We start from the raw sequence: 57,671 nt of genomic DNA on the forward strand, positions 1-57,671 counted from the left end.
AAGATGCGATTCGGAAGAAGACCGTTTCACATTTGAGGCATCTGCAGAAGACGCCGGAACAGGTAGAAAAACTATTTGATCACCCAAGCGTTCGGTATGCAAAGGGTTGAGTCCTTTAATTGCCGGAGTAATAATCTCTTTCAGCAACCGGCAGAGTTCCTCCTCGTAATCGACTTCAAAAGCAAGGGCACTTGCAGTGCGCCGCTTGTGCTTCCTGCAGGACGCATAGGCTTCGAACAGCTCTTCTCAAGGCTGATCGAACCGCTTGCCTGCGGGATCGGCATGTTACGGAACAGGTCGAGCTGTCCCGATCGGCCGCTCAACATGGCAACGACCCGGAAAACTGGCGATCCGGGCCGCATGCCTGCCGGTTCAAAACCCCGCACCGCTCGAACACGGTTGTTGTTGTTCTTGTTGTTGTCGTTCTGGTCGCCATTGCCGAAGTTCTGGTTCCACGCGTTGTTTGCATTGTTCTACGAAGAACTCCAGTAGTTGTTGTCAGCAAAACCGCCAACAGCAACAAAGCAGAAGCTGCATCATGACGAAAAGGCATCTTTCCGCCATCTCCTGTACCGCCCGGCGAACTGCCAGGCCGGCTCCCCGCCCCGCCGCTTTTGAACCAAGCCTTGCGCACTCCGGCCTGCCTTGGCGAGCCGGAGTGCGGCATTACCGGGAAGCGTTGTGCCACCCGGTAACCTGTCTGCCGATCGACTCCATGAGCGCGGCGATTTCAGCCTGCCGCTTCAGGGAGAGTACCTTCATATCCACCGAGAGGCGAATTTCAAGCTTCAGCAGTTCGAAATCATCCAGAAACGCCTCAAGAAATATCTGTTTGTCCTTCGCCTTGTTGGCACGATAGATGTGTCGCACCAGCACCATGCTGTCGCGCTTCAGATCCTGCCCCAACGTGTATTTGTACTCCCGAGGAAAGCTCTTCGTATACTCAAAGATCTTCAGGATAAGTGCATACATATCGCAGTAGCCGGAAGTTCATAGTAGAGTGCCATATATCGCAATTCTCGGCAAGGGGGGCATATTCCACCTGCACACCCGTGAAATTGACGAATGGATTAATCGTTTAAAAAGCCCGCACCGCCCGTACCTTGAAGCCGGTGTCCTTGGGGAGGTAGCTCTGCATGCCATAGTCGTCGAAGTACTGCATGCGCGCATTGAGCGCGTCGATCTCCGACGAACTCCAGTAGAGGGTGTCAGCAAAACCCTCTATTTGATGGAACTTAAGATTATCATACAGCTTGTCCAGCTCGTCTCTGCTCGGCAGGTACCAGTCTGTGTAACCTTCGGCACTCAAATTGTTACAGTACCCGGCGGCATAGTTTGAGCTTGCTCCAAGCGTAGTCACAATTAAGTTCGTGTTTTTCGCACCGAAGCCGAGACCCTGGTCATAGGCGAGGGTTGCAGTGCCATAGCCGCCCCATAGTAAATTCTTATCAGTGTATTCAGGAGCCGCGATAAGGCCATTGGTGTATGGGGCGCCAAGATAGGCGATGTAGCCGCCCTGGTATTTCTGGCCGGTCGCCAGCGTGAAGTTGACTGTACTGGAGCTCACTTCTGTCAAGCCTGGTACACTGAACTTGATGCTGTACGCCGTACTTGCGGTCGTGAAGTTGCTGGTATAGGTCAGGTCAACAAAGGTCGCCTTGCCGTCTGCTCCAGTTGTTGCCGTAGGGTTCGTCAGATCGCCTTTACTGCTCGGCAGTGACGCCGTTATCTGCACGTTTGCAACCGGAACCGGGTTGCCGCTTGCGTCCACGACCTGAATCACGGGCTGGGTTCCCAGACTGCTCCCGTTCTGGGCGCCAGCGGGCTGCGTCTCGATCATCAGGCTTGCCGCCGCTCCGCACACCGTCAGGTCAGCGGAGGTAACAACTGTCAGGCCGGGTGCTGTAAACTCAAGGGTATATGCTGTTCCGGCTGTTCCGGCAAGGCTCAGGCCGCTGAAGGTCGCGACGCCGTTGCTGGCCGTTACCGATTTGGTGCCGCCAAGCGTGCCGCCTGTGCCGCTCTTGATGGCAACGCTCACTGTTGCCGTGCTGCTGGTCACGACATTGCCGCTTGCATCCTGTACCTCGATAACCGGCTGCGTGGCCAGAGCACTACCGCTCGTACCGCCGACCGGCTGGGTTGTTATTGCCAGTTTTGCCGCCGCTCCGGTACTGACGGTCACGTCCTGGGTGGCTGCTATAAGCCCTGCTGCGCTGTAGGTGATCGTATACTGGATGCCTGCCGTGCCGCTGATGCCGAGATCCGTGAAGGTGGCGACGCCGTTCGTGGCCGTCACCGTTGAGGCGCCTACCAGCGTGCCGCCTGTGCTGACCGTGGCCGTTACCTGGGCTTGCGAACTGCTGACGGTGTTGCCCTCAGCGTCCTGGATCGTGACCTGCGGCTGCGTCGTGAATGCCGATCCTGATGCCGTGCCTGCGGACTCGCGTGTCAGTACGACCTTTGCCGCCGCTCCGGCTGTGCCGGTGGCCGTGAACGTGACCGGAGAACCGGCATATCCGGAGTTGGATGCTTCGATAGTATTGACTCCTGCAATTGCGCCAAGTGTCCAGCCTTCAATGCTCGCGATGCCATCTGGACCGGTCGTCACGGTCGTATTGCCCGTGATGCTGCCGCCACCTGCCGTGATTCCGAAAACAACGTCGATACCCGATACCGGGTTACCGAATGCATCGGTAATCCTGACTGCTGGTGCTTCAGCTACCGCACTGCCTGCTATACCGCTTTGCTGTATCGCGCTGTTGGCTGCAATCCGGTCCTGATCAACCGTTATCGATCGGATGGTAACGGCCTGTGCAGTGTGCAGCTGGAGTATGATGCTCATAAAGCATACGATACTTCCCGGTATGCTTTTCAGCCGGCTTGTCTTGCGAAGTCCTCTCATGGATGTGGGCGGATTATTCGGTTTCCATTTTAATGGTATAATTCTTGTCATCGGAACTAACCCTGATGAGATAGGTTGCGGCGATCTGCGGCAAGCGCTTCGTACGGATGACGATGTCGCTTGCGGTAGATTCGATGGTTCCCGCGTATGCGAATGATACGCCATTGCGCAGGACAAGGTCTATGTGTGGAGTACCGTTGCCTACCATAATATGAATATCGCCCTGCTGATCTACCGACGCACTGCCGTCGAGACCTGATTTCTCAATGACGGCATCAGCGCTTACGGCTGTTTCGTCAACCTTTGCCAGAAAGGTCAGAGGCATCTGCTGCGGGCGCTGCTGAACCTGCAACAGCATGGCGCTTTCTCCGTTGCTTCTTCTTGGCCGCATCCGGCCGGCCAGCCTGGTTTTCTGTGTGCCGGAACCCAGACCAAGCGCATAGGTGAGCATCATCCCTTTGTCGTCTTCAAGACCGGTTTCTCCGGCGCTGTACCACGAACTGATGCGTATCGGACCGAACCCTGCTCCAAGGCTGAAGCGCTCTTCACTGCTCCCTTTTTTCAACCCCGCATTGAGGCTGATCTCTTCGCATGGTTCCCAGACTACCGACAGATCGCCATAGAGCGATCGGTGGGTTTCTTTCGAGCCATCGGCAAAAGGATATTCCAGCGATTCGTAACCGACGGAGATTTTGGTGACAAGATTTTCATGTAAGGCTGCCTGTGCGGTTGCTGCCACGCCAAACAGCCTTCCTTCGCTGAGCTCCAGCGGATCGCGATACAGCGTATACGCTTCTGCGCTCTCTTTCATGAAGTATACCGGATCATCATGCGAGTCTTCATCGGCACGCGCTCCCCAGAGGCTTATTCCAACTGCATGGAGCCCGGTATCGGCAGCTTCATCGGACGTGATCCAATCAGCACCAATAACCCAGCTGTATTGATCAAGATCCTGCATGGCAGAACCTGACAGAAAGGTGAACGCTTTCTCTCCACGGAGATAACCACCGGATGCTTTCAGCTGCAGACCGTCAATCGGAGTCTGCCAGAGCGTATTGACTACCACGTCAAGAAGATGCTCGTCAAGGGTTACCGATAACCCGGCGGCAGCATGGCTGCCCAGCAGGCTGGCCATTCCCGCTTTGCCACGAAGGCCTCCCTCTCCCCAGCCGGGCTTGTAATACCCCAAACCGATATCAGCCAGGAAGTACTGCCGCCTGCCCCAGTACGAAAGACTGCTTGATTCCGGTGCGATACTTCCGTTGATTGTGCCATCCGCAAAAGCGAAACGTACCGTGGGCAGCAATGATTCGATCGATGGCAGGTCGGGATCAAGGCCTGCTTCAGCTTTGGTCTTCATGGATTCCAGCACACTCGACGCCTGCCGGAGCATGATGTTGTCACTCGATAACGCTGTGGACAGACCAGGTGGTTGGTCTTCAATCAATGGGATCTGGCCTGCTGGTAGCGAGTTATTCTGTTCGACTGCTTCAGACTGATGCGAGACAAACAAGAGACTCAATAACAGGCAGCAAAAACGAAGAGAAAAACGTGTAGGCATGGATGAGCACCTCAATAGTTATATCAACATGGGGAAGACACTATTGGATAATGATACCAATATATCACTGATATCTATTTACTCATAATACTTCAAAAGAAAATGCACAACAGTAGTGTCCGGTTAAAATAAGGCCATTTGCATGACGGGATCCCTCACCTTTTTGAGCAATTGTTCTTTGAGAGACAAAATATCTATCAACAGGCGATGCTCCATGAGTACAGCAGCGATCATTCGAGTCAGTTCCTGTAAAGAGTGGCGGTATTTAGTCTGGAATTTGATGTACGATACCAGCAGGTAATAACACATGGCCACCCAGATCTGCGTCAATACGGCGTTCTGGCTGGTGCCGAGGAATGACTTGATTTTCAGGTTCTGCTTGATCCACCTGAAGCTTCATCAGTTCCAGATCTTCAGTATTTGGCATGAGGCTTTTACTTTGCCCGTAGTACCCTGACCGGGTTACTCCGGCAAGTTCACATTGGGTAGATACCGACAACTGTTCTTTGTCGCTGATCCAGTTTTTACGCGCTTTCATAGGTACGGATCGACTTTTTTTTTGAGCCAACTCAACTCAACTTTGAGCCGACCTATTTCAGCATAAAGCTTTTCCGGATCTGCAAGTGGATCGACCGGCTTCGGGCCGCGCTTGGCCTCAAAGAGACCGGCCGCATGCTCTTGAACCTCACGCTTCCATTGCCCAACCAGATTCGGGTGGATACCAAATTCCCGACCGATTTCGTTCAGGGTTTTTTCGCCCCTGATTGCCTCAAGCGCCACTTTGGCCTTGAATTGTGCCGTAAAACTTTTGCGTTGCTTTTCGCTCATAACTTGTCCCTTTTTTGGGCAAGTTACCACCTTAAACACTTGTCTGAAAATCCGGGTCCACTACAGCTCTATGACCGAAGGAAAAGTAGGCCAGAGGAAAGCCCAACGTTCAGGGTAAAATATTGAAAAATGCACGTTACTCGGGCTCACTCAACACAAGGAGGTCATCCATTTGATTGAGTTTGGACAGAAAACAGCTCGGTTGCAGCCATGCTCTTTTAGTTTCTATCCACTTACGGGATCAAGTTTTCCAAAACGGTTTAGCATTCTATTATATCTGTTTCGTGAGCAGGCAGGCTCCAAAAGAGCTGGCGAGAAAGGCAGTTTTCGCATATGTTATATCACTGGCCGAAACCGCTCGACAGTTGGGGATGACAACCAACGCGGTTAACTAAATGCTTAAGCGAATATGATTTATGTCTGATGCTTAATTTATAAATTATGTAAAGAAAAGGGACGTTTTTATAGATGCTATTTGCGATATGTAGATACTAAACAAAGTCTTAAAAAATTGTTTTGCGGAGATCGTTATAACCCATACCCAACATCATGAATTCAACTACCAGTCCAGCAGCTACAGGACCTGCCGGCTCTCGGCTAGAGGGCCATGTTGGGGCACAGTACCTTTTACCGTTGCTGTCAGGCGGGGAAGCACGTGGACTGCCGGGCGTTATGGTTACGAGTGTAGCGTTCCAACGGGCTGGCTTCAACAATCCGATGGATGACGTCATCGTCATCGGGCATGACCGCCAAGGGCGTCCAGCCACGCTTGAACTACAGGCGAAGCGAACGATCAAATTTACTGCTAGAGACCATACTTTTGCAGAATTGGTCGCGCTGGCTTGCCGGGCTGTGGCCAAGTCCGAGTTTGAGACGACGCGCTACGAACTTGCGGTGGCGATTGCCCGTACGTCCACCAAAATCGAGCAGCACATCCAAGAGGTGCTAAAGTGGGCGCGCGAGTACCAGGACGCTGAAGGCTTCTTCCGCCGCCTGAACCAGCCCGGTGCCTCGCATCTGGCAATGCGTGAGTTCGTTGGCGCATTCCGCAACCACATGCGCGAGGCCGGCGCAGCTCATGACGACAGGGCGGTGCGGTTGCTGCTGTCTCGCTTTCAGGTGCTGGCGTTTGACTTTGAGCAGTCAGGCTCAATCTGCACACTGCTTGCGCATGATCGCTGCGTGATGCAGCTCGTCCCGCAGGATGCTATGCGAGCTGGTGAGCTGTGGGACTCGCTTCAGCAGATCGCGCTGCAAGTCGACGCCGTTGGTGGGAGTATGAATGCAACCACGCTACGCGAGCGCCTCACCAGCGAGCGTGGTTATCGTCTCGCGGGCAATCGAAGCTTGCATGTCGCTCGCGAGCAACTCGCAGGGATAGCAGAGAACGCGTTGGCCACCATTGACTCGCGTGTGCATGGGGTGGCAATCGAGCGAGGCGGCCTTGTTACTACAGCTCTTTCAAATCTTGAGCAGGGCAGATACCTCGAAATTCTTGGTGCAGGTGGAGTTGGCAAATCGGGAATACTGAAGGACCTCGCACAGCGCATAGGCTTCGAGTCCAGAATCTTTGTTATAGCCCCACACCGTATACCTGGTGGTGGCTGGGTAGCATTGGCGTCACTGCTCGGCTGTCAGGTTTCGGCTCATGAGTTCCTTACGGACTTGGCAGGTGATGGAGGAAGCACCCTTTTTATTGATGGTATAGATCGTTTTGACGACCGCAGTCAGAAAGCTACTGTCGCAGATTTGATCCGTGCGGCAGCAAATGTGCGCGGGTTCCGCGTCGTGGTCACGGCTCGGCTGGACTTCGATGCCGATGCGCGCTCGTGGCTGCCGGCGCAGGCACTGCAGGATCTCGGCAAAGCGTCACCGTTGGTCATGAATGAGCTCGGCGATGACGAGGTGGCTTGGCTTCGGGATGCGGACCCCGCACTCGCCGCGCTTCTGCGGCATGGGCATCCTGCCGAGAAGCTGGTGCGCAACTTGTACCGCCTGGATCGGCTGGCGCGCAGCGTGGCCGCCGAAGACGCGGCGCCCTTCAGCGAAGCGCAAATGGCGTTGCAGTGGTGGACTACAGGCGACTCGGCAGAGGCAAACTGTCGGATGGAACGCTGTCGCCAGCTTCGGTCGCTGGCGCTGCATTCACTGGCCTCGTCGGCTCCGATGGACACCAGCACCTCACCGGCGGATGCGGTCACTGCGTTGATCGAGAGCGGATCACTCCGTGCGCTCAGCTCGGTTCGCGTAGAGCCCGCGCACGAAGTGCTGCGTGATTGGGCGATCGGTTGCCTACTGTATCAAGAGCCGGAACATTTCGCTACGTTAGAGTTGGAAGCCCCAGCACCAGTGCACCTCGTGCGCGGCGTTGAGCTTGCTGCGCGGTTGCATGCGGAGAACACCGTCGACGAGACGGCATGGCGGTTTCTGCTTGATCAGGTGAGTGTGGCGGGTACGCACGGTTCATGGAGACGTACTGTCTTGCTCGCTCTTGCACATTCGGAGCGATCGGAAAAGGTTCTGACTCGCTGCTTGCCCGCACTGGCCGTGGACAACGCAGAATCACTTGCTGATCTCGTTCGCGCGGCTATCACCGTCGACTCGCAGGCTGCTGCGCCACTCTGGGTGGCACTGGGTGCCGACACGAGCAAGCTCACCGATGACTTCGTCGTGCCGAACGGTCCGGCGTGGGGTAACCTGATAAATTGGTCGCTCACAATCGGGGACAGTCTGCCCCACGCTGCAGTACCGCAATTTGTCGACATCTACAGTCGCTGGTGCAGTGCGTTTTTGGGGCGGGACGCGTTGTCACCTCTCCTTGTAGCACGTTTATATGCTTGGCTGGTAGAGGTTGAGGCGAAAAACCACCCAAAGGCGTTAGACTTCCAAGCGTGGATGGCTGCAAAGAACGCACCGGGATTGGCGATGACGACTGCACAGGAGGACGATCTTCGTACTGCTTTTCTCCTATGGTGCAAGCTTCGGCCTTCAGACACAGAGTCCTATCTTCGCGGAATAGCTGACCATCCACATCGGCACGTTCTATTTCGCCAGTTACTGCAGTTCATGGGTACAGCGACTTATGCTGCGCCGCAGGCCATGGCCGATCTTTTCCTGCAAGTCTTGACAAAAAAGGGCAATGAAGAACATGATCAAGGGTTACTGATGCGGGACGTGTTCTCGCCATGGGACCTTGAGTATTTTCCTGCATCGCCGGCGCGTGCGCCTTTTCTCTTACTGCTCCAGGCGGACAAGGAGCAAGGACTTCGGCTGGTGCACGGCATCGTAGCGCACGCCGTAAAGCTGCGTGCTTGCGGTCGTGAGCCACACGACAACAGCATCGAGATTCCGCTTCCCAGCGGGCAGCGCTCGTTTCCTTGTTACCAATCCTATATGTGGTCCCGCTCGCAGGGCAGCAGCATTGTCGCCTCGGCTCTTATGGCCTTGGAAGCGTGGGCGCACCTTCGAATCGAAAGAGAGGATTCTGTGCAGGAGGTGATCGATGATGTTCTTGGCCCTGAAGGATCACCATCAGCCTATCTGCTTGTCGCGCTCGATGTCATGTTGTCACACTGGCCAAAGACCCGAGAGTGCCTGTGGCCGTTTACCGCATCGGCTGAGTTGCTGGCGCTTGATCGTGAGCGCTTTGCCTTAGACACCGTAAACAGCAACAGCTTGCAAACATTCTGGGTACACCCTGAGCCGACTGGTGTGTTCCAGCTGGAGAGATTGCAGCGCCTTCCATCGCGCCGCATACCGCTCGACGCTGTACTCCATGAATACGGATTGCATGGTCCTGCAGAGGTTCGCGAGGCAATGCAGCATTCGCTAATAGAAGAGGCTGCACGAGTCGGAGCGCCGGATGGCAAAAGCCGTGGTATGACCGATCCGAGGTTTGCCGCAATGAGTGCGCTGAATCAGCTTGATTCCGCAAACTATGTGCAGTTAGCCAAGGATGAGAACGGCCAAATGACCTTCGAGTATGTGCACCCCATCGACGAAGAACGGCTATTTGCAGAACTCCAAAAGAAGGCAAAGCAAGGTGTCGATGAGGTTGCAATTAGCGTGCAACTTATCCAAGCCCTAACTGAACAGCTCTGTCCGTCTCAGCTTCTAGAGCAGGGCGTGCTTTGGGCGAGAGGCGCCGTTTCAGCGTCTCAGACTCATCCGGACAAGGACGAGCAAGAACGAATCGAGCGCACACGGCTAATCGTTGCCGCACTGTTGATGCGCGATGGTTCGCAGGAATTGAAGGCCGTGCAGGGTGATTGGGCACGCGCACAACTTGAAGAAGTGGTGATGCGCGAACCTGAAAATAGTGGGTACGCAAAGCAACTGCCATTCAACATGTCCGCGATTGCGGCCGTAGGGTTCCTAGCCGCATATCGAGACGATCCAGAACATGGGGACTTGCCGCACTTGCTTCACTTGGCGGTTCGACGCGATACGGGAATGGCTTCAGTGCTCCGTGCCGAAGTGGCATCACAGCGCCCGTTGCGCCCGGAACTCACACGGTCGCTGATTCGCCTTGGCTTTATATCTTCTATCTATGCTGTGCTGATGCGCGACTACGATAACTTCGACAACATCGACGACTATCTCTTGCGTCAGCAAGCGCGTGATACAGTGCGGAAGAAGGCCGAGAAAATAAGACTGCAAAGCGCGGTAACGGCAGAATTGCAATGGCTGAAGGGCGAGTGTCCGGAGCCATGCTGGCCTGAACTGCCCGATCCGCAGCCTCCCAAAGAACGACAAAGTTTATCCCTAGGCGAACAGCGGACTCGACAGAAACGATCCAATGTTCCGTTGCGCGTATTCGCGTTTGACGCGGCATTAGCGTCGAAATGGTTGTCGCTGGCTGTTGAACTCTGGCGTACAGCTCGTCCCGATCTGCTTTGTGGGTTGGTGCGTCATTGCTGGCCTTGGACCGCAGGTGCGAATGGTGTGGGTTGTGAGCCAGATGAGGAGCCTGGCGAACTGGCATACGAATGGAACGATACCTATTTCGCTGCCACACTTGTTGCCGCAGTCTCGGTTGGAGACACAGGCATTGTGGAATACGTGATAGATCCTCTCGCCAAATTGCCGGAAGAACGATTCTTTGATGCCGTAAAAGCTGTGCTACATGAGCTGGATCAGCTATGGTTAAACGACGAAGTGGTATCAGACAGTACTGCAATATCGATCCGAGAAGCGCTGGCAAAGCAGCTCATTGAGACCCGATTATGGCGCAATTTGGCGTCCGAACGTTCCGTGACAATAGAGATTCATCTCGCCGAGGCGGTTGCGGCGATGTTTATGGGAGAGCACCAAAGGGGAAGAGGGCCTCACTGCTATGTCCTTATCCCTGGAGCCACCCGCGTTGACATACTCCTGCCCATGCTTATGCAATTAGTCGAGCAGGCAGCAGGATCTTTGTTTGTTGCTATAGCCTACCTCGGACTGCTGGAGGTCGAGCCGCATGTGAATCGGCTGATGTTCATGAATCGTGCTGTGATGGCGTGGTGGCGGGTACATGGCGCAAATGCTGAGTTCTGGATCGATCACGGGATCGGACAGCGCATATGCAACTGGATCGACAAGGCGCTACTCAATGGGCCAGTTTCATCAAAGATACTTGACAGCGTGGAAGTCACCGCGATTGTCGATATTTTGGTGCAATGCGGTATGCCGTTGGCAAGGGCGCTCGAGGAGCGCCTCGCGGCATGCCGAAAGTCAGACGTCCGATGAGTTTTGGAGTCATCAGCCGCGGGGCATTGCAGCCCAAGGTACCCAAAAATTTTCTGGTGTCTATTGTAACTCCAGCGGTCTTCAAAGCCTTCTCTTAAAGATCAAGCGATTGCTACCCGTTCGATACCCCGGCATATCCAAAGTGTCTCTGAGGAAAAAATACCTATTAAATCGAATTATGGACCAGACTTGAAGCCCAACTTCGCTCAGCTAACGGTATGGAGCGGCAGCGGAACACCGGTCAGGTAAAGAAAATTGTTAGCCCTTTTTTTTAATTTGCTCTGAGTGAACAGTAATGCACCCGTCCGCTCCTCTAGTTCCAAGTTGCTCTGGTGTAACATCTGCTGTACAATTCTTGCAGATAATATTTTTATCGCTGATTGTATCAATCAGCTGCCTAAATAACGGCCCACCTACTTTGGATGGTTTTGTGGCATAAACAAACAATCCTGCTATCAGATCAGCTATTTGTATAACTGGCTCAATCTTTGAATCGCAGGATCTTACATCAACTATATTGATATCGGGGTAAACTATGCAAGCTTTGCTTACCACGACTTTCCTATCATAGCTCTGGAGACCTTTCAGCAGTTCCCCTAAAGCAATGTCGGTAGTCGCTTTAGTATTGTCGTAACGGATTTCAAAATTTTTTATTTTAAAAGCATTTCGAATGTGAACTAATAATCCCAAAAGAATTACGTCGTATATTTCACTTCTATATCCCTGACATCTTACTTCTTCTATGGATAATTGCGGCATCATTAAGAACGGTCTTAAAAACTCTTCTGCCTCGGGTTTAACAGACGAGCTATGTTTATGAAGATCAAGTATGCTTTGCTTGTCTTTTTGTCTAATGAGATTTTGATATAGCTTTAAAAATTGGTTGTACCAACCCATGCCCATATAACTAGGTAAGCATATATTAAGTAAATTTGCATAGGCTCTTATTCCTCCTTCTTTAGAAATATCCAATCCCATTTCTGCGTAAGCAGGTTCAATGCAGTCTAATACAAACTTCTCAATCAATATGCTTTTTTTATCAACGAGGTAAACACAATAGCGGTCTGATTTTTCGCTAATAAATTGAATGAACCGCTCTAAACCAACAGGCTTTTTGCGTTTTTTTATTGACTTGAATTTGAGTTCCTCTGACTGTACTCCATTAAATATTTTATCGCGAATTTCATAATAATCACAATCATCCATCCAGCAGGCAGCAATTGCGAAGAAAGGCTGGTCTTTACAGAGAAGATCTGCGCCAGTATGACCGCTTTCATCGAGATAGATTTTCATGTTAAGCTTTCTGTGCGGCTCACAATTAATTAACTGGATCCCCCTAAACTGCAGATTATTGACAACTAACCCATATAATACACAATTGAAAAACTACTTGTTCCTCTGTTAACTGCAAGATTATAAAACACTTATGTCTAATAATTCGTTTTATTTTCGCTTCTTATACTGATCGGCATAACAACGTCGTCATTTCCTGAATGATTTGCTCCTGAGACTATTGATGTCGGTTACTTTCATAATACGATATACTTCTTTATTTCCTGCTCCGTCCGCTACTACACCTTGTTATACAGCTTGACTGTCTAAGGCGGGGCAAAGCACCGGCACTTCTCTCGAATCTCTGCGAGCGCAGCGAGAACCGCGACGAGATCGATGGACTCGTTTCGAAAGGACAACGTTCCATTGATTGGGTTGTAACTTCGGTGGAAGAACTGCGGCAGGCTCAACCGCGTTGGTTCAAAGGGATCGATTCTAAAGTCCATGTAGACGGCCGAGTTGTTGCTATCGAACCAATCCTCAATCCGTTCATCGTAGTGTTCAAAGTGATTTCGAAAGGTGCGATCAGCAAGTATGTTGTCGTCATCTATACCAAGAAGCTCTCGCAGTTGCTTGCCGCGAGCCATGTATTTTTTCCTGGTAGGCCAGAGAATCTTTGACACGTTAGCTAAAGCGACTAAAAGCGATTGAATCGAACCCCAGATTTCGACTGATTCTGAGGACTTGGCAAGTCGATCAGCAGCCATCTCGGCGAACTTCGATTGGATGACGATTTCGCTGATAAGAACCTGCTCGGCGAGTGGCTTTAGCTTCGTGTTGTCAGTCATCGACCTTCATTTTAGTTAGGGGCGCTACAGGCATACGCAGTGTACTAGCAACGACTGGCTTGGCGGGCGGCCTTTAGGCCGTACCGTTCAAGGTTTGGTTCGGGATGTTTTCATTCTGTATCGAACATCAGGGTACTTGCCATGATGTCAAACACTGGACGGACCAGTTCAACTCGTTCTTTTTTAGCGTTGAGAATAAGCATATAACGCTTGCCATCCCGAATAGTTGCGAGGGTAAGGGAAGATGCCGGGATTCGCGCAGAGGATGTGACCAAAGTAAAGTCATACTCGATGATCACCCTTCGATCTCCAAAAGCATCAACAAACCTGACATTTCGGACCTTTGCATCGGGATAGGCTTTGGAGAGTACCGAATTCCAGTATGCCTCGTCCATTTCCTCCACGGTACTGCTGTCAGCGCTACGAACAGACAAATTGCAGGTGGCGAAGCTACCATCCTGAGCATGGAGCATGACCAGCGTTCCTTTCAGCTGGGGTGGCACAGACTCCCAGTTTGATGGGTAACGAAAGGATACCCGGTGAGTGTTGTCACGGAAAATGCGATGCGCGTCTGTGCTGTCGATCGAGAATCGCGAGGCGATGCGGCTGGTATTGTGGCTGCCATCAAAACTACCGATGAATGACGGGACGGCAACAAGAAGGCACATTGAAAGGCAGCCGAGTGCAAGCCTTCTTGAAAGGACAAGGCCCAGCAAGAGCCCAAGAAATGCGACGGCAACCCCGAAGACCACGCGAGGAATGACGCCGTATCCGTCGGCTTGCCAGCCTATGGAACTACTCAATACAGTGAAACCAAGACTGAATGCTGCCACAGCCCCAATTCCACCAGTGACCAAGCGAGAGCCAATCGTGCGCTTTTCTGTCATCTTCTACTCCCGAACATTAAATATTATCTATACTACAGATTTTCTTTTCCCTCACAAATACATCTAATCAGCATCAAATCGTATCTTTAAGTCGCTATATGGGATGGTTTTGATGTTGATTATCATCCTTATGCAGCAACCGCATAATTTTCAATTTGAATTGTTTTCCCCGATCTTCAGAAACCGATAATAACTCGCCCGTGAGATCTTCAGCGTGCTGCAGATCTCGCCGATACTGATGCTCATATTCTTGCTCATCTTTTTGGCCATCTGCACTTTCGGATCATCCTTCGAGATTTTCGGTCTCCCACCTTTTCTTCCTCTCGCTCTTGCTGCCGTCAGGCCTGCTTGGGTACGCTCCTGAATAAGGCGACGCTCAAATTGAGCCAGAGTGCCGAAGATATTGAATATCATCTCACCGGATGCCGTAGTGGTATCAATGCCGCCGTCATTTATTGAGCGGAATCCCACTCCCCTTTTCTGCAACTGTTCGACAATATCGATCAGGTTCCGGAGTGAACGGCCAAGCCGGTCCAGCCTCCAGATAATCAGGGTATCACCTTTTTTCAGTTCTTTCATGCACTCGGCAAGCCCCGGCCGGTCAGCTTTCGCCCCGCTTATCTGGTCTGTAAAGATATGCTGTTTTTTGCAGCCTTCTTGTTTGAGAGCATCAAGCTGCAGGTTCAGTTCCTGGGCTGAAGTCGAGATCCGGGCATAACCGATCAATCGTCCTTCCATACATTCTCTTGCTAATCTTAAAAAGCACCCATTTTAACGGATTACTGAAATATAGAAATACGAAATGGTTTTATAAGACATAAAAGGCCCGAAAAGAGGGGTGTTTCGCTCCCCTTTTCCGTGTCTCATCAAACGACCGTTTTGTGAGACTGAGACCAATATTACTTATTATTGGAACAAGCAATTTCTATCGTCATTGTATTCACTCCAAGATATTTTCAATAAATTTTCCACAACCAGGTAAGTCAGTTTATTGGGCTCATATCTCGTTCTTTCTATTATTACGACTGGCTATAAATAGCGCCAACTTTTCCGCAATCTTGACACCGATTTGTTGTATTGTTTCGTTTTGATCATTTGAGTTAATTTCCTCATCAATTATTCTACAAATTTCCTTATTAACGGATAACTCACTGTATTTGATCAAAAAAGCATCAATTATTGCTTTATATACCGTCCTAACTTCTTGCCCTGGTTTTATATACCCATCGTCAAATTGAGGAACCAAGGCTGAGTTAAAATCTGGTATTCTTGTTTCAGCTGGTTCAGAGTCCCTTAGTGGGTTTACTAAATAACCGAACTTAAACTTTTCCCCCTCATAGCTATCTGCTAATCTGATGATATGGCCAATCCCTCCAAAAAATTGTACCAATCCATCAACATTACATCCGTTTGAGTAGACACAAACAAAATGGTCGAAGTTACTCAGAATAGGAATCATATCTGTCTCTGGAAACGAGGAGTACCAACGAATAAATGTATCTGCTGACCCAGAACCATTCAGAATAAAGTTTCTCACGCAATCAAAACAGGGCAAGAGCGCTATATTGCTGGCATTAGCCCCAAGCAAATTGAATGCCGATTTCAGTAGACCACGAAAATAGTCTGCCCCCCCTATGGTTGGCTGTAAATGCAAATAACTTTCCAAATATCCTTGTTCGGATGTTATATTGGCCCGAATTTGAGCAAGGTCAATATTTGCATTGGGACAATATTTATTGAGCTCATGAACTAGCCATTCAAGCTGTTTAGTATTCCCAATTATTCCTTTAATATGTGTTCCAAATGGGATCTCTTGAGACTTGATAACCGGTGCGGAAACTTCAGGAATGCCACCTGGTTTGAGATTATACTTAACCCCTTCTGTGTCAGATATTCCCTTCAGAGTCGGGCCATCGCCCCCTCTTCCACCCTTGGATCCAAGCAGGTTCCGAAACTCCTGTAACCCCTTCTCAAGTGCAACATCAATGGACGACCCAAACTGAGACTGCGCCTCATTACAAACAATTTTTTTCGAAACCCACCTCGCACCAAGAAAATTTTGTAGTATGTGCTCTCCATATGAATCTTCAAATCCTACTTTCTCATAGATACAGGTATGCGGTTTAATCATTTTTATATTTATTGAACTTAGTAATGTGTTGATTATCGTCTAAAATAACCGTTTTAAAAAAGCGAAATCAAACAATTGAAAGGTTGATAGATGAAGCCCTCTTTTCATTACCAAAAGGAAACTTACCTCATTTACGGTAAAACCAGACTTTGGTTAAATGCTTGCAGACCATCACGATCTGTAGTTCATAATGGTCAATTTCCATCTATCGGCAGTTGTCAGGATGAACTCTGTGACCTTTGATCTCAACTGTCAACAAATGCGGATTCACACTCTATTCTGACACGAATCCGGTAATGATCCTGACATCAGGTTAGGGTATAGTTCAGATCGACACGGGTTTTATGCAATAAACAATATGGGGCTATTTGAAACGGCTGATTTTGCCCTCGCGCAGCTTCCCGAAATAGGAGTCGAGATCTTTTTTGACCCCGGGAGCGAGCAGATAGAGACCGATGATGTTCGGAAACGACATGGCGAAAATCATGGCATCGGTAAAATCGATCACAGTAGAAAAGTTCATTGCGGAACCGAGAACGATGAAAACGCAGAAAAGCACCTTGAAGCTGACACTTGAAACATGGCTGTCCCCGAAAATATAGGTCCAGGCTTTCAGGCCATAGTAGGACCAGGAAATCATGGTTGAAATGGCGAACATCATGACGGCGACGCTCAGAATGTAGGGAAACCAGAAAATGACCTGTTCGAATGCTTTTGAAGTGAGCGCGATGCCGTCCATGCCCTGCTCGACGTACAGACCGGAAATGATGATCACCAGTGCTGTCATGGTACAGATGACGACCGTGTCGATAAACGGTTCCAGAAGAGCCACAAGCCCCTCGGTTATGGGCTCGTCCGTTTTTACGGCGGAGTGCGCGATCGGTGCGGAACCGAGACCAGCCTCGCTTGAAAAAGCGGCCCTTTTGAAGCCCTGAATAAGTACGCCGATGAAGCCGCCGTACATCGCATCAGGTGAAAACGCTCCGGTTATAATGCTGGCAAAAGCTTGGGGAAGCAGAGAGACATGAGAAAAAATGATGAACAGCGCCGCTGAAATATAGATGGCAACCATGGCCGGCACGAGTTTCGAGGTCACTTTGACGATGCTTCTGATACCACCGATGATCACCGTCCCTACAAGAACAGCCAGCAGGATGCCGAATATCCATCCCTGCTGATAGAGCGGGCTCTGCTCGCCTCCCGTGGCGATCACGGCCTGCTTGAATGCCTGGTTGGCCTGAAACATATTGCCTCCCCCGAGAGAACCGCCGACGCACATCAGGGCAAAGAAAACGGCAAGAAGCTTGCCGGGAAGCGCCATGCCTTTTTCGGCAAACCCCTTGCTGAGGTAGTACATGGGGCCGCCGGACACCGACCCGTCTTCTCCGATCTTGCGATATTTGACCCCGAGTGTGCACTCAACGAACTTGGTAGACATCCCGAACAGGCCGCCGAGAATCATCCAGAACGTGGCTCCCGGCCCACCGAGGGTAATTGCAATGGCCACACCGGCAATATTGCCCAGTCCGACGGTCGCCGACAGTGCCGCGCTAAGAGCCTGAAAATGGGAGACTTCGCCTTTCTGACCGTCCGGCGCATCATAAACTCCGCGGACGAGATCGATGGCATGACCGAATCCCCTTACGTTTATGAACCCCATGTAGACGGTAAAGCTGAGAGCCGTGACGATCAGCATGAGAAGGACAAATGGAATTTCTATACCTCCCAGCGTCACGGAAAAGAAAACGATCCTGAACGCCTGGGAGGTCAGGGGTGCCATTGCGTCGTTGATGCGTTCGTCAATTCCCGCCGCGAAAAGAGGTGCCGAAAAGAAAAGAAAACTCATAAGAAATGCCGCACCGGAGAAAAACCGCTTCATCAGCAGCGTCCGATTACAGGAGGTCTGCTCACGAAACGGAAAAGACTGCACGCCAAGCCTCATCTTTTGTTTATTTAATGGTTGCGTTTACCTGTTTCTGCCATTCGGATCGGTTGCCGGATGTAATCACCGGTCGGTTTGCTGTATTTCCATCTCAATGGCGAAAGATGGATGCACGTTTCCTGGGCTGCTCTCCCGGCAGAAACGACAGTTCCGCTCAGAGCGTGAAAGGAAAAAACATATTTGCCTTTTTTGCCGGAAAAGATGCAAAATAAGTAACCTTGCGGGCTTTTCCCGACAGAGGCAATGAATTATTTCGAGGGTTTACATGATGTATGCCAACAAGCATAAATAAAGTCCGGTTTTTATGCAAAATAATTCACATGGAAAACCGGGTTATTTAACATAGGTATAAGGTATTAAAGCCCCTTGGCGTTTAAACCGCAGGTGAGTCGATTTGGGTGTTGAGAATCCTGAATGTCGATGCCGCAACAAACCGCAGGTTCGCCCGTTCTTCATCGTGCACAATTGTCCACCCGCTCTTCAGCGACGAAAGCGCCAAAGCTCCCTCGATGCCTTTCCGGGCGAACAGCCCGGCAAGCGCGGAATCCCCTGCCGCTGCCGGAGACAGATTTTTTTCTTCCGGAATAATCTTGCCTGGCTCACCCAGGGCGAATACTGTGTATGGACAATTCCCGTCATGAAGCATTGAGACGGAAAACTTAATCTGAAAAAAAACGGAAATCGAGGAAATCCGGCGACGACGGGTGCAAATAAATGAAGCGTTCGTTAACTTGCCTGTATTGCAGGGACGACTCCTCTGCCCCTCCCTTTTTCCCCAACAGTATAAAGCAATGAGGCGCACCATGAAAAAAATCATTCCCGCTCTTGCGGTTTCCGCTTTTCTGGCTGCCGGAACGGCCATTCCTGTCTATGGATCGGGGCTCGACGGGTTCCTTTCCGGTATTACAGGAGCGATCCTCAACGGAGGTCAGGAGGAAGAACCGGCTCCTGCGGCAGGTGCCGGCGACTCCTCGCAATCCGAAGGTCCAGCCCCGAATTCCGGTGACGGCGTTTCCGACGGCAGCGGCCAGACCTCGCCCTATGGGCCGAAAAAGAAGCCGTGATTCCCGAGCCTGTTGTGATGCGGCCTCCGGATGTCCCCCGGGTGCGGTCGGCGGAACCGCAGAATCAGGATTGATTGTCTTTTCTTCCTATCAATCCTGAACACAACGGACCGACATACCGTCGATTTTTTCCTCTCCGCTTCTTACCGCCGTTGCGGCATGGTAGTTGAGCACCCTGTACCATGCAAACGAAGGGGAATGCTCCGTAGAGGTCCAGAAATATGCGCTCTCTCTGCCAAAGATAAAGTTGCCGTCGATGCCCCTCAACCCTCCCGGAAGCGCGCTGAATCCGCTGGAGTTTGTTGCAGCCTCGTTCGGAGTGCGCCAGAGAGAGCGCCTCGACTCTTTCATTTTTCCGCCTGCGACATCTTCGCCTCCAATAAAAGCGGTCAGTACCGACCATTCCTGATCGGTGGGTACATGCCACCCTTTTGGAGCCAGCCCGCGCGGATCGTTAACTGCAAACCAGTTGTAGAGACGTCCGTATTTTTCTTCATTTCCCCTGTCGTTGCCGTAATAGCACCATGCCCCTTCGCCTTTGGCGGCAGCATCGAGCCACTCTTCCTGTGTTGCGGCATGTCGGACAGGATCTCCGTTACGGTAGCGGCTCACATTGAGATTTTCGGCCGTCCATACCTGTTTCCCGACTGTGACCGTACGGTAGCCGTTACCGTCGATATCGCGCAACTTGTCCTGGGATGCCTGTAAAGAGCCCGAAAAGAGCGTCATCACGCCCAGGAGAAGCATCAAGATAGCGTGCCGTGTATTATTCCGATAGTTCATCATTTTCCTCCATTCAGTGTTTTTGTTGATCTTGCTGGTCGATCTGAGCGCAATGCGATCATGACAACCGGAAGAAAAGTATGCAGAGCACTCTTTAAGGAGGATTAACGGCAAATAAAAAAACGCTTAAATTTTAATTATCTGCCTTTTCTGTCCGTCGCGAAACCGGGCTTTTGAATGCGCTGCGTTACGGCCGGCTCCATTGCCCGATTCGACGCATCATTAGGGCACCTCTAAAAACTTATTACGCGACCCGATTGCTGCGTTGGGCGGTACTCGAAATCCTCATGTACTCTGTGTACATTCCGGTTTCTCCGTTCCGTCCGCCTTGCACTCGTACCGCTCATCACACTTTTTAGAGGTGCCCAGTAGATGTATCGAGGATATGCTCGGGCCGTGACCGGCAGGAAATCGGTCCGGCATCAGGACGGAAGCTCCCACTGAAAACTTTAAGCCGATTTTAAGTCTGCCGAAAGACTCCTTTAAGAATTCCTGCGATATTTTGGATTCAGTTGAAAAAAATCCGATCGGACCGGATAACGGACACCGTTTACATAATCAGCAATCCAAAGAAACAATGAAAACAACGCTGAAATCATGGGCCACGCCGCTCGCCATCGCCGCTTTTGCCATCTCCGCCATCACCGGGCTGCTGCTCTTCTTCGATATTGAAATCGGGCTGGTCGAGCCGGCTCACAAGTGGCTCAGCTGGCTGCTTCTCGGAGGCATTCTGCTACACACCCTATCGAACTGGAAGTCGTTTACCGGATATTTCACTAAAAAAGGCGGATTGGGTATTATTGGAGCCGGGGTTCTGGTAACGGTCGTCTCGATGCTGCCGATATTTGGCGAAAGCGAAGAAGATCACGGAAAGGAACGTACAGGAAAAGCCGCTGTGCAGGCGATGGAGGCCTCTTCTCTTGAAACCGTTGCGCTGGTTCTGAAAGCAACGCCGAAAGAGCTTGCTGCAAAACTTGATAAAGAAGGCATAACTGTTGATAACCCTTCGATGACGATTACCGAAATTGCGAGGAAGAACGGAACGGAGAACCGGGCAGTGCTTGGCTCGCTCTTCGGGATATCCGGAACTTCTGAAGCGGGCGAGAGGGACGGAGATGATGACGAACATTAAAGGATGATTCTGCCATGCGGATTCTTGTTATCGAAGACGAACCGGGAATTGCCGGATTTCTCAAGGAGGGGCTCGAAGAGGAATATTTTGCCGTCGATCTGGCTTTCGACGGCAAAACCGGGCTTGACATGGCGCTCCTGAACGAATATGATCTTATGATCGTTGACTGGATGATTCCGGGAATCAGCGGCATTGAGGTCTGCAGGCAAGTGCGAAAAGCCGGTATCGCCGTTCCTTTGCTTTTCCTTACTGCGAAAGATACCCTTGAAGATATCGTCTTCGGCCTCGACGCCGGAGCCAACGACTATATCAGAAAACCTTTTGCATTCGAGGAGCTTCTGGCACGCATACGGGTGCAGCTTCGCAGAAACAACACCGAAAGCGACAGCATCTGTGCAGGATGCATTACCGTGAATCCCGTAACCCACCAGGTGTTCTGCCGATCTACCGAAGTCGTACTGACCCCCAGGGAGTTTGCCCTGCTTGAATTTCTGGTTCGCAACAAGGAAAAGGTCTGTACCAGAACCAGGATCATCGAACACGTCTGGGACATGCATTTCGATTCCGATACGTCAGTCATCGATGTCTATATCAATTTTCTCCGCAAAAAACTCGACAGCGCAGGGTGCGTCAGCATCATTCAGACAATCCGGGGCGTCGGCTACATTATCCGTGAATCCTGAATGCCGGGCATAAAAATAAATACCGGGAGTACACGAAAGATTTTACGTTCTGTACCCGGAAAAAATCCCGTGAGTCTGCGCAACCGCATTGCGCTCTATTACACCATCGCTACGGCAGTCTTGCTTGCCCTGGTGTTTACCCTTGTTTTTTATACGGTCGAACGGGTGGTCTTCAACCACTTCGACGAAGAGCTTGAACGGGAAGTCTCGGAAATACTCGATGAACGACCGCAAGGAACCTTTGATGTATGGAAATTCGACCTCTCCGACGACGATCATAACAGTGATGCGGACGACGATGATGATCGCATGAAACGAGATGATGAAAAGTCGGAGGATGATGATGACGAAGAGTTTTTTCAGCTTGTCAGCCATGAGGGAACCGTGGTTTCCAGGTCGGCTAACCTGGCCGGCAATACGCTCGCCTTTCTGCCCGGCTTGCAGGAAAAACGTTTTCGAACCGGCACGGTCGGTCAACTTGCGGTCCGGCAGATTCAGGTTCCGCTGACCGATCAGAAAGGAAAACCCGAAGGATATCTCCTCGCCGCAGTTCCTGTCCGGGATGCCGTCATTGTTCTCGAAGATCTGAAGCAGGTTCTTCTGGTGTCGTATCCGGCAATCATACTTACCCTCTTCATCCTGACCAGGGTTATTGCAGGCAGAAGCATCCGTCCTGTTGAAGAGGTCATTGCCGCCGCCGAGAAAATCACCAGGGAAAATCTCGATCATCGCATTCCGCTCCCCCGGAACCATGATGAACTCCACAGACTCTCCGCAACCATCAATTCGCTTCTCGATCGGCTTCAGGATGCGTTTCAGCGGGAAAAACAGTTTACAGCCGATGCTTCACACGAACTGAAAACGCCGATCGCATCGATAAAAGGCACTCTTGAAGTACTGGTTCGCAAACCAAGGGCACGCGAACAGTACGAAGAGCGAATCCGGTTCTGCCTGAAAGAACTGGAGCGGATGACGGGACTTATCGATCAGCTCCTTTTGCTGGCCCGATACGAAAGCGGCGGCATGACGGCACATATGGCGCCCGTGGATCTCTCCCTCCATATCAGGGAAGCGATCGGCCGCATGCACTCCGAAGCCCTGCAGAAAAACATTCCGATCAGTTTCGATGGACCGCACTCCTGTATGGTTTCTGCCGATCCGGCAATGCTCGACATGATTCTGGAAAATATTCTGTCCAACGCCCTCAAGTACTCTCCTTCAGATTCGACGATCGCGGTAACGCTTTCCGGCAGTGACGGTTACCCTCTCTGCAGCATTGCCGATAACGGCATAGGCATTCCTGAAGAAAAACTCTCCCGGGTATTCGAGCGGTTTTACCGGGTTGATGAATCGAGAAGCTCCGGTACCGGGGGATCCGGGCTCGGACTGGCCATCGTCAAAAAACTCGCCGACCTCCAGCACATAACGGTATCGATAAAAAGCCCTACGGATTCAGGTACAACGGTCGAGCTGCGATTCCCCTCATCCCGACAATAGCGGCAATGAATTTTAAGCTTTTTTTAAGCATGCGTTTACCCCTGCTTAAGAATCCTCCTCATATCTTGTTCAAAAGAAAGCTGTCCCGGCTGCGGACAGTGTCTGATAAAAGAAGCTTCAGATGGATTAATGTTTCCCGAAAATGTGGCAATCAGTACTGATACAGCGGGCCCTGCCGCTTACGCTCTCCTGGATGCTGCTGATTGCGGCGGCAATATCGCTTGATTATCTGCTCCATAGGGCCGATCTCCCCTGGATAGGACGATATCTCGGTGTTGCCGGAACAGCATTCGTTGCCTCTTCATTCGGCTATTCAGCCCGAAAGAAAAAAATTGTACAGAAAGGTTCGGTCAGATTATTTCTCAGACTTCACTGCAACGCGGGATGGATCGGCACGCTCATGATTGTGGTTCATTCGGGCATTCATTTCAATGCGCTGCTGCCATGGATGGCAACGCTGTTCATGATGACGGTAACGGCCAGCGGGCATATAGGGCAATATCTCGTAAGAAAATTGAGGGAAGAGGTCAGGATAAAAAAAATGGAGACCGGCATCGAAAACGACCGGAATGAAGATCCAGAACGAGAGCATTACTGGGACAGCGTTACCCTGAAAGCACTCGAAAAATGGCGAGCCATTCACATGCCCATCGTTTCCGTGCTGCTGGCACTCTGTCTGCTGCATATCCTTTCCGTCATCTTCTTTCTGAACTGGAGGTGAAGCATGAAGCCGTTGTACGTTTTTTTACTGTGCTCCATCATACTTGCTGCATTGGCCATAGCCTTTCCCGATCTCCTGCTGAGTCCCGGCCCACTCCTGAAGGGACACGAGAAACTGAATACGTCCTGCCTGAGCTGCCACGAGCCGTTCGGTGGAACCACAACTGCCCGCTGCATAACCTGCCACAAACCCGATGAAATCGGTATCAGGAATACCGTTGGCGATCTGTTGCCGAAAGACACAGCAAGGATTATTTTCCATAAGGGTCTTGCGGGTAACTCCTGTAAGGAATGCCATACCGACCACAAGGTGGCTGATGCATCAAAAGCGATCAGAACATTCAGGCATGCATCGCTGACAACAGCACTCCGGAAAAACTGTAGAGCATGTCACAAGGATCAGATACCCGATAATCTCCTCCATCGCTACGCGAAAGGAAATTGCTCCGAGTGCCATACTACAAAAAAATGGAAACCGGCAGCATTCGACCATAAACAGCTTGCAGCCTCAGATGCAGGACAATGCATCAGCTGCCACAAGACCGACCGCCCGAATGACAATCTGCATCGCCAGTCAGATGCAAACTGTGCGGCATGCCACGGCACAAATCGATGGAAACCCGCGACCTTCAACCATGACCGGTATTTCAGGCTCGAGGGCGATCACCGGACGAGCTGCAGAACATGCCATACGACTCCAGGCGACTATAAAAAATATACCTGTTACAACTGTCACGAACACTCGCCATCGAACATCGCCGCCGAACACCGTAAAGAAGGGATCTACCGGTACGATAACTGCATGAAGTGCCACAGAAACGACAGCTCAGGCAAACGCGACGATTAGCCTGCCTTTACCTGATGAGCGGTGTCAGGGGACAAGAATGACCCTAAAACCTGAAGGCTCCGGATGTGCAACCGGGAGAGCCGAATCCCGTAACTACCCGGCGCTCTCAGGCCCACCCGACCGCCTTGCCAGATACTCCTGCCGCCATGGCTCCCAGAACTCCTGCAGCTCGAGCACGCATAGTGCCAGTTCGTCCGGCAGCTCCTTTTTTATTTCGGCCAGCTGCTCCCCCTCGATATCGCCCACATCGTCTAACATGCCCGATATGATTGCAAACGGGGTGAGAAGCCTGTTGCCCTCCTGGTCTCTGAAGGTTCTTTCCCACACCCCGTCGTCGATCATTACCCCAAGCATGAACCCAGACGCCCAATCCTGCACCGCCATCAGCCTTTCTTCGCCCGACTCGAACTCCAGATCCTCGTAGAGCGGCTCGAACGCCTCAGGCTCATCGGTAAACTGCCGCACCACGCTGTTATAGTAGGTAAAGAGCAGACCCAGGCCTTCTTCCAGCTCTTTCTTTGAAAAGAATTCAGGCTCGCTGCCGGCTCCCGAAACATCCCACACCATGGGCAGCCATTCGGCAGCCGAAACCGTTTCAGGATGGATCGCAAGGGCCGAAAAAAAACCATCGAGCGACATAACCGACATCACGCTTTCCGGCATGCCCTCCGAAGCGAGAAAATCGCGGATCCCCGTCAACACGCTCATCCCTTCAGTAACATCTTCGGGCACCAGCTTTTCAGCATTGTTTGCGAACATGCTCCTGATCTGGTCATTGAAGGATGCAGGGTCGAAAGCTTCGGCATCGAAATCTTCGCCCAACAGTTCTACGGCATCCTCATGCTCCGGATCGGCACGGTCGCGCAGGCTGTCGAGAAGACCCGCGTAGCCCGGAATCCCACCGCAATCCTCCGGAGGACATGCGCCCTCACCCTCCAGACACCATATCGGCAGCTCTTCCTGCGATATTTCCGAAACCGACTCAAGCAGAATCTCATGCTCCCAGTCGTCGCCGAAATCGTAGACGTAAAGACACCGGTCGCCCGGTTCGCCAAGCATTGCCGATATCGAGTATCGGCGTTCATCCAGCACATCCTCGTCGACAGATCCATCGTCAACCGCCCCATACCGCTTCCGGTCACTGGTGATAAACTCGTGCATATGGCCGTTGTCCCATCCCATTACCATCTGGAGAATCGTATGGACCAACGGCAACGAAGCATCTTCAGGCAGCCGAACCCGTCGCCACACCGGCGGCTCGGTTTCCAGCAGGGAAACAAGAATCTCATAGTATGCCATAACCCCTCCACAATGTTCAGTTGACAATGAGCCCTTCTGCAAGAAAAATAAAAAAATCAGGAAGAAACGATCAGCATCATGTATTTCTGCACATTCGCTGATAATAACAACAGCACTTAAGGGCACCTCTATTTATTTGTTCCGAATCCCTATTGCTGTGTTGGGCGGTGCTCGAAATCCTCATGTACTGTGGTGTACACTCCGGTTTCTCCGCTCCGTCCGCCTTGCCCTCGTGCTTCTCACGACAATAAATAGAGGTGCCCTTAAAAATGGATTTTCCCTGTATTATTCAGCAGCCATGACCTGATTATCAGTACAGATCGGAAAATCGGGCACAACCGATAATAAGAGAAAATGGGCGGGCAATGCAGACCTGATGAACGAAGGGCAGGATCGGAAATCAGGCTTTATTTTGTGGATGGCTCCGGCCGTTTTTTTCGGTTTTATCTGCCAGCAATACCCCTGCGTAAATACTTGCATTGGCAGCATCAAGATCTCGCAACAGCTTGCCGATGGTTATGTTATCGAACTCCTGCTGCACAACCTGCTCGATACGCATGATCTCGTGGCGCAGCACGCATCGTGCCCGGTTTGCGCAGATCTGCTTGCGGAACATGCAATCCGAAACCTTTACCGTACCCTGGAAAATCCCGATCAGATCGCTCACCCTGATCGTATCGGGATCCTTCGCGAGCTTGAAGCCCCCCGAAACACCTTCTTTCGAACTGACAAGACCGTGACGGATCATTTCCTGCAAAAGGCGTCGAAGAAACTGGTATGGAATCTCCTGTTCGAGCGAAATTGCTCTTGCGGAAAGGAACCCGCCTTTTGAGGCGGCCAGAGATAACAGCGCCCGAATTGCGTAATCGGTATTTTTGGTAAGTACTTTCATATATTTAAGTTAACTCTATTTTAATATTGGTTAATGAAAAACAAAAAATAATAATCTGACGCCCATGTATTGCAGTAATCGTAATCCCTCAAACAACCCGTCAGAACGCCGAAAAGGTACAGATGACGGGATCCTGGCTGATACTGATTACGCTGTTTTTAACCGGACGCTATTACTATGAAATAGTTATATTACCTAGCAGTCTACCTCTACCGCAGAGGCATCTGACAGAACTATAAAACCGTTAAAACCTATGGACATTAAGGAAGCAATCATCGAAGTGCTGAAAAAAGAGGGCAAACCCATGAGTGCAGGCCAGATTGCCGATGCAAGCGGCATTGATCGGAAAGATGTGGACAAAGCCATGAAAACCCTCAAAGACGAAGAACGCATCGTTTCGCCCAAACGCTGTTACTGGGAACCGAAGCTCTGAGCGCGTGAATTCCCTGCCGGAACGAATATGCGGAAGCTCCGGTTAACACACCTGCATATTCGTTCCGCCCCCCTCCTCCTCTTATGAAAACACACTTCATTACCGGCGTCCTTCTGGTTATTGCGTAATGATCAACGGAATCGAAGCAAAGTGCCCGGCATAGTCACCAGCGCAATCGCCAGGAGCAAAGCCGGCAAAACGATCGATCTCGAGCTCGACAGCCTGCATATCAGGAAAAGCAATATCGTGCTCGACAGGAAAAAAATCCACATCGTACTCCATGTCAAAACTAAAGCAGCATTACGCCTCAAACGGATCAAACCGGGCAACGTCCATTTAATAAAAGCCTAACGCATTGCCTGCTCGAGCTGTTTTCTGACATCCTCATAACGATCATCGCCCTGTGCGATGGTTTCGATCATCTCGCCGTTGCGTTCGAACAGGTCCGCTGCGGCGTTGAGCATATTGTTTATCAGGGAGGCATCGGCATTCAGACCCTCCACATCGATGATCTGCCGGTAACAGATGACTCCCTCGTCGTCGACGCTGACCGATCCGGGATAGCTGAACGTATTATTGACATAGTTGAAGAACATGCAGGCATCGACTGACTTGCCGGCATTGACCGAATAGACCGGATAGAGATGAAGCACTACCCACTGCCTCGAATCGTACCCTTCGATCATCAGCCGATACGAGCTACCCCCTATCGATAACTTGACCGCAATACGGCTGATATCGCCATCCTGCTCTACCTTGTCCGTCCAGCCGATACCGGCGACGAATTCTTCAAGAACCTCGGCAAATCCCATCGTTGACCCCCTTTTGAATAAAAAAATGCCTTACCATGTAACCAATGATCCGGAATATACGATATGCTATGGGAACACATCATATACGCTTCCGGTTTCCCCACGCCCGATACCAACCTGAATAATCCGTCAGACAACAGGTATGCCGTCATTTCGGCAGTTCACGACCTGATCATCCTGACGATTCTGATAGATGGGTCAACGCGCATACTTGTTTCAGCATTGTACCCGAGTCCTGTGGAGAGGGTATGTCGTCAGCATAGACGCGTACCGGGTTACGTTGAAACTTCGGTTAAGAATACATATCAGGAAAACCGAATACATCAGAATGCTTGTATATAACCATATAAATATTAAATTATATACTTGATTTTATCCTTACAAGAGACAAACCGGAAAGCTGAAGGATATTATTACCCTCTGTACTGAACCCCGATAACCTATATGCCTGCTGCCATAATCGGCTGACGCAAGGCGAAGATTGCCCGAACTGCCGCACGTTGCAAGGCGCCGTTCCGGAGATAACACAAAAACCACACGGAGAAGACCCATGGCAAAAAAAATTGTCGTGCTTGGAGCAGGAACAGGAGGAACGATCATATCGAACAATCTGAGGCGCCATCTTCCGGCGGATTGGGATATTACGGTAATCGATCGCGATGACAGGCACATCTATCAGCCTGGTATGATCTTCGTGCCGTTCGGTATCCAGAAAGTGGAAACGCTTACAAAGTCCAGAAAAAAATATATTCTGCCGGGCGTCAATTTTGTCATTGATGAAATCGTACGCATCGAACCTGACAAGAAACAGGTAAGAACAATAAACAATACCTTTTCATACGATTTTCTTGTCATCAGTACCGGCTGCAGAATCGCTCCGGAGGAAAACGACGGACTGCTCGATGCCTGGGGAAAGAACGCGTTCACCTTCTATACTCTTGAAGACTCCGAACTGCTTCGGCAGAAAATGAAGGCCTTCGAAGGCGGAAGGATTGTGCTTAACATCGCGGAACTCCCCTTCAAATGTCCGGTCGCTCCGATTGAGTTCGTCTTCATGTCCGACTGGTTTTTTAAAAGCCGCGGCATCAGACACAAGGTTGAAATAGAACTGGTCACACCGCTGGCAGGAGCCTTCACCAAACCTAAAGCCTCTGCGGTGTTCACCCAGGTGGCAAAAGAAAAAAACATAAGGATAACCGCCGGTTTCGAACTGAGCGAAGTTAACGGAAAGGAAAAATACATCGAATCAATCAAGGGCGACCGGGTGAAATACGATCTCCTCGTATCCATCCCGACCACCCTCGGCAGTCAGGTAATCAGCGATTCAGGTATCGACGACGGTATCGGTTATGTTCCTACGCACCACAACACGCTCAAAGCCCTGAAGCATGACGGTATCTACGTAATCGGCGACGCCACCAACGTACCAACATCAAAGGCCGGTTCGGTGGCCCATTACGAAGCAGACGTGGTGGTGTTCAACATCATGGCAGAAATCCTCGGGGCCAAGCCCGAAGAGATTTTCGACGGCCATTCCACCTGCTTCATCGTTTACTCGAAAGGCACCTCATCGGTCATCGATTTCAACTACAAAATCGAACCGCTGCCCGGCAAGTTTCCAATGCCGAAACTCGGCCCCTTCACCTTGCTGAAGGAAACAAAAATGAACTGGTACGGAAAAACCGGATTCGAATGGTTGTACTGGAACGTACTGCTTGCAGGAAAGCATCTCGGCGCGCCGCCCACGCTGGTGATGGCCGGCAAAGAGGTAGGCTGAAAAAACATCCGGAGACTGTCGGGCACCTCTGAAACCACGATCTCCGTTCATGACAGGAAATGACTGATCGTGAGTTTTCGGCGTTTGAAATCCAGAAAAAAATGGTAATCTGCAACATCACGACCTGCCTTTTTCCATGCTCCATACCATAAGGAGAACCGCCTCATGAGCGCCATAAAAAGCAAACCTCTGCATCCGGGCAGAGTTCTCCTCGAAGACTTCATCAATCCCATGGAGCTGACAGAACAACAGGTAGCCGAAGACATTCATGTTCCGGTCTGGAAAATCAACGACATCATTACCGGAAAACGCTGCATGACAGCTGACACGGCACTCCGGCTTGCCCGTTATTTCAGCACCCCGGCACAGTTCTGGTTCGGTTTGCAGATGGATTACGATCTCAAGGTCGCAATGAACGAAGCCGGAGCTTCCATCGAAAAAGAGATACCGGTATTCGACAACGGCGGCAGATAACCGCTACTGAGCCTCCCCGCTTTCACCCTGTTCGTCGCCGGCTTCAACCGCAATCCGGCGATTCACTTTCGCCCCGAGCTTTCGTATCTCCTCTACCCTTCCTACCAGATTGCCCCGGCCATCCTTCAGCCTGCGCAGCACGAGATCGAACGAATCCGATACTCCGGCCATCTTTCTGCGACTCTCCTCGACGGCTTCGACGATCAGAGATACCTGGTCGTAAATCTTGCCGGCTTTTTCGGCAATCAGTTCCGCATTGCGGTTCTCGTTTTCCCTGCGCCAAATCTGCGCTATGAGCTTGAGCGTGATCATGAGGGTCGCAGGGCCGCATAGCACGAGGTTCCTGCCCGACATCTCGTACAGCAGTTCCGGTTCTGCCTGCATAACGGCCTGCCATGCAGGTTCGAGCGGTATGCACATAATCACGAAATCAAGCGTACGGCTGCCCCCTATGCCGGAGTAATCCTTTTCGAGCAGAGAGGAAATATGCCTTCGCACCGACTGCACATGCTCCCTGAGCGCCTTATCCCTGAGATCGCCATCTTCAAGGCTGCAGAACCGCTCGTAAGCAGTCAGCGAAACTTTGGAATCCACAACAACCGCCTTTTCGCCCGGAAGCAGCACCATAAAATCAGGGCGCATGAGCGAACCGCATTCTCTGCGAAAACTCTCTTGAGATAGATATTCACGCCCTTTTTCAAGTCCTGACGCCTCGAAAATGCGCTCGATAATCAACTCCCCCCAGTCGCCCTGGGCTTTCGCATCCCCTTTGATCGCCCGCGCAAGGTTGTTGGCCTCGTCGCTCACCCGGCTGCTGAACTCGAGCAGCTGCCGAACCTGCTCGCGCAAACTCGCAGAACCGGCTACGCTGGTCTCGTGCACCTCGTCAACCCTGCGCCGGAACGCTTCGAGCTGATCCCTGAACGGCTGCAACAGGCCATCCATCCCGCGGCGATTCTCTTCGCCAAGCGCTCTGCCCCGCTCCTCTATAATCCGTCCGGCAAGGTTTTCGAACTCGCGCTTCAGCCTGCTTTCGGAATCTTCAAGCAAGGAGATCTTTTCCGAAGCCGCCCTCTGCTCATGCTGCAGATCGGCTTCGAGACGGGCATGGGCAATCCTGAGCGCATCGAGCTCTGCCGTAACGGACTCAAGCCTCACAAGCGCCCTGTTCCGCTCTTCTTCAGTGCCCTGCAGCCGCATCAGTTCTGCCTTGGCAGGCGCATCTGCGAGTAAGCGGAACACCACAAAAGCAAGCAGCGCAAGCATCAGAAGCAGGAGCAAAACAAGAATCACTGGATCGTGCATAACGGTTTCAGATCTGATAACACAAAGCTTTATTAAAAGATACGCATAAAGCGGTCAAAAACGCATTGAGTCGGATCCGTCACAAGCTCCCCCGCCAGCGTATCAATTTTTTCCTTCTGTTCATTTGCTTTGATTATTAAAGTTCTTTGCATACAAACCAAAAAAAAGAGGGCGGACATACCTGTCCGCCTTTGATAACAACTTGCCGCCCCTTATGCGTAAAGCAACGGTGTGGCGCGAAAAACCAATGGCGGGTTGGAAAACCCGCCCCCCTTTATCAGAACCGTTTCGTATAGATATGACAATAAGGCTGGTGGCCTGTCTTTTCGTAGTAGTCCTGATGGTAATCCTCCGCAGGCCAGAACGTCGCGGCTTTCTCAAGCGTTGTCGCTACCCTGTACCCTTTCGCCTGCAATTCTGCAATGAGTTTTTCGGCTGTCCGCTTCTGTTCTTCGTCGCTGTAGAACAGGGCTGAACGGTACTGGGTACCTATATCGGGACCCTGACGGTTCACCTGGGTTGGGTCGTGGATTTCAAAAAAGAGCTTTGCAAGCGTTTCGTAACTCACCTGCTGCGGATCGTAGTCTATCTCCACAGCTTCCGCATGACCTGTCCGACCGCTGCACACCTGCTTGTATGAAGGATTGTCAATCTCGCCCCCGGTATAACCCGACTTGACGTCAAGTACTCCCTTAACCCTGCTGAAGTGGTACTCCACACCCCAGAAACAACCGCCCGCAAAAACCGCTTTCCGGGTCTCCGGCTTAACTGCCGCAGCTTCCGACCTGAAATCGAGCGATATCGAGTTCACACAATGCCGCACATTCTTTGCGGTCATGCCCTCATTGAAAAAAGCATGGCCGAGATGGCCTCCGCAGTTCGCGCACACGATCTCGGTACGCCTGCCGTCAGCATCCGGAACCTTCTTTACTGCGCCCGGTATGGCGTCGTCAAAACTCGGCCACCCGGTACCGGATTCGAATTTGTCCGTTGAACGAAACAGCGGAGCGTCACACCTCCGGCAGTGATATGTTCCTTTTTCCTTGTTCAGATAATATTTTCCGGTAAACGGCATCTCAGTACCCTTATGCACGATAACCCGTTCCTCCTCCGGCGTAAGCTGATTGTAAGACATGTTGTACTCCTCCTTTTTCTTCTGCTGTAATGATGATTCAGCATCTTCGGGAACGGTACCGGTCGAACATGACGCAAGGAAAAGATGCACAATCGCCAAAACCGCGCACACGAGCATCCCTTTGAACCATCTCCCCGAACCGTTTGCGAATCCTGAAATCATTTTTTCCGACTTTTTCTGTCCTGTTTTATAACTCCATCCCCATATAACCCGAGACCATTACAGTTTGTTTCCGGTTCGTCAAGAACTTTCATTGCCGCACTGCTTGTTGAATGAATGAAAGAACTCTTTTGATAGTCCATCGAAACAGTGCAGATATGAAAAGCGGAAAAACGCATACGAACCGCCTTGCCCAGGAGAAAAGTCCCTATCTGCTTCAGCATGCCGGCAACCCGGTGAACTGGCTCCCATGGGGTGAAGAGGCCTTCGCTGAAGCAAGGGAACGCGATCTGCCGATCTTCCTCTCCATAGGCTATGCCACCTGCCACTGGTGCCACGTGATGGAGCGGGAGTCATTCGAAAACCATGGAACGGCAGAACTGCTCAACCGGTATTTCATACCGGTCAAGGCAGACCGCGAGGAACATCCCGACCTCGACCGCCTCTACATGACCTACGTGCAGGCTTCTACCGGCCGCGGAGGGTGGCCCATGTCGGTCTGGCTCACGCCTGACCTGCAGCCATTCTACGGGGGCAGCTACTTTCCTCCCGAAGACCGCTACGGCATGCCGGGCTTCGGCACCCTGCTCCGCTCCATAGCCGAACTCTGGTCAAACGACCCTGCCAGAATAAAGGCTGCCGCAGCAGGTTTTTTCGAACAGATTGCACTTACGGCACAAACCCCTTCGCAATCATCGGCAATACCGGGAAATGCTGCCGAAAATGGCTGTTTCGAATGGCTTCAATACGCATACGATCCCTCCTGGGGAGGATTCGGGCCGGCTCCGAAATTTCCGAGACCGGCGCTCATCACCTTTCTGTTCAGTTACGCAGCCCGCAACGCGAACCGCGAAGCCGCATCAATGGCGCTCTATACGCTCAGGCGCATGGCCGAGGGCGGCATTCACGACCATATCTGGAGTACAGGAAAAGGCGGAGGAGGATTCTCCCGCTACGCAACCGATGCCCGCTGGCATGTACCGCATTTCGAAAAAATGCTGTACGATAACGCCCAGCTGGCAGTCAGCTATCTCGATGCGTTCCGCATGAGCGGAGAGCGATATTACGCCTCAGTCGCAGAAAATATCTTCAATTACGTATTGCACGACCTGCGGTCTCCGGACGGCGGATTCTATTCGGCCGAAGACGCCGACAGTTATCCGGAACATGGAAGCACTGAAAAAAAAGAAGGCGCCTTCTACATCTGGTCTCTGGAGGAACTGCGGCAACTGCCGATTGAAACGGCAGCACTCGAACTCTTCATTCTTGTCTGCGGAATCGATCCCGATGGAAACGTAAGGGAAGACCCGCACGGAGAATTCGACGGAAAAAACGTGCTCATGCACCTGATGGCGCCTGAAAAAGCCGCGAAGCTGGCCGGCGTTCCGGCAGATAAAGCAATTGCATCCATTGACACCGTGCGGGAAATGCTCTATCTGAAGCGACTGAAAAGACCCCGCCCGTTCCTCGACGACAAAATCATCACATCGTGGAACGGACTCATGATATCCGCTCTGTCGCAAGGATTCAACGTACTCGGCAACCACGAATACCTCGACGCAGCAAGAAAGGCCACAGACTTCATATTTGACCGGCTCTATAGGGAAAAAGAGGGCACGCTTCTGCGCCGCTATCGCGACGGCGAAGCTGCCATACCTGGAAAAGCCGAAGATTATGCATGCTTCATTCGCGGCCTGCTCGACCTCTACCAGGCATCCTTCGAAGAACGCTGCCTTGCATACGCGCAAAGGCTGTGCGACAAACAGAACGAACTCTTTTACGACGACAAATCGGGAGGGTATTTCAGTACAGCCTCGACAGACACCAGCGTACCGGCAAGACTCAAGGAGGAATATGACGGTGCCGAACCGGCAGCCGCATCGGTAAGCGTCAGAAATCTGCTCGATATAGCGGCAATAACCGGAAACGATGCGTATAGAGACATGGCGGAACAATGCCTGAAGGCCTGCTCCGGAATACTGTCGGAACGCGGCAACGCACTGCCGCTCATGCTGACGGCTCTCGACTATGCCCGCAAGGGAGGCTTACAGGCCACGGTTTCAGGCGATATGCCGTCGGATAAACTTCGCGAAATTCTGCAGATTCTCTATGCACGCTATCTGCCCGATATGACTGTACAACACATCTCGGCAACGAACGTCACCAAACCAACCATTACGCTCTGCCGCAACCGCTCGTGCATGCCCCCCGTCTCCTCTCCGGAAGAGCTCAGGCAACTTCTCGATACTATCCGTTAAAGGGCAGCCGGTCTTCGATATCGTCGCGATCGTCTTTTTTGTGCATCACGCTGTCGGCAACCTGGCCGATAATCGATCCGGCAGCGAAAACCCCGAGACCGACAACGGCAAGACCGGTCAGCACCGGCATCAACGGAGCGGCAAGAGGCCCGACCACCGCGGCGCCGGCAACGCCGGCAGCTGTCTTGACAGCCATATCCACAGGATTCGGCGTTTCCATGTATTTCTCCTGTTTTAGGACGTGAATTTTGATATTTTGTATGCGTTCCTTACCTTATCGCTTATCATTTGCGAAAACGTATACGTTTTCGACGGCATAAGGACAATTAGCTCAGTTGGTTAGAGCGTTCGCTTCACACGCGAGAGGTCATAGGTTCGAGTCCTATATTGTCCACACCCTCGTTCATATCTCTCCGGAATCCGGCGCATTACCCTCCTGGTTATCACTGGCGCTCCCGGAGTTTTTCTGCGATGTATCCACAACTTCGAGCACCTGTTTCAAAAGCGAATCGGCAACGAACAAACCGGCTCCGCCGACAAGCATGCCGGCAACACCGTGCATTACGAAAGGCATTCCTAATGGCGTAAGGAGGATTGCACCTCCAGCCGCAGCCGCAGCGTCCTTCAGCATAATACTTCTCCTGTATGAATTGGATTAACGACCGTCCGGGCGTACGATGCCCACTGGTCATGAAACGTCATGCTTCAATATACACAGGAATTATCTGAAAAAGGAATCGAGGGAAAATCAGGGTCTTGCATTTCAGACCTTTTCCGCCAACAATGCCTCAAGAGCTTCGACGATGTGCTCTACTTTGGAGCGAGGATCTTCGGTTCTTCCGTTACGGCAATGCATTTCAAGTTCTTCGGCTGCCTTGCTGAGCGATACGATGCCAAGAATGGCGGCACTCCCTTTAAGTTTATGCGCCTGTTGTTTAAGACTTTCGATATCAGCTTCCTCAAGAGCCCGGCGAAGAGTTGCTGGCATATCCTTAAACTCCTCATGAAAAATGCGCAAGAGATCTTCGCTCTCCGATAACGACAGACCGTATGCAGAAGTAACTGCTGTTGAGTGAGCATACTCTTTCACCGCTTTATCCTGAAGAGGATTTTCTGCAGGAACCGACAGTTGCCTGCCAATGGAGGCAAGAAGCAGTCTGGGGCTGTCCGTTTTGACGCGAAAGTCATTCATTCCCGCGTTTCTCGCCGCAGCCTCCTCTTCAATCGCCCCGCTGAGCCCGATAACAGGCATCCGGGCATAACGGTGGTTCCGGCTCGATCGAATCCTGCGAGTCAGTTCGAGTCCATCCATTCCCGGCATATGAATATCGGTTATCATCAACTCGAAATCCTGCTTTCTCAGAATCTCCAGCGCCTGATCACCGCTATCCGAAACGGTCACGACAATTCCCTTGTCTCTGAGATACATCGCGAGCAGGTCGCGATTCAGAGCTGAATCGTCCACCAGCAGCACTTTTCGTCCGGAAAACGGAGAACCCGGATATTTTCCCTCAGGGACGGCATTGATCACGGATCGCAGAGAAGTGATAAGTTCCGCCTGGCTGCAGGGCTTGGCGATAAAAGCCTGCATTCCCGCGTTTTCCGATCTGCTTCGTGCGGTCATGACGGACTCTGAACTGTGTGCCGCAACAGGCACCGAACAGGCTTCCTGACCTGCTTCGCCGCGGCGCAGCCTTTCGACCGCTTCATAACCGCCCATGGAAGGCATGTTCAGGTCCATGATAACAAGATCGTACCGTCTTTCAGCGAGCTTATGCAATGCTTCCCGCCCATCGACCGCCTCGTCGACCTCAACCTCCAGAGGAGCAAGATACTTTTTCAGGACTATGCGGTAAAGCGCTTCGTCGTCAACGATCAGCAGATGTTTTCCCTTAAAATCGGCCATTCCCATGGATATGACGCGCTCCGTGTAGATGTTCATCTCCTTTTCGGAAATAACCGGAAAAGAAAGCGTGAACTCGGTGTACTGGCCTTCTATCGATTTACAGACAATATCCCCGCCGAAAGCGGTCATGATCCGCTTGCAGTAAGCCAGCCCGAGACCGGTACCTGCAGTCTTGCCTTTGGTGAAAAAGCTGTCAAAAATATGCGGCAGAGCCTCGCTCGATATTCCCGGCCCCGAATCATGAAAGTATATATAATTATGAGTTTTACCTGTCTCAAGGCGTACCGTGATCTGACTATCGGGACAGGTTTTGAAATAGAAAAGGGCATTCTTCAGCAGGTTGAAGAGCACGAAAACGAAAAGCGTTTCGTTGATATGAAAAACGAACTGATCTTTCGTGACAAGATGAACGCGCTTCCTGTCCTGTTCAGATTCATAGCCGAATTCATCGAGCGCGTTGCGCGTAACCCTGGCAGCGGACAGATAGGTAAAACTCTCCGGCCCTATAGGCTTCTCGCGAACTTCGCTGAGAACCATATCAATCACCTGGGCACCTCGTTTTACGGCCATCTGACCACGAACCACCCGTTCGTAGAGACTTTCGAGCCTCTCCTTGCCGATCGGTTTGTTATACTCTTCGGGCGTTACCTGCGGCAAAAGGTTCTGTATGCTGTAAAGGCAGTGCCGAATCTGGCCGAGGGGGTTGCGCATCTCGTGAGCGATGCTCCCTGCCAGAGACTGCAGCACCGTATTCCGCTCGTTTGCCAGAGCACCCTTTTTATTGGTGGAATTGACCAGCAAACCAAGCAGAATAGCAATCGGCACAGACAGGAAGTATTCGATAATATGCTGCGTAATCGTCAGATGAGTGCCGGTAGCGACAAAGAATCCCGCATAAGCGATGGCAATACCGGAAACGAAAAGAAATGCCAGGAGAAAGTAATTGGTGATAAAAATGATGAACACGAACAGCATGACGGTTTCGGCAACCAGCCACAGACCTGAAAAGTCATTCATCAGCATCAGGTAGGTAAACACAACAGGAAAGGTAAAGGTCAGCCATAAATACCAGTATATCATCATCAACGGCCTGAACCTGACGGGATAACGGTTGTGGAACAGAATCGGCACAAAGGTTACCGCCGTTGCGAAACGAAGCTCGAAAGACTCGTAAGGCTGAGGAAAAACAACCGTACAGAGCAGGTAATAGAGCGGATGGCCCCATAGCCCTATGTACCTGATATAATTGATCGTCAGTTCGTTACGATCGTAGTCTTTCAGGAAAAAATCCTCCAGGCGTTTCAGAAAAGAGGATCTGGAAGAGTATCTGGGGGTCATCGATAAGAGCATATTAGCTTTTCAGAACACAGAAACTGTAATGGTTATAAACATCCTCTTCGATATCGAGAAGCTCTCCGGAACGAATGTCCTGTTCTATGATAAAATCGTACCTGTCGGCAAGATCTTCGATATCGTTATATCCGTTAATGAAGGGCTCGCCCATTTTCCGTATATTGTGAATGAATCCTTCAGCTTCGCGTATACCCGTTCGGATTTCTATCAGATCCTGCGACACATAATCAAGCCAGATGCAGGAATCCTCCTGCATGATCTTTTTTATCGAACGGAGGATGCCGTCAATAATCATTTCCCTGAAATACATCGAGCCCCCCTCCCAGATAAAAAACGTCGGCAACCCGGGATCGAAATCCGATCGTTCCTGCAGCGCCTGATCGATCGGCTGGTTTTCAAGGTCTATGGGAACGGCGCGTACCGGTATATTTTTATCGTAATTGAAAATGCTTTGTCGTTCATGCAGCATGACCGGCAGGTCGAGATCGTAAACGACGGCATGAGGAAAATCAAGCCGCCAGAACCTGCTGTCGTAACCTGAACCGATATTGACCACATTGAATTTCGTTTTTCCCGAAGCGAAAGCCCGTACGCACTCGTCAATATGCCGCGTACGGGCAGCTATCATGTTCTGAAGCTGCGGAGTAGCCACGCTGAACCTTCTGGCAAGGGTAATGCCGTGCTTTCCGGCCAGCATGAAGGCATAAGGATCGTCAAACCGCCTCTCTTCCCGTGGCTTCTCCTGTTCAAGTGCGCGCAATCCTACAATCAGTTTTGCCGTTGTTTTGGTCTTGTGCTCATAGAGCAGATCGATCTTGTCAATATCGTAAGCATTTCGTTTAAGCCCCCTGATATCCTGCGTCCAGTAGGTAAAATCGGCCGTGGCAACAAGCTTCTCGCCGTTGTACATGTGCACGGGAACAGTCACAACTATCTTGCTGCTGCTGGCAAATCGTCTGGCAAGCCCTTCCCATCGCTCTTTGTCGATCCGTGCCTTGCAGGTCAGGTTATGACAGCTGGGAGTGATCCATTTGATGGAAGCCTTCGCTCCCCACATGTAACCGGCGTTTTCATCCACCGAAGGCCAGAACCCGATAATCGGCACACGATGAAACAGAGTGGTCAGGGCCAACCCGCCAGTGTATTCTGCGGCAAGCAACATAAGCGGGCCTTGGTGGGCAATGTACTGATTCGATGAATTAGGAATAAGCGGAAGTTCCGTTTCGGCATAACCGCGCTCGACATCCGTAATCTTCCAGTCGATGAAACCAAGAGCCGGTACCGATTCGTGGAAAGACAGCGTAAGAGCTTCAAGATCGAAACGATCCCTGCGATCCTCCTCCCATGCGTCGATTGAATTCAAAAGAAAAGAATGATTGAAATTAGGAAGCATACGGTTATTAATCGCGATGTTACAGCTTGTCGGGGATGCGGGACTTACGACGTGCGCTTCAGAAATTATCCGCCGGTCAGTAAATTAACAATTCAGCCAAACTTACCGCGACATCGAATTTCCATTGAAAAACCATGTCGGAATAGCAGGCAGCCAGATGAAAACAAGGAAATACCGTGATCTTTGAATAAAGAAAACATATATCCACCTTTACTTCAATGTAACAATCCTTTAATAAAAACTGAAAATTTATCTCTTTTTTATACAAAGAGATAGCAACAAACAAACCGCTATTATTACGCAGAACAATAAACATCCTCATTCATAACCCGTATATGATTCCTGCGATTCTGCTCCTGAACCATGCAATGCTGGAAATTTCGGAATCAAGCAGGGTACCGATCTCTTTCCGGCAAATAAGGACACACGACTGACTGGAGGGGCAAAGTTCCTGAATACCAGCTCTTGCGTGTTGACGGCTCTTCGCTTCCCGGATATGTACCCGAGAACATGAACCGCTTGTTCGTCGGCATACCGAGAAACGATACTCCGGACTTTAACCTGCTGAATGGTTTGCAACCCGCTCCTGAAAACCGACGTAATTTCCCTCAGCACCTAAAGTGGTTCACTACGACACACTTATTGCGTTTCCCTCAAGAACATTACAAACTTTTTGCCTCAGTGTATTTATACTGAACGGCTTCTGGATAAACTGGACATCGGTATCGATAACTCCATGACTTGCGATATTATCGGCAGTATACCCCGACATATAAATTACCTTCATTTCCGGTTGAATCGAGTGCAGTTTGAAGGCAAGATCGCGTCCGTTCATTTCCGGCATAATCACATCAGTAAGGAGCAGATGAATTGCCCTTCCAGGTTCTTCTGCTATCTGAAGGGCTTTTTCCGGCGTATTGGCAGTAAATACCGAATAACCGATTTTTTCGAGTACCATCCTGCATAGCTTCAGTATTTCCGGTTCGTCTTCTACAAGCAGTATGGTCCCTTTTCCCTGAACAACAGGAGAAACCGGTTGATCTTCGGCTGGCTGATGCAGTGTTTTGACAACGTGGGGCAGATAAATCCTGAATGACGCTCCCTTTCCGGGTTGGCTTTCAAGATTGATAAAACCGTTATTCTGCTTCACGATGCCGTAAACTGTCGAAAGACCGAGTCCGGTGCCTTTTCCGATCTCCTTGGTCGTAAAAAAAGGCTCGAAAATATGTTCGAAATGTCGCTTTTCGATCCCGCAACCGGTATCGGTTACTGCAAGCATAACATATTCGCCGGGCGTTACCATCGAATATGCGTCGCCATCAGTTTTGTCAATGCTCCTTGCGCCTGTTTCAATAGTAACCGTTCCCACATCGACTATAGCATCGCGGGCATTAACGCAAAGATTTACAAGAATCTGATCGATTTGCGAAGGATCGATATTAACGAACAGTTGCAATGTGCAGGGCTGCCAGCAAAGATATATATCCTCTCCGATCAATCTCCTCAGCATATTCAGCATCCCTTCCACCAGGATGTTCAACTCCACGATTTTCGGCGTAACAGTCTGTTTTCTTGCGAAAGCAAGAAGCTGTCCGGTCAGATTCGCAGAACGGTTGGCCGCATTTACAACCTCCTCGATATGTTCTGTATTGGCTGGATCAAGGTTTTCTGAAGCAAGAGCCAGCTCGGCATTACCAAGAATAACGCCAAGCATATTGTTGAAGTCGTGAGCTATACCTCCGGCAAGTCGACCGACAAGCTCCATTTTCTGCGATTGCTGAAGCTGAATTTCAAGCTTTTCTTTTGCCTCCTCAGCCAATTTTCGCTCTGTAATATCGATAAACGATCCGCTTATGAAATCCGCCTCGCCTTTTTCGTTATATACAAGTGTTGCCGTATTGCTCAGCCAGGCGATTGTGCCATCACGACGCTTGAATCTCGACTCGAAACCGCTGACGTATCCGTCTCTCATAAGCAGTTCCCTGAGCCGCAATGCATCCTCGGGATCGACGTAACTTTCGCGCGTATCTTGCATTAACCACCAGTCTCGATCCTCTTTGTCAGCACGGGCTATCTGAAGACAACATTCGTTAGCCGTTATGATGCGCCCTCCCAGATCACTCTGATACAAGCCTATCGGCAGGGTTTCATACAATTCCCGATATTTTTTTTCACTTTTCTGCAAGGCTTTTTCTGCTTCAATTCGCAGAATTTCCCCCGACAGGCGCATCGATACGAGTTTTATGATCGTTTCGGCAAGATTGCCGTTTTCAAGCAAACCTCTACCGATAACCCTGATGATTCCGATCGATTGCCCGTTATGGTCAAAAAGCGTCGCGGCTATATAGCTTTCTGCCCGAAGGTACTGAAACAACCGATCCTGCGGAAACAGATCGCGTACGCCTGAGAGATGGATGCATATTCCGTTTTCATCCAGTGCTGCCGCAGGGAGCATGTTCCACGCCGCATCGGATATTTCATCCGTATCATATCCGATACTCCATATACCAAGCGTCGTCATGGCTGAGCCATCACGTTCGAATCGCCCGATATGCACAACATCCACGCCGAGGCAATCGGCGAGGTATCGAGCCAGAGCGCTGAAAAAAGAGTCGGATGCCGGCAACGATGTAATACGGGCAAGGAAGCTCTGCATGTCCTCGATCCGTTTACGATCGGTAATGTCTATGCCGATACCTATCAGATAAGGCTTACCGTCGAAAACAATACGCCGACCGGTCATCAGAAACCAGCGGAATGCAGGTCCTCCGCAAAGCAGCACCCTCCCCTCCGCAATTTCGACAGTTCCTTCTTCAAGTACATTGGTGATTTTTTTCTGAATCACCACTCGATCTTCCGGATGAATGCTTCGAATCGCTTCGGCTTCACGCATCTCATATTCCGGTTTGCCGATAATCACATCTCGCTGATACGCATTCCATGCAGCATATCGTCCCTCGATATCAATCATATAAAACGTCCCGGGAATACTCTCAATAACTGCTTTGCGAAAGGACTGCTCTTTCATTTCGGCCTTCTGTGCGAGCTTGAGCATCGTTATATCGATCACGATTCCTACATATCGGCTTACCTCGCCTTCTTCGTCTTTGAACGGGGTACCTTTCGACATAAGCCATCGTTCAGCGCCGTCAGCCTGCCTGACCTGCCACTCGATAGTAAATTCTTCAGCTTTCCTTGCCGCTTCGATCACGACTCTTTCGGTTTCCTCCCTCTCTTCGGGCAGTATGGATTTCAGCCAGGCATCATAGGATGCCTCGGTACAATCCTTATCGAGTCCATAGAGACGAAACAGTTCATCCGTCCAGATATTGCTGTCAGTCTTTGTATTCCACTCCCAGATACCCGCATGAGCGGCATCCATGATAAGCTGTAATCTGCTCTTGCTTTCGGCAAGATCGCGATACGCCCTGTTGCGAAGGGTAACGTCGTGTACCGTGGTAATAATGTAATCGCTTTCAGCGTTGGCTACCATCGTAACGCTGATCTCCGCATCAATCAGATAACCGTCTTTATGCAGCAGGACCGCATCGAACAGACATTTCCTGTTTTTTTCCAGCCCGCCCAGGAAATTTGCCAGAATGGCTTGCATATCCTCTTGAGGATGAAGATCCTCCGGGCCCATCCCGAGCAACTCCTCCTCGGTGTAACCGCTCATTCGGCATGCGGCTGGGTTAACCAGTTCAAACCGTCCGGTTTTGCCGTTTTCGAACATTCTATGAACAAAAACGCCATCCCTGATATGCTCAAAAATTGTTTTATAGATACTCGCCTGTTCAGGTACGATATGATCCTGCGGTTCTGAGTGGATGTTATCGGGTGCTGCCGATCCGGATAATTCCTGATCGAGGCGGGTGGAGGATGGATTCTGCATGTTGACTGGTGTTGACAGGCAAATTTCTGAGCCCTGGCATCGAGGCTGAACCCGGTTTGATTGCCGGGCCTGCTCAGCGGCCGGTTTTTCTTAACGGATACCGCCCCGTAACGAAAACATGCAGACGGATCCCGGATGGTAATAGCATTTCATTCATGGCGTTTTCCTTTTGAAGGCAGAATAACCGCAGGCAATCCGGGAAAACGCGATGAAAGTTTTCCGAAATAACCGGAACTGTCCATACATGCAGGATCATCCGGTTCGGTACAGGGTATTTCGACGATAGTCCATGTACCCTTAACCCTTTGCAAGAGAGCATAAAAGTCCTCATACCGAGAGTTTCCGTCCATAGACCGGGGCTGCGTATGCACCCATGCCCACCCCTCGCAGACCTTCATTGACTTCACGACGAAAACAACATCGAGCTCATGAAGCTCCCTGACCTTCATACGCATGACGTCGAGTATTGCCTTGCGTTCGACGCTGCCCGGAGCCGGAGTGAATACTTCCTCGCTCCGGGTTTTTCCCGAAGCATCCCGAAAAAAGAAGATATCAGCCTGGGCGATACCTGTAATCAGCATGAAAACTGCAGGCAGAAAAAGGCTTCGAACGTGTTTCATCGCCGATTGCATGATTGTTAATAGTTGACAGCTGCCCATTGAAGGATAAAAGCTGCCCCCACGATAATCAGAGAACCTTGCTGATCTTTTCGGCAAGCACGCGGATATCGACAGGCTTCACGACGTAATCATTCATCCCTGAAGATAGAGCTTCACGAACGAGTTGCTCATCCGATTCGCCGCTGAAACCGATCACCGGAAGAACAGCAATATCCTCTCTTGCCGATTTTCGTATCCGCCTGGTAGCCTCGATACCGTCGACTATGGGCATCCCGATATCCATGAGCACCATATCGAACCTGGAGGATTCTATCTTTTCGAGTGCATCCCGCCCGTTCTTCGCCTCCTCGGCATGCATGCCGTATTTTTCGAGCATCATGGCAAGTCCGATCCGGTTGACCGACGAATCGTCGACAATCAGCACCCTTCGCCCATGAAGACGCTGGAGCTGAATGCCTTCGAGCTCCCGAAAAACTCCAGCAAGACCCATAATCAACTCCTCGTCAGTACAGGGTTTTGCAAGCAAACCCTGCATTCCCGCCTTGATCGTCTTTGCATGGACAACAGCATAAGGTTGCTCAGTATAGCCCAGAACGGGAACGACGGAAGCTGATTTACCAGCATCTCCCTGCCGTATCAGTTCCGTGGCCTCGTAACCATCGAGCACCGGCATGAAAAGATTCATTATAACAAGATCGTAGGGGGCGCTGCGCAGCTTTTCGATGGCCTCCCTGCCATCGGCTGCCTCGTCCAGAAAAGCAACAACTTCCCCAAGCACCCTGCGCACCTCTTTCCTGTCCTGTTCCCTGTCGTCAACCACGAGAATACGCTTCGCTCCAAAAAGATCGCGATTTTCATTGATCAGCCCTTCGAGGCTTGCCTGTAACTGCTCCCGGGAAACCACAGGAAAGTCGAGCACGAACTCTGTGTAGGAGCCTTCTTCTGAATTACAGGTGATATCGCCGTTGAAAGCATGCATAACCCGCTTGCAGTATGAAAGCCCCAATCCCGTTCCCCCTTTTTTGCCTGAAGTATAGTAGGGATCGAATAGCCGCTTCAGATGCTCCGGCGGAATCCCCGGTCCAGTATCCCTGACTTTTACGCTGTTAATATCTTCTCCCGGCTCGATCGTTATGTAAATTTTCGCTTCCGGACGCGATTCCAGAACATAAAGCGCATTCTTGAGGAGATTGAAAAGCACGAACATATACATGGTTTCGTTAACACGGAACTTGAAATCCCGGCTGCTGCGAAAAACGATCTTCTTCCGCTCCGACGAAGATTCGAAACCATACTCATCTATCGCCTTACGGGTTGTCAGCGTTGCACTCGCATGGATAAAACTGTTTTTACTGATGGGTTTTTCATTGACTTCATCGAGAATCATGGTAATGATCTGCGATCCTCGCCTGACTGCAATCTGGCACCATGCCACGTGCTGGTAGAGGCTGTCGAGCACCTGCATGATATTTTCCTGCAGATCTGCCGACCTTCCATTATCCTCTCGCCCGCAGGAGGGTAGCTGATGCTCAATAATATCGAGATTCAGTCGAACCTGGCTGAGAGGATTACGCATTTCATGCGCAATACTGCCGGCAAGTGCCTGAAGAGCCAAGTTTTTTTCGAGCGCCACCTGTCCCTTTCTGTTGCTGTAACTGAAAAGATAACCTGCCACAAGGCAGAACGAAAGCACTGTAGCATAAGCAGCAATATCGAAATCCGGATTCAGCGAAGCGCCTGGAGATGTCAGCATAAAAAAAGCTACCGCCGCCAATATGCCAAGAACAAGGTCGAAGAGCAGCATCAGCCAGTTCGGAACAAAGGCGATCAGAACGAATACCATGAAAATTTCCCAGTAAAGCCAGAGTTCGTGAAAATCGTTCTTCAGGAGGTAAAACGTAAAGATAAAAGGCAAAACAAATATCAGGGTAAAATGCCAATAATACGGGAAAATCCTCTTTGCCACCGGAGAATCAAGCCTCACAAGCAGCAGGGCAAAGAGAGCGAGTAATGATCCGGCTAAACGTAAAGCAAAACTTTCATACGGCATGAGAAAGCCGTATTTCAAAAGAAAATAAAAAAAAAGGTGTCCCGGCGCAGCAAGAAGCACGCCCCAGGTTACGTTGAACCGCGATATCCGGGTGCCCTCATCGAAGCACTTCCTTATATATCCTGAAAGAAGCATGCTTTTTACCCTTTTTGCTGGAACGAACGGCAATTCAGCATTGCGTTTCAAATCCACAGAACAGAATGGCGCTGCCGCCATTAAAGGCCATTAACCGCGTAAAAAAGAAGAGCAGGGGAAAGACGGGAACGTGTACATTATTCATGTAAATGTAAACAAAAAGCATAAAAAACATGAGTTTTCCGGGCAATCGACGCGCAACGGCATCCACAATCAAAAAAACAAAGCTGTTTATGATACCGGTAACCTCAAACCGAAAGCATTGATGAAGTCCGATCTTCATCAATGCCCGATAGCTTCTATACTGCAAGGATTTTTAACCAGATCGCTCTTTTTATTTATCATCGGGTTTTCCGCAGCTGACCGGAATTTTCCAGCGATTCACGTTTACTGGCCTCCATATGCACTCTCTGCGTTATCGCCTTGTTCATCCGTTCGTAGTCGCTCCTGAACATGCGCCGCATGACGCTTCCGGCAAGGACCCCAATGATGCCTGAAAACCGTTCGATATTATCGAACCTCACGCCTCCGGTGCGATCACCTGAAATACAAAAGCAGTGTTCGACGCGTAACAGACCTGCGGGAAACGTCAAGACCCAGCATAACCGTTTTTCAGGATGTACGGCGGTAACGACAAACGGAAGGCGAATCGCGGGCAGGAAGCGAAGCCTGACCCGTATGCGTATGGGACACCCTTCGCGCAACTCGCCATCGAGGGACGTGATCATGGTATTCCACTCGGGATATGCCGCAGCATCGGCAAGTACCTTCCAGACTGCCCCGGGTGCGGCATCGAGGGTTATACCGGTCTGGACTTCGACCATACGGAAAAGGAACTTTTTCAGTATCGATTAAATGTTATATGATTTATAATGCCAAACCCCGGAACGATGTGCGGACGATTCGGTTTTTTTGAGCTGCGCTACTTCCTCGATCAGCTCAGGCAGCTCGAACTGCCTTTCGAGGAGGAAGAACACTACGGGTTCATGCCTGGTTATAACATAGCGCCTGACAACACCGTAACCGTACTGCTCGGCGACGAAGGTGTAAACGTGCTCGCCAATGCGCATTGGGGGCTCGTTCCCCACTGGGCGGAAACCATCCCGAAAATACGACCCGTGAATGCCCGGGCGGAAAGCCTCGGAACGAAGCCCTACTTCCGCCACATGCTGAACCGCCGCCACTGCCTGATTCCCGCAAGCGGATTTTACGAGTGGAGCGCTGCGCGAGACGCGAGTCCCAAGTCGAGCGCCATGCGAGACGCGAGTGACAATAAACAGCCCTGGTACATCCATCGCGCCGACAAGCGACCCATGGCGCTGGCCGGACTCTGGGACCGTTGGCAACCAAAAGACGAAAAGAAGCCTCCCCTGACTTCCTGCGCCATCATCACAACAGAAGCGAATGCCGATATGCAGTCCATCCACGAAAGAATGCCGGTTATCCTTGAGCAGGAATCATGGCAGGAGTGGCTCGATGCAGACGGAAAAGCGGCAACATGCCTTCTGAGGCCAGCTGTCGACGGCATTATAGAAAGCTACCGGGTATCGAGAAAGATCAACAATCCTCAGTATATCAGAAAAGATTGCATCGAACCTCTCAACGAGGAATAAAGCATAAATTATTGGCCGTTGTTTTTGAAATAACGGTTTTCTTTTTTTACCTTTACTTCCCGTTGAACAACAGGGCGAAGTGGCCGAGTGGTCAGGCAGAGGTCTGCAAAACCTTGTACAGCGGTTCGAATCCGCTCTTCGCCTCCCGATAAAAAAAGCCGCAGCAACGCGGCTTTTTTTATGTGCGTTTACCCGATCTTTTCCGCACCGGTTATAATCGCTTCGGCAAGCTTCCCGATTGTCTCGTTATCCATCAGCACCGGAATGTTCAGGCATATACTGCTGCGCAGCATGGCACCGGTTTTCGGCCACAGCGTTTCGAGATCCACACCGCGATAACGGTCATATTCCGGCAGCAGATGGCTCCAGACGCCGGCATAGTGCCAGTCGAGCGCTTCGGGCAGAATCTTGGTGCCGAACCCTCGCTCCATGAGGTGCGCTTCGAATTGCAAGGCCGCTTCGCGGTCGCGCACGCAAAAAATAAGCGTATCGCCTTGCGAGCCCGATTCGTCGCTGAAAGGACGCAGAGAAATATTGCCGAGATGCCTGATTGCTTCCTTGATTTTTTTCTTGTTCTCCTTCGAGCGAGAAAGGATATGGTCGATCTTGCGAAGCTGCGCGAGCCCGATTGATGCGGTAACTTCGCTCAGGCGAAGATTAAGTCCTTTTGCGCGGCGCGGATCCTTGCCGCGCGGAAGGCCGGAAATATGCATGTGGCCATGGTCGGAAAACTCGGCCGCTCGATCGTACACCTCCCTGTCGTTGGTCACGATTATGCCGCCCTCGCCGGTATGCAGAGTCTTGCCGGCATCGAACGAAAATGAACCAACCTTGCCGATAGTGCCGAGCTTGCGCCCTTTGTAGGTCGCTCCAAGCGCCTGCGCGGCATCCTCGATGAGCGTAAGACCGTACTTTTCGCAAATGGCGGCAATTTCGTCCATTTTCGGCGGCGCCCACATGGGAATGGCCACAACGGCTTTGGTGGCCGGAGTGATGGCTTTTTCGATTTCCGCCGGATCGAGATGGTAGGTTTCGTCGATTTCAACCGGTACCGGTATCGCACCGAGGGCGCTTATAGCCTCAACAGGTGCAATGAAGGTCCATGCGGTAGTGATCACTTCGTCACCGGAACCGATACCCGCTCCGGCAAGCGCCGAGTGGATGGCCGCCGTGCCGGAAGAAACCGCGTGCGCGTATTTGACACCCATGTAGTCCGCAAACCGTTCCTCGAATTCCCGAGCCTTGTAATTACCACCCCCGTAACGGTAAAGGTTCACTTTTTCGTGACTGAACAGTTCCTGTATTTCTGCCAGTTCCTCGCGACCAATTAATTCTGCTCCTGCCATGTTGGTTAGCTTGTTGGTTTTATTAGTTCAGGTCAGATTATAAATGACATGCCGCGCCGACTCCTCGGTGAACTCAACCGGGTTTCCGGAAAACGACCCCTTGAGCGCATTCGAGGCATTTTTTGCAAGTTCTGCGACATTACCCTTTCCGTAGCCGTAAGGAACGAGATTCGGAATCTCAAGCTGACGGTAGAGATCATCCATCTCTTCGAGGAGTTCCCGGGTAGCATCCCTTGGCGAAGGCGATGAACGCATCGGGTTGAGCAGCGCGTATTTATCGTATCCGTGCATGAAATTGTAGCGCATGACCTCCTTGAGGAAAATCGCCCCGGCCAAACCATGAGGCACCTTGTGCCTGACACCGAGATAGTAGGCAAAACCGTTTGTCGGACCGTCGCCGGAGTTCATGAGCGCAGTAGTTCCGCAAATGCTGCCGATAGCCAGATCGAGACGCGATTCCGCACGATCGAACTGTCCCTGCTGCAGCGCGAAAAAGGTGCGCTGGAACCCTTCGATGGAAAAAATCCTGCTGAGGGGAGTATGTTTCTGCGAACCGAAACTGTCGACACAGTGCACGAGACTGTCCATGGCTGAAGCGATCACGCTCTCAATCGGCGCCGTCATCGAAAGTTGAGGATCGACAAGGGTTTTCTTTGGAAAGTTCTTCCTGCTGTTGATACCGAGTTTGCGCCCTTCCGCCTCGTCGATAAAAACCGCATTGAAGCTGATTTCAGCACCGCTGCCAAGCAGCGAAGGCACCGTGACGAGCGGAACCGGATCGTTGACCTCCTGAGGAAAACCCTTCAGCGAAAGTGCGGCAACATTGTTGGTAAGCAAAAGGGCCACCCCCTTACCGAGGTCGAGCGTGCTGCCGCCGCCGATTGCCACAATGCCGTCCGGCACATCCCGGCGAAAAAATTCAGCCACGTTTTCAAGATGAGCATAGGTCGGCTCCCCCGAAAAATCGTTGCAGTAAAGTACGCATTCGCCGCATCGGCCGGTCAGGCCTTTCAGAACATCCTGAAAATAGATGCTTGAAGAAAGATTGGCATCGTAAATAACTCCGGGCCGCCTCATGCCGACCAGCCGTATCTGCTCGTGCAGGTTCAGCGCCTCGTTGACTCCGATGACCAGATCAGTCGAAAGGAAAAATTGCATGGATAGTCAATTCTATGGGTTATCCGATCCGGAATCCCGGATCGCCAGTTTTTTTTTATAAAGGTAATACTCAATTAAATCGATTTCTTCGATTGAATCAATCTCCCATGTCTGCCAGAACTCCATTTCGTAAACGGCGAGATTTCTGCCGATGCGGTTGCCGAGGCTTCTCAGTACCTCCGGAGTAACAAGATAGATGGAGCCATTTTCGATATATTGGGGTGCCCGCTCCTGCCGCATTCCGCGGTTGCGGTAATCGAAGTTAACGCTCTCCCAGCCATGAGCCTGCCGTTCCCACAGCGTAAGGTCGTCAAGCCTGGTAACCGAGATGAGCGAATCGGCGCCTTCGGTTTCGAACCTCTCGATCGCCCGGTCGATATCTCCCGGTTTGCGCAGGGGCGACGTGGCCTGGAGAAAGACCACCAGCCCGATCCGGATTTCCTGCTCTTCTTCGAGTCGCTCAACGGCATGCAGCAATGCTGATTCGGAAGAGGCGCAGTCACCGCTTATTTCCGGAGGGCGATCGATCACCTCAGCTCCAAAGGCTCTGGCGACCGAGGCGATATCGGGGTCGTCGGTTGAAACGAAAACCCTGTCTATCCGCTCGGACTGCAATGCCTGCGAAACCGTCCAGGCCAGCAGCGGACGACCGGCAACAGGGTGGATGTTCTTGCCGGGCAGACCCCTGGAGCCCCCTCTTGCCGGTATGATGGCGATATTCTTTGCTTCTTTTTTCATCCTCTTATATCCTGAACCTCTCAACCATCAATGACATTGCGGCAGACGTCGGCAATACGCCGTGCCGCAGACTTGTTCTGCAGCGGGGTAAGCGCCCTGAGTTCATCGGGGCGCAAGCCGCAATGCACAGGTTTGTTCAATGCGGATCCAACAAAAATCGTCGAGGAAAACTGCGCGATGAGCATACTCGAATTGGCGATCATCTCTTCGGTCTTTCCTTCTGCATAGACCAGGCTCTCCGGGGCATAAGTTTTTATTTCCCGTACGGCCCTGGTAACATTCTCGTTCGGATGCAACTTGAATACAAGCTGCTTTCCGGCTGCCATAGCCAGGTATTTTTCGATATTCCTGCGACGGTTCTCATAGATGAACGTTTCGCGATTGTCGGAAGTGCAGACCAGCACGAAGTCGCGATGTTCGAAGTCGTTTACGAGATACTTCGCGCAATCATCGAAGTTAGGGATGCTGGTCACTTCGATCTTGTCGGGATCGACTCCCTTGCGGATAAAAAGATCGCGGTAACCTTCGCTTGCCACACAGAACTTCTCATAAGCATCGCTCAGGCCGGTAGTCGCCGTTCCGGCAATCCATCGGGGCACCCAGCGAAAGTTACGGGCAAGATGAAAAAGCATGGTCTCGGGTTCGGTCATTCCTTCCTGCACCAGCACGATCTTCTTTCTCATTATCTCTTTGGGGACGATCAGATCGGTGCAGGTAACCACAAGATCGTAATGACGACCCATACCCCCGATATCGAGTTTCAGGTCGTGTTCGGCAAGATACTGCATCGCCCTTCCGGACCTTTTCCTGCCGAGGATGGTGAATTCCAGAAGACCCATTCCGCTTGCAACTCCAAGCAGACCATCACTGAAAAACGGTGTAAAATAACGGTCGTAATCTCCCAGCCATTCCGAAATCCGGTGCATCTGGGTAGTCTGATTCATCGAACCACAGACAAATAATATCTTCTTCATAAAAACGCCCGATTGTAAATATCTCTTCGGGTATTCGTTACAGAAATTCCGTTTACGAAATCCTGAAAAACCAGCCGGGCAGTCAGCCCGCTCTTTGATTCCGCAGCGACGCATCCGGCACTCCGCCCTTCTTTAGCGCCGACATCTCGTAACACAGGCTTCATCGAGGCGCATAAGAAGTAAAACGCTCCGATCAAAAATATAAAAAAGCCGTTAACATGCGCAGGGATTCCTGTCGGGTTTGAAAGAAATCCTCAAAAACCGAACCGTGCTGATGAATTTACCGAAACGATCGAATGATCCCTGCCATATGATCGAACGGGTGCCCTCCAGACGTAACGCATCCGGAAGTACTTTTTTTACACCGAGTATCACCTTAAAGAGACTAATCGAACATTAATCTGCAAATACAGGAACTTTATTTATCAAAGCCACATTATAATACCAAAAATATCCTCAATGTATAGCACACCATAGCAGATCAGCCCTTACCCATACGTTTCACGCCCCGTATCGTCATAATCGTCTGGCGTTATGCGTTCATGAACAGGTTGCGCACACTATTGATGATATCGCCGATTATTAACCGACAAGCAAACAAATAAGCATATTGGCCATGGCAACAGAAGAAAGAGAACCATTGGATTTATTGAACAATCTATACTCACTGGGATACTGGATGACGGGTTCATTGAAGAAAACCAATGAACTTGTATTAAAAAACCTATCGAAGCATTCGGTCCGACACCACGGAAATTGAAGTATTCAGAACATTCAGAGAGGTCTATTACGAACATGCCGGCTCTTTTAACTTAACAAGCCAACCGACACAGTGCAATTATCCTGACGAAGAGCTGCTCGTTTCACTCCGGCAGCAGGAAACGGATAAAAAACTCACCGTATTGCTTTCGGAGATATGCGGAATGAACCATCGGGCAATATCGATCATCATCGGCAAACCGCTCGATACGGTCCGTACGTGGTTATCCTCGGGAAGAAAATCAATTGTCGAAGGGTTACTCGTGATCATATCGTGCTGTCAGCCCGTCATGCTCGCTTAAAGAAATCCTTCGGCCGGAAAAAACCTGGAGCCAATTGAAAAAGAGGCTGTCTCATAAGCGAGCAAAAAGGATCGATCCGACCTTTTCAGGCAGCCTTTTATCCCGAATTCCGGATTATGAATCGCTCACCCCCACATCTTCGGCATCTTTCAGATGCACGCCCGAAAGAAACATAACCCCATAGCCCACGGCATACCAGATCAACTCCTTGAACCGGCGCAAAAGCACGAATGCCGCTCCGTTTGCAGAATAATCCGGCATGCCTATTGCCTGAAAAAAAAGCAGATAGCCGATATCCTGGACGCCAAGGCCCGAAGGAATGAAAAAAAACAGGGATCGGAGCATGGCAAGAGCAATATCGATGGCAAAAATCTGATAAAACGGAATCTCGATGCCAAGCAGCAGCAATATGAGATAACTCTCGATCGTAAGCGTAAACCAGGCGACGACATAGTAAAACATTGCCACATGCCTTCCTCTGCCGGGAGAACCCCTATAACTGCCGAGCGCCTGATCGGTATCAAGAAATCCCGCCTCTTTTTCAAGCAACCACTCCTTAACCTTGCGGAACGGAACAAGCATGAGCAGCTGGTGCAGTTTTGCGGCGACGCTTCCGTTGAGAAGCAGAAGCAGAAAAAGCATGAAAATGAGAATAACCCCAAGTCCGCTGACAACCATGAGCATACCGAGTCCTTCAAGACCGGTGATGCGAACAGAAACCTCCTGCAGAAAGCCATATCCGGCGATTGCGCCGAGAACCGTGTATATACCCTGCGCCGCAGAAAGCATGATTTTGCGCACGGCAACGCTGGCTACTGATTCAGGAACGGGAAGACCGATAAAGCGCCTGCATAGATACGGCCTGAGAGGTTCGCCGATCGCGACTCCTGCGGGAAGCGTCATGGAAACGGTTTCTGCGATAAGCTGGATGCGGAAAAGGGGGAAAAAAGGCATTCCCTTCATTCCTGGCGGAAATACCTTTATCCATGCGAAGGTTTCCGTTATATGCAGAATCAGGAACGGAAGGAGAAGCAGTGCCGAAGAAAACCCGATTGAGGCTATCCTGGAGATCGCGCCGTAAAGATCGATCTGGCTGAACAGATAGGCGATGAGCACGATTCCGAGCAGAAGACCTGCATATCCTGAAAGATTATTACGCTTTTCTTTCTTTATCCTCATAAAACAGATAAAAAACTGATATAAAAGATACCATAAAGTACCAAACCCTCTTTGCAAAGATACTATTGTATTGTTAATTATTAGCTTAAATCCATCTGATCCTTCCTGCTCCGCTTACGGAGCATGCAGCAGCAGTTCTTTGCCGATACCACGCATCCACAAGCTTAAGACTGACGTTACATGGGACTCATCAATCCTGATTTTCACACGTTACCAGAGCTGTTCTCTTCGGTGTTCAGCCATTACCGCGGCAGAAAAGACAAATTTCCCATCGCACGGAAAATCAACGGCGTCTATGAACCGATACCTTACAGCGAACTTGAACAGGATGTGCACGCTTTTTCGGCTTATCTTCGCGAAAACGGCATAGCCGAGCAGGACCGGGTAGCGATCCTCTCCGAAAATCGTCCCGGATGGTACCTTGCCGATATGGCCATCCTTAATATCGGAGCTATCGACGTACCGCTCTATCCCTCGCTTCCACCAAACCAGATTGAATATATCCTGCAGAACTGCAGCGCGAAATGTATCGTCGTTTCCAACATGCTGCAGCTGGGCAAAATTCTTTCGATATGGCAGAACCTGCCCGACCTGAATCTTGTTATCGTCATGAACCGTCTCGAAGAACCAATCGAGGACGTTATCGACCTGAACCACGTCAAGGAAACGGGAAATAAAATCCTAGCGGACAAACCATGGATTCTCGACGGCATAAAGGTAGATCCGGAAGACATTGCCACCATCATCTATACCTCGGGAACGACAGGGCTGCCGAAAGGCGTGATGCTCACGCACAGGAACCTCTGCGAGAATGTGAAATCCTGTTCGTCGATCATGCGTCTCGACGAAAGCGATTGCAGCCTCTCTTTCCTGCCCCTGTCGCACGCTTATGAGCGTACCGGAGGATACTATCTGCTCTTCTCATGCGGAGCGGCCATTTACCTGGCAGAAAGTATCGAAACCATTTCGCTTAACATGACCGAAGCGAAACCCACAATTATCTTTACCGTACCCCGGCTGTTCGACCGGATGAAGGCCAACATGCTTAAACAGGTCGGCAGTCAGAGCGCCGTAAAACAGAAAATTTTCAACTGGGCTGTAAAAACCGGAGAAGAGTATCATCGCCGGATGAACGAGACAAACCAGGTCGGCGTTGCCCTGTCGACACAGCACAAACTGGCCGACAAACTGGTCTACCACAAAATCGGTAAAAAATTCGGAGGGCGGCTGCGTTATTTCGTTTCCGGAGGCGCCGCACTGCCGCAGAAAATCGGAGAGTTCTTCCAGGCTCTTGAAATACCCATTCTCGAAGGATTCGGACTGACTGAAACCTCACCGGTCACCAATGTCAACAGGCCGGAAAAAATCAAGTTCGGCACGGTCGGACCTCCGGTCAGCAACGTACAGGTCAGGATCGCCGAAGATGGGGAAATTCTGCTGAAAGGCCCGAATATCATGAAAGGATACTGGCAGGACGAAGCGGCCACAAAAGAAGTCATCAGGGACGGATGGTTTTACAGCGGCGATATCGGAGAGATCGACCGTGACGGCTACCTGAAGATTACTGATCGGAAAAAACACATCATCGTCACATCCGGTGGAAAGAATATCGCTCCGCAGCCAATCGAAAATCTCATTTCCGATAGTCCTTACGTCGATCAGGTGATAGTCATCGGCGAAAAACGTCCGTTCCTCATCGCCGTCATTGTGCCCGACTTTGCCAGGCTCAACGAGTATGCCGCACAACACAATATCGCGGCAAAAACGACGAAAGAGCTGATCGAACACAAGGAAATACAGCAGATATACGAAAAGCTCATGCGAACCATCTCCCGCCAACTCGCGACACACGAAAAAGTCCGCAAGTTCCTGCTTATCGAAGAGGCTTTCAGCGTGGAAAAAGGCGACATGACCCCTACGCTCAAACTCAAGCGAAAGACCATCACAGAGAAATACGCCCAGGAAATCGACAAGGTCTACAACGCCCTGAATATGGTGTACAATACCGAGTAATCCGCTTTTCCACAATATTATCCCATAGATCATAGAGGCACCGAAGAGCCTGCCTGCTCCCGTTCAGATAACCGAACAACATAATGGCAACGATCGAAGAGTATACCGGGGATAACATACTCATAAGCATACGAAAGACTCTTCTGTATTTCAATACCGAAACCGGACAGTTGCCGGACAATGAACAATCCCGGCATATACGAAAGAAAATAGAGGAATTTGAACCGCTTCTCCTGACTCTCGATCAGGCACTGGTGTGCATTGAAAATGCCGATGTAATTGCACTTGGTGAACGGGTCTGCAGGAACATCAATCCGGAATCCGTTTATACTGAATCAGTTTTCCTTGATGATCTCGCCCTTGCCATGATCGCTTCGGGAAAAGCACAAAGGGCAACTTTTGATGATGCAATGAAAAGCCTTGATAAACATACCTGCCGCCCCCTTATCATTTCAAGGGTATCCGGCAGATATCAGGAAATCTGCGCATCGGTTCCTTCCGAATGCGTCTACTGGAGAGCCGAAAAAAAAAGGAATAAACTGCCTGAAACACAAAGCATGATCACTCCCTGATCTTCAGCACGCGTCCCGGGCCGTCACGGTTGACGCTCTCCTCAACGAGCCCTTCGCATACGAGCTCCAGGATGATCTCCCGGATTCCCCATGGGCATTGGCAGTATCTTTCCTCGACCTCTTCAAGAAAAAGCTGATCCGATCCCACCAGTTCCTTCAGCAGCCTGCCGCGATACCACCGTTTCGAGCCATGGAACTTCGACTGCTTCGTGAGCGGACGGATGCCGGTTCTGCGGCTGGTCAGAAACAACGCTCCGTAGTCCATGAGCGCGTTGTGCCATTCCCGACTACGAC

At 50.9% G+C, this 57,671-nt stretch carries 49 protein-coding genes and 2 tRNA genes (1 of these 51 running past the window's edge); 19 read left to right on the forward strand and 32 right to left on the reverse strand.

Annotation, left to right across the window (positions count from 1 at the left end):
* Nucleotides 1–96 precede the first annotated feature (96 nt).
* Nucleotides 97–492 carry a hypothetical protein gene (locus K4305_RS10435; protein WP_331562372.1) on the forward strand — a complete coding sequence of 132 codons (396 nt, stop codon included), beginning with the start codon at nucleotides 97–99 and terminating at the stop codon, nucleotides 490–492.
* Nucleotides 493–666: 174 nt separating this feature from the next.
* On the opposite strand, the gene K4305_RS10440 is transcribed toward K4305_RS10435, so the two are convergent.
* The 5 genes from K4305_RS10440 to K4305_RS10460 all read right to left on the reverse strand — a co-directional run bounded on the left by K4305_RS10440 (nucleotide 667) and on the right by K4305_RS10460 (nucleotide 5,294).
* On the reverse strand, nucleotides 667–972 hold the full coding sequence (locus K4305_RS10440; RefSeq protein WP_331562373.1) for a four helix bundle protein: 306 nt from the start codon (nucleotides 970–972) through the stop codon (nucleotides 667–669).
* A gap of 106 nt (nucleotides 973–1,078) precedes the next feature.
* Nucleotides 1,079–2,905 carry an Lcl domain-containing protein gene (locus K4305_RS10445; RefSeq protein ID WP_331562375.1) on the reverse strand — a complete coding sequence of 609 codons (1,827 nt, stop codon included), beginning with the start codon at nucleotides 2,903–2,905 and terminating at the stop codon, nucleotides 1,079–1,081.
* A 13-nt stretch (nucleotides 2,906–2,918) separates the two neighbouring features.
* Nucleotides 2,919–4,352 carry a hypothetical protein gene (locus tag K4305_RS10450; RefSeq protein ID WP_331562376.1) on the reverse strand — a complete coding sequence of 478 codons (1,434 nt, stop codon included), beginning with the start codon at nucleotides 4,350–4,352 and terminating at the stop codon, nucleotides 2,919–2,921.
* Nucleotides 4,353–4,731: 379 nt separating this feature from the next.
* Nucleotides 4,732–5,004 carry a hypothetical protein gene (locus K4305_RS10455; RefSeq protein ID WP_331562378.1) on the reverse strand — a complete coding sequence of 91 codons (273 nt, stop codon included), beginning with the start codon at nucleotides 5,002–5,004 and terminating at the stop codon, nucleotides 4,732–4,734.
* Nucleotides 5,001–5,294, reverse strand: a complete 294-nt coding sequence (locus tag K4305_RS10460; RefSeq protein WP_012466248.1) for an IS3 family transposase — start codon at nucleotides 5,292–5,294, stop codon at nucleotides 5,001–5,003. The genes K4305_RS10455 and K4305_RS10460 overlap by 4 nt, the downstream gene beginning before the upstream one ends.
* Nucleotides 5,295–6,011: 717 nt before the next feature.
* On the opposite strand from K4305_RS10460, the gene K4305_RS10465 reads away from it, so the two are divergent.
* Nucleotides 6,012–11,024, forward strand: coding sequence for a hypothetical protein (locus K4305_RS10465; protein WP_331562380.1), 5,013 nt, complete (start codon nucleotides 6,012–6,014; stop codon nucleotides 11,022–11,024).
* Nucleotides 11,025–11,282: 258 nt separating this feature from the next.
* On the opposite strand, the gene K4305_RS10470 is transcribed toward K4305_RS10465, so the two are convergent.
* The 7 genes from K4305_RS10470 to K4305_RS10500 all read right to left on the reverse strand — a co-directional run bounded on the left by K4305_RS10470 (nucleotide 11,283) and on the right by K4305_RS10500 (nucleotide 18,750).
* The gene (locus tag K4305_RS10470; protein WP_331562381.1) at nucleotides 11,283–12,317 is read right to left on the reverse strand and encodes a DUF3800 domain-containing protein; all 1,035 of its coding nucleotides are present in this window, start codon (nucleotides 12,315–12,317) and stop codon (nucleotides 11,283–11,285) included.
* Nucleotides 12,318–12,622: 305 nt separating this feature from the next.
* A complete protein-coding gene (locus K4305_RS10475; protein ID WP_331562382.1) occupies nucleotides 12,623–13,144 on the reverse strand; it encodes a hypothetical protein in 522 nt (173 codons plus the stop codon).
* Between the two features lie 110 nt (nucleotides 13,145–13,254).
* The gene (locus tag K4305_RS10480) at nucleotides 13,255–14,031 is read right to left on the reverse strand and encodes a hypothetical protein (protein ID WP_331562383.1); all 777 of its coding nucleotides are present in this window, start codon (nucleotides 14,029–14,031) and stop codon (nucleotides 13,255–13,257) included.
* Between the two features lie 150 nt (nucleotides 14,032–14,181).
* Nucleotides 14,182–14,769, reverse strand: coding sequence for a recombinase family protein (locus tag K4305_RS10485; protein WP_331562384.1), 588 nt, complete (start codon nucleotides 14,767–14,769; stop codon nucleotides 14,182–14,184).
* Nucleotides 14,770–15,028: 259 nt separating this feature from the next.
* Nucleotides 15,029–16,162 (reverse strand): hypothetical protein, encoded by a 1,134-nt coding sequence (locus K4305_RS10490; RefSeq protein WP_331562385.1) that lies wholly within the window; start codon nucleotides 16,160–16,162, stop codon nucleotides 15,029–15,031.
* Nucleotides 16,163–16,526: 364 nt separating this feature from the next.
* The gene (locus tag K4305_RS10495) at nucleotides 16,527–18,041 is read right to left on the reverse strand and encodes an alanine/glycine:cation symporter family protein (RefSeq protein ID WP_442880473.1); all 1,515 of its coding nucleotides are present in this window, start codon (nucleotides 18,039–18,041) and stop codon (nucleotides 16,527–16,529) included.
* A 436-nt stretch (nucleotides 18,042–18,477) separates the two neighbouring features.
* A complete protein-coding gene (locus K4305_RS10500) occupies nucleotides 18,478–18,750 on the reverse strand; it encodes a hypothetical protein (RefSeq protein WP_331562388.1) in 273 nt (90 codons plus the stop codon).
* A 157-nt stretch (nucleotides 18,751–18,907) separates the two neighbouring features.
* On the opposite strand from K4305_RS10500, the gene K4305_RS10505 reads away from it, so the two are divergent.
* Nucleotides 18,908–19,168 (forward strand): hypothetical protein, encoded by a 261-nt coding sequence (locus tag K4305_RS10505; RefSeq protein WP_331562389.1) that lies wholly within the window; start codon nucleotides 18,908–18,910, stop codon nucleotides 19,166–19,168.
* 90 nt (nucleotides 19,169–19,258) lie between these two features.
* Here the strand turns inward: K4305_RS10505 and K4305_RS10510 are convergent, their stop codons facing one another.
* Complete coding sequence (locus K4305_RS10510; protein WP_331562478.1) at nucleotides 19,259–19,915, reverse strand: fibrobacter succinogenes major paralogous domain-containing protein; 657 nt, start codon at nucleotides 19,913–19,915, stop codon at nucleotides 19,259–19,261.
* Between the two features lie 613 nt (nucleotides 19,916–20,528).
* Here K4305_RS10510 and K4305_RS10515 point away from each other — a divergent pair.
* The 5 genes from K4305_RS10515 to K4305_RS10535 all read left to right on the forward strand — a co-directional run bounded on the left by K4305_RS10515 (nucleotide 20,529) and on the right by K4305_RS10535 (nucleotide 24,830).
* Entirely contained in the window at nucleotides 20,529–21,083 is a 555-nt protein-coding gene (locus tag K4305_RS10515; RefSeq protein ID WP_331562390.1) for a DUF4405 domain-containing protein, read from the forward strand.
* A 14-nt stretch (nucleotides 21,084–21,097) separates the two neighbouring features.
* On the forward strand, nucleotides 21,098–21,766 hold the full coding sequence (locus K4305_RS10520; RefSeq protein ID WP_331562392.1) for a response regulator transcription factor: 669 nt from the start codon (nucleotides 21,098–21,100) through the stop codon (nucleotides 21,764–21,766).
* A 69-nt stretch (nucleotides 21,767–21,835) separates the two neighbouring features.
* On the forward strand, nucleotides 21,836–23,263 hold the full coding sequence (locus K4305_RS10525; RefSeq protein ID WP_331562393.1) for a sensor histidine kinase: 1,428 nt from the start codon (nucleotides 21,836–21,838) through the stop codon (nucleotides 23,261–23,263).
* A 142-nt stretch (nucleotides 23,264–23,405) separates the two neighbouring features.
* Nucleotides 23,406–23,984 carry a hypothetical protein gene (locus K4305_RS10530; RefSeq protein WP_331562394.1) on the forward strand — a complete coding sequence of 193 codons (579 nt, stop codon included), beginning with the start codon at nucleotides 23,406–23,408 and terminating at the stop codon, nucleotides 23,982–23,984.
* A gap of 3 nt (nucleotides 23,985–23,987) precedes the next feature.
* On the forward strand, nucleotides 23,988–24,830 hold the full coding sequence (locus tag K4305_RS10535) for a cytochrome c3 family protein (RefSeq protein ID WP_331562395.1): 843 nt from the start codon (nucleotides 23,988–23,990) through the stop codon (nucleotides 24,828–24,830).
* A gap of 93 nt (nucleotides 24,831–24,923) precedes the next feature.
* On the opposite strand, the gene K4305_RS10540 is transcribed toward K4305_RS10535, so the two are convergent.
* Both K4305_RS10540 and K4305_RS10545 read right to left on the reverse strand, forming a co-directional pair.
* Entirely contained in the window at nucleotides 24,924–26,129 is a 1,206-nt protein-coding gene (locus tag K4305_RS10540) for a UPF0149 family protein (protein WP_331562396.1), read from the reverse strand.
* Between the two features lie 400 nt (nucleotides 26,130–26,529).
* Nucleotides 26,530–27,021 (reverse strand): RrF2 family transcriptional regulator, encoded by a 492-nt coding sequence (locus K4305_RS10545; protein ID WP_331562397.1) that lies wholly within the window; start codon nucleotides 27,019–27,021, stop codon nucleotides 26,530–26,532.
* Between the two features lie 253 nt (nucleotides 27,022–27,274).
* Between K4305_RS10545 and K4305_RS10550 the strand changes: the two genes are divergently transcribed.
* Both K4305_RS10550 and K4305_RS10555 read left to right on the forward strand, forming a co-directional pair.
* The gene (locus tag K4305_RS10550; RefSeq protein WP_331562399.1) at nucleotides 27,275–27,454 is read left to right on the forward strand and encodes an HTH domain-containing protein; all 180 of its coding nucleotides are present in this window, start codon (nucleotides 27,275–27,277) and stop codon (nucleotides 27,452–27,454) included.
* Between the two features lie 150 nt (nucleotides 27,455–27,604).
* On the forward strand, nucleotides 27,605–27,805 hold the full coding sequence (locus K4305_RS10555; RefSeq protein ID WP_331562400.1) for a hypothetical protein: 201 nt from the start codon (nucleotides 27,605–27,607) through the stop codon (nucleotides 27,803–27,805).
* Here the strand turns inward: K4305_RS10555 and K4305_RS10560 are convergent.
* Nucleotides 27,802–28,266 (reverse strand): YbjN domain-containing protein, encoded by a 465-nt coding sequence (locus K4305_RS10560; RefSeq protein ID WP_331562401.1) that lies wholly within the window; start codon nucleotides 28,264–28,266, stop codon nucleotides 27,802–27,804. The genes K4305_RS10555 and K4305_RS10560 overlap by 4 nt on opposite strands.
* A 550-nt stretch (nucleotides 28,267–28,816) precedes the next feature.
* Between K4305_RS10560 and sqr the strand changes: the two genes are divergently transcribed.
* Entirely contained in the window at nucleotides 28,817–30,043 is a 1,227-nt protein-coding gene (gene sqr / locus K4305_RS10565) for a type III sulfide quinone reductase, selenoprotein subtype (protein ID WP_331562402.1), read from the forward strand.
* Nucleotides 30,044–30,208: 165 nt separating this feature from the next.
* A complete protein-coding gene (locus K4305_RS10570; RefSeq protein WP_331562403.1) occupies nucleotides 30,209–30,517 on the forward strand; it encodes a HigA family addiction module antitoxin in 309 nt (102 codons plus the stop codon).
* Between the two features lie 3 nt (nucleotides 30,518–30,520).
* On the opposite strand, the gene K4305_RS10575 is transcribed toward K4305_RS10570, so the two are convergent.
* On the reverse strand, nucleotides 30,521–31,822 hold the full coding sequence (locus K4305_RS10575; RefSeq protein ID WP_331562404.1) for a DNA recombination protein RmuC: 1,302 nt from the start codon (nucleotides 31,820–31,822) through the stop codon (nucleotides 30,521–30,523).
* Between the two features lie 277 nt (nucleotides 31,823–32,099).
* Nucleotides 32,100–32,957, reverse strand: a complete 858-nt coding sequence (locus K4305_RS10580) for a bifunctional methionine sulfoxide reductase B/A protein (protein WP_331562479.1) — start codon at nucleotides 32,955–32,957, stop codon at nucleotides 32,100–32,102.
* A gap of 317 nt (nucleotides 32,958–33,274) precedes the next feature.
* On the opposite strand from K4305_RS10580, the gene K4305_RS10585 reads away from it, so the two are divergent.
* Complete coding sequence (locus tag K4305_RS10585; protein ID WP_331562405.1) at nucleotides 33,275–35,374, forward strand: thioredoxin domain-containing protein; 2,100 nt, start codon at nucleotides 33,275–33,277, stop codon at nucleotides 35,372–35,374.
* Here the strand turns inward: K4305_RS10585 and K4305_RS10590 are convergent.
* On the reverse strand, nucleotides 35,364–35,594 hold the full coding sequence (locus K4305_RS10590; RefSeq protein WP_331562406.1) for a hypothetical protein: 231 nt from the start codon (nucleotides 35,592–35,594) through the stop codon (nucleotides 35,364–35,366). The genes K4305_RS10585 and K4305_RS10590 overlap by 11 nt on opposite strands.
* Before the next feature lie 100 nt (nucleotides 35,595–35,694).
* Between K4305_RS10590 and K4305_RS10595 the strand changes: the two genes are divergently transcribed.
* Nucleotides 35,695–35,768, forward strand: a tRNA-Val gene (locus tag K4305_RS10595).
* Nucleotides 35,769–35,777: 9 nt separating this feature from the next.
* Here K4305_RS10595 and K4305_RS10600 read toward each other — a convergent pair.
* The 7 genes from K4305_RS10600 to K4305_RS10630 form a co-directional block, all read right to left on the reverse strand.
* Entirely contained in the window at nucleotides 35,778–36,005 is a 228-nt protein-coding gene (locus tag K4305_RS10600) for a hypothetical protein (RefSeq protein WP_331562407.1), read from the reverse strand.
* Between the two features lie 132 nt (nucleotides 36,006–36,137).
* Entirely contained in the window at nucleotides 36,138–38,618 is a 2,481-nt protein-coding gene (locus K4305_RS10605; RefSeq protein WP_331562408.1) for an ATP-binding response regulator, read from the reverse strand.
* Nucleotides 38,619–38,631: 13 nt separating this feature from the next.
* On the reverse strand, nucleotides 38,632–39,996 hold the full coding sequence (locus K4305_RS10610; RefSeq protein WP_331562409.1) for an SAM-dependent methyltransferase: 1,365 nt from the start codon (nucleotides 39,994–39,996) through the stop codon (nucleotides 38,632–38,634).
* 658 nt (nucleotides 39,997–40,654) lie between these two features.
* Complete coding sequence (locus K4305_RS10615; RefSeq protein ID WP_331562410.1) at nucleotides 40,655–43,918, reverse strand: PAS domain S-box protein; 3,264 nt, start codon at nucleotides 43,916–43,918, stop codon at nucleotides 40,655–40,657.
* 149 nt (nucleotides 43,919–44,067) lie between these two features.
* Nucleotides 44,068–44,538 carry a hypothetical protein gene (locus tag K4305_RS10620; protein WP_331562411.1) on the reverse strand — a complete coding sequence of 157 codons (471 nt, stop codon included), beginning with the start codon at nucleotides 44,536–44,538 and terminating at the stop codon, nucleotides 44,068–44,070.
* Nucleotides 44,539–44,605: 67 nt separating this feature from the next.
* Nucleotides 44,606–46,723 (reverse strand): ATP-binding response regulator, encoded by a 2,118-nt coding sequence (locus tag K4305_RS10625; RefSeq protein ID WP_331562413.1) that lies wholly within the window; start codon nucleotides 46,721–46,723, stop codon nucleotides 44,606–44,608.
* A 341-nt stretch (nucleotides 46,724–47,064) separates the two neighbouring features.
* Entirely contained in the window at nucleotides 47,065–47,547 is a 483-nt protein-coding gene (locus K4305_RS10630; RefSeq protein ID WP_331562414.1) for an SRPBCC domain-containing protein, read from the reverse strand.
* A 48-nt stretch (nucleotides 47,548–47,595) separates the two neighbouring features.
* Between K4305_RS10630 and K4305_RS10635 the strand changes: the two genes are divergently transcribed.
* Together K4305_RS10635 and K4305_RS10640 are read left to right on the forward strand one after the other, a co-directional pair.
* Nucleotides 47,596–48,336, forward strand: coding sequence for an SOS response-associated peptidase (locus K4305_RS10635; protein WP_331562415.1), 741 nt, complete (start codon nucleotides 47,596–47,598; stop codon nucleotides 48,334–48,336).
* Between the two features lie 73 nt (nucleotides 48,337–48,409).
* Nucleotides 48,410–48,480, forward strand: a tRNA-Cys gene (locus K4305_RS10640).
* A 44-nt stretch (nucleotides 48,481–48,524) separates the two neighbouring features.
* On the opposite strand, the gene K4305_RS10645 is transcribed toward K4305_RS10640, so the two are convergent.
* Genes K4305_RS10645 through K4305_RS10660 form a run of 4 tightly spaced genes read right to left on the reverse strand, consistent with a single transcriptional unit; the run spans nucleotide 48,525 to nucleotide 52,552 of the window.
* Nucleotides 48,525–49,682: a DegT/DnrJ/EryC1/StrS aminotransferase family protein gene (locus tag K4305_RS10645; protein ID WP_331562416.1), complete on the reverse strand. Its 1,158-nt coding sequence runs from the start codon at nucleotides 49,680–49,682 to the stop codon at nucleotides 48,525–48,527.
* Between the two features lie 27 nt (nucleotides 49,683–49,709).
* A complete protein-coding gene (locus K4305_RS10650; protein ID WP_331562417.1) occupies nucleotides 49,710–50,840 on the reverse strand; it encodes an iron-containing alcohol dehydrogenase in 1,131 nt (376 codons plus the stop codon).
* A gap of 12 nt (nucleotides 50,841–50,852) precedes the next feature.
* Nucleotides 50,853–51,578: an acylneuraminate cytidylyltransferase family protein gene (locus K4305_RS10655; RefSeq protein ID WP_331562418.1), complete on the reverse strand. Its 726-nt coding sequence runs from the start codon at nucleotides 51,576–51,578 to the stop codon at nucleotides 50,853–50,855.
* Between the two features lie 20 nt (nucleotides 51,579–51,598).
* Nucleotides 51,599–52,552: a hypothetical protein gene (locus tag K4305_RS10660; RefSeq protein WP_331562419.1), complete on the reverse strand. Its 954-nt coding sequence runs from the start codon at nucleotides 52,550–52,552 to the stop codon at nucleotides 51,599–51,601.
* Between the two features lie 923 nt (nucleotides 52,553–53,475).
* Here K4305_RS10660 and K4305_RS10665 point away from each other — a divergent pair.
* Nucleotides 53,476–53,613 (forward strand): hypothetical protein, encoded by a 138-nt coding sequence (locus K4305_RS10665; RefSeq protein ID WP_331562420.1) that lies wholly within the window; start codon nucleotides 53,476–53,478, stop codon nucleotides 53,611–53,613.
* Between the two features lie 114 nt (nucleotides 53,614–53,727).
* Here the strand turns inward: K4305_RS10665 and K4305_RS10670 are convergent, their stop codons facing one another.
* A complete protein-coding gene (locus K4305_RS10670) occupies nucleotides 53,728–54,792 on the reverse strand; it encodes a lysylphosphatidylglycerol synthase transmembrane domain-containing protein (RefSeq protein ID WP_331562421.1) in 1,065 nt (354 codons plus the stop codon).
* A 180-nt stretch (nucleotides 54,793–54,972) separates the two neighbouring features.
* Here K4305_RS10670 and K4305_RS10675 point away from each other — a divergent pair, with 180 nt between their 5' ends.
* Together K4305_RS10675 and K4305_RS10680 are read left to right on the forward strand one after the other, a co-directional pair.
* Nucleotides 54,973–56,805 (forward strand): AMP-dependent synthetase/ligase, encoded by a 1,833-nt coding sequence (locus K4305_RS10675; protein WP_331562423.1) that lies wholly within the window; start codon nucleotides 54,973–54,975, stop codon nucleotides 56,803–56,805.
* 83 nt (nucleotides 56,806–56,888) lie between these two features.
* On the forward strand, nucleotides 56,889–57,377 hold the full coding sequence (locus K4305_RS10680; protein ID WP_331562424.1) for a hypothetical protein: 489 nt from the start codon (nucleotides 56,889–56,891) through the stop codon (nucleotides 57,375–57,377).
* On the opposite strand, the gene K4305_RS10685 is transcribed toward K4305_RS10680, so the two are convergent.
* Nucleotides 57,367–57,671 carry the final stretch of a Fe-S cluster assembly protein HesB gene (locus tag K4305_RS10685; RefSeq protein WP_331562425.1) on the reverse strand. It continues 529 nt past the right edge of the window, so 305 of the gene's 834 nt are visible here — the last part of the coding sequence; its start codon lies off the right edge, out of view; the stop codon is at nucleotides 57,367–57,369. The two genes, K4305_RS10680 and K4305_RS10685, sit on opposite strands and share 11 nt — an antisense overlap.

Origin of the sequence: Chlorobium sp. (assembly GCF_036528655.1) — a bacterium.
GTDB lineage: Bacteria > Bacteroidota > Chlorobiia > Chlorobiales > Chlorobiaceae > Chlorobium.

What these genes read in the sequence shown, in the direction of transcription:
- K4305_RS10670 (WP_331562421.1), bottom strand. Translation starts at nt 54,792, where the DNA reads ATGAGGATAAAGAAAGAAAAGCGTAATAATCTTTCAGGATATGCAGGT.
- K4305_RS10510 (WP_331562478.1), bottom strand. Translation starts at nt 19,915, where the DNA reads ATGCTTCTCCTGGGCGTGATGACGCTCTTTTCGGGCTCTTTACAGGCA.
- K4305_RS10570 (WP_331562403.1), top strand. Translation starts at nt 30,209, where the DNA reads ATGAGCGCCATAAAAAGCAAACCTCTGCATCCGGGCAGAGTTCTCCTC.
- K4305_RS10490 (WP_331562385.1), bottom strand. Translation starts at nt 16,162, where the DNA reads ATGATTAAACCGCATACCTGTATCTATGAGAAAGTAGGATTTGAAGAT.
- K4305_RS10580 (WP_331562479.1), bottom strand. Translation starts at nt 32,957, where the DNA reads ATGTCTTACAATCAGCTTACGCCGGAGGAGGAACGGGTTATCGTGCAT.
- K4305_RS10590 (WP_331562406.1), bottom strand. Translation starts at nt 35,594, where the DNA reads ATGGAAACGCCGAATCCTGTGGATATGGCTGTCAAGACAGCTGCCGGC.
- K4305_RS10575 (WP_331562404.1), bottom strand. Translation starts at nt 31,822, where the DNA reads ATGCACGATCCAGTGATTCTTGTTTTGCTCCTGCTTCTGATGCTTGCG.
- K4305_RS10445 (WP_331562375.1), bottom strand. Translation starts at nt 2,905, where the DNA reads ATGAGAGGACTTCGCAAGACAAGCCGGCTGAAAAGCATACCGGGAAGT.
- sqr (WP_331562402.1), top strand. Translation starts at nt 28,817, where the DNA reads ATGGCAAAAAAAATTGTCGTGCTTGGAGCAGGAACAGGAGGAACGATC.
- K4305_RS10655 (WP_331562418.1), bottom strand. Translation starts at nt 51,578, where the DNA reads ATGAAAAAAGAAGCAAAGAATATCGCCATCATACCGGCAAGAGGGGGC.
- K4305_RS10440 (WP_331562373.1), bottom strand. Translation starts at nt 972, where the DNA reads ATGTATGCACTTATCCTGAAGATCTTTGAGTATACGAAGAGCTTTCCT.
- K4305_RS10645 (WP_331562416.1), bottom strand. Translation starts at nt 49,682, where the DNA reads ATGGCAGGAGCAGAATTAATTGGTCGCGAGGAACTGGCAGAAATACAG.
- K4305_RS10465 (WP_331562380.1), top strand. Translation starts at nt 6,012, where the DNA reads ATGGATGACGTCATCGTCATCGGGCATGACCGCCAAGGGCGTCCAGCC.
- K4305_RS10660 (WP_331562419.1), bottom strand. Translation starts at nt 52,552, where the DNA reads ATGAAGAAGATATTATTTGTCTGTGGTTCGATGAATCAGACTACCCAG.
- K4305_RS10665 (WP_331562420.1), top strand. Translation starts at nt 53,476, where the DNA reads ATGAACCATCGGGCAATATCGATCATCATCGGCAAACCGCTCGATACG.
- K4305_RS10560 (WP_331562401.1), bottom strand. Translation starts at nt 28,266, where the DNA reads ATGGGATTTGCCGAGGTTCTTGAAGAATTCGTCGCCGGTATCGGCTGG.
- K4305_RS10630 (WP_331562414.1), bottom strand. Translation starts at nt 47,547, where the DNA reads ATGGTCGAAGTCCAGACCGGTATAACCCTCGATGCCGCACCCGGGGCA.
- K4305_RS10680 (WP_331562424.1), top strand. Translation starts at nt 56,889, where the DNA reads ATGGCAACGATCGAAGAGTATACCGGGGATAACATACTCATAAGCATA.
- K4305_RS10470 (WP_331562381.1), bottom strand. Translation starts at nt 12,317, where the DNA reads ATGAAAATCTATCTCGATGAAAGCGGTCATACTGGCGCAGATCTTCTC.
- K4305_RS10530 (WP_331562394.1), top strand. Translation starts at nt 23,406, where the DNA reads ATGTGGCAATCAGTACTGATACAGCGGGCCCTGCCGCTTACGCTCTCC.
- K4305_RS10540 (WP_331562396.1), bottom strand. Translation starts at nt 26,129, where the DNA reads ATGGCATACTATGAGATTCTTGTTTCCCTGCTGGAAACCGAGCCGCCG.
- K4305_RS10520 (WP_331562392.1), top strand. Translation starts at nt 21,098, where the DNA reads ATGCGGATTCTTGTTATCGAAGACGAACCGGGAATTGCCGGATTTCTC.
- K4305_RS10460 (WP_012466248.1), bottom strand. Translation starts at nt 5,294, where the DNA reads ATGAGCGAAAAGCAACGCAAAAGTTTTACGGCACAATTCAAGGCCAAA.
- K4305_RS10495 (WP_442880473.1), bottom strand. Translation starts at nt 18,041, where the DNA reads ATGAAGCGGTTTTTCTCCGGTGCGGCATTTCTTATGAGTTTTCTTTTC.
- K4305_RS10535 (WP_331562395.1), top strand. Translation starts at nt 23,988, where the DNA reads ATGAAGCCGTTGTACGTTTTTTTACTGTGCTCCATCATACTTGCTGCA.
- K4305_RS10600 (WP_331562407.1), bottom strand. Translation starts at nt 36,005, where the DNA reads ATGCTGAAGGACGCTGCGGCTGCGGCTGGAGGTGCAATCCTCCTTACG.
- K4305_RS10615 (WP_331562410.1), bottom strand. Translation starts at nt 43,918, where the DNA reads ATGCAGAATCCATCCTCCACCCGCCTCGATCAGGAATTATCCGGATCG.
- K4305_RS10545 (WP_331562397.1), bottom strand. Translation starts at nt 27,021, where the DNA reads ATGAAAGTACTTACCAAAAATACCGATTACGCAATTCGGGCGCTGTTA.
- K4305_RS10620 (WP_331562411.1), bottom strand. Translation starts at nt 44,538, where the DNA reads ATGAAACACGTTCGAAGCCTTTTTCTGCCTGCAGTTTTCATGCTGATT.
- K4305_RS10455 (WP_331562378.1), bottom strand. Translation starts at nt 5,004, where the DNA reads ATGAAAGCGCGTAAAAACTGGATCAGCGACAAAGAACAGTTGTCGGTA.
- K4305_RS10485 (WP_331562384.1), bottom strand. Translation starts at nt 14,769, where the DNA reads ATGGAAGGACGATTGATCGGTTATGCCCGGATCTCGACTTCAGCCCAG.
- K4305_RS10475 (WP_331562382.1), bottom strand. Translation starts at nt 13,144, where the DNA reads ATGACTGACAACACGAAGCTAAAGCCACTCGCCGAGCAGGTTCTTATC.
- K4305_RS10605 (WP_331562408.1), bottom strand. Translation starts at nt 38,618, where the DNA reads ATGACCCCCAGATACTCTTCCAGATCCTCTTTTCTGAAACGCCTGGAG.
- K4305_RS10585 (WP_331562405.1), top strand. Translation starts at nt 33,275, where the DNA reads ATGAAAAGCGGAAAAACGCATACGAACCGCCTTGCCCAGGAGAAAAGT.
- K4305_RS10505 (WP_331562389.1), top strand. Translation starts at nt 18,908, where the DNA reads ATGAAAAAAATCATTCCCGCTCTTGCGGTTTCCGCTTTTCTGGCTGCC.
- K4305_RS10515 (WP_331562390.1), top strand. Translation starts at nt 20,529, where the DNA reads ATGAAAACAACGCTGAAATCATGGGCCACGCCGCTCGCCATCGCCGCT.
- K4305_RS10435 (WP_331562372.1), top strand. Translation starts at nt 97, where the DNA reads ATGCAAAGGGTTGAGTCCTTTAATTGCCGGAGTAATAATCTCTTTCAG.
- K4305_RS10650 (WP_331562417.1), bottom strand. Translation starts at nt 50,840, where the DNA reads ATGCAATTTTTCCTTTCGACTGATCTGGTCATCGGAGTCAACGAGGCG.
- K4305_RS10675 (WP_331562423.1), top strand. Translation starts at nt 54,973, where the DNA reads ATGGGACTCATCAATCCTGATTTTCACACGTTACCAGAGCTGTTCTCT.
- K4305_RS10550 (WP_331562399.1), top strand. Translation starts at nt 27,275, where the DNA reads ATGGACATTAAGGAAGCAATCATCGAAGTGCTGAAAAAAGAGGGCAAA.
- K4305_RS10625 (WP_331562413.1), bottom strand. Translation starts at nt 46,723, where the DNA reads ATGCTTCTTTCAGGATATATAAGGAAGTGCTTCGATGAGGGCACCCGG.
- K4305_RS10500 (WP_331562388.1), bottom strand. Translation starts at nt 18,750, where the DNA reads ATGCTTCATGACGGGAATTGTCCATACACAGTATTCGCCCTGGGTGAG.
- K4305_RS10635 (WP_331562415.1), top strand. Translation starts at nt 47,596, where the DNA reads ATGCCAAACCCCGGAACGATGTGCGGACGATTCGGTTTTTTTGAGCTG.
- K4305_RS10480 (WP_331562383.1), bottom strand. Translation starts at nt 14,031, where the DNA reads ATGACAGAAAAGCGCACGATTGGCTCTCGCTTGGTCACTGGTGGAATT.